Here is a 46,029-nt window from a genome sequence, read left to right on the forward strand (position 1 = left end):
GAGCAGCACGAAGGTGAGCAGCACACCGAAGACGTCACCCATCGGATTCCTCGCCGCTCTCCGCCTCGTCGTCGGCACGGCCGAGCTTGGTCAGCTCCAGCTGGTCGATGCGTCGGCCGTCCATCTTCACGACGGTGGCCAGCCACCGGATCGGGTCGTCGATCGGCCCGTCGGGGTCGAACGCGATCAGTTCCACCGATTCCCCTTCGCCGGGGATGTGGCCGAGCTGTTCGAGGACCAGACCGCCGATGGTTTCGTAATCGCCCTCGGGAGCCCGGAATTCAGTGTTCTCGGCGACCTCGTCGATGCGCAGCAACCCCGAGACCTGCCAGCCTTCGCCGGCGTGGACCACGTCGGGCGGCTCGTCGTCGTGCTCGTCGCGGACGTCGCCGACGATCTCCTCGATCAGATCCTCGACGGTCACCATGCCCGCGGTGCCGCCGTACTCGTCGACGACGAGGGCGGTGGCCAGTCCGTTGGCCCGGACCTCCGACATCACCGCATCACCGTCGAGGGTGGACGGCACCCGCGCGACCGACTGCACGATGTCCGAGAGCTTCGTGGTCGACCGCTGGTCGCGGGGCACCGCGAACACCTGTTTGACGTGCACGACGCCGATGGTCTCGTCGAGGTCGCCGCGGATCACCGGGAAGCGGGAGTGTCCGGTACGGACTGCGGCCTGGCTCAGGTCCACGACGGTGTCGTCGGCGTCGAGGGTGTCGATCTTCGACCGCGGTGTCATCAGTTCCTCGGCGGTGCGATCGCCGAACTGCAGAGACCGGTCGACCAGCACGGCGGTGACCGGATCGAGCGAGCCGCTCTGGGCTGACGTGCGCACCAGGGACACCAGTTCCTGCGGAGACCGCGCCGAGCGCAACTCCTCGGCCGGCTCGATCCCCACCCGGCGCAGGATCCAGTTCGCGGTCCCGTTGGTCAGCCGGATCAGCGGGGTGAACAGGAACGAGAACATCAGCTGGGGACCCGAGGCGAACCGGGCCGTCGGTGCGGGACGGGCGACGGCGAGGTTCTTGGGCACCAGTTCGCCGAACACCATGGACACCGACGTGGCGATCAGGATCGCCAGGATCAACGCCAGGGTGGTGGCGGCGCTCTTCGGCAGCCCCACCGCGGCCAATCCGGGTTCGATGAGCCGGGCGACCACGGGTTCGGCAAGGAAGCCGGTGGCCAGGGTGGTGATCGAGATACCGACCTGTGCACCGGACAGCTGGGTCGACAGGGTGCGGTGGGCGCGCTGCACCATCTGGTCGCGACGGTTACCGGAGCGGGCGTTGGCTTCGACGGTGCTGCGTTCCAGTGCGGTCAGCGAGAATTCCGCCGCGACGAACACCGCGGTGCCCGCGGTGAGCACCACGATCGCCAGCAGGGAGAGCAGTGAGGTGGCGACGGTCATCGGCGGCCGCCCGGGGCGGCGGAACTCGGGGAGCCGGGCTCGGGGCCCGGCTGTCTAGGGGAGGGCTCGACGTCTGCCGGCTCCCCTTCGGGCCGCTCGGCGAGTATGGCCGGCTCGGATGGGCGTCCATCCAGTGCCTGCGGCACCTGATCCCTTTCGGCGCAGTGACGATGTGCCCGTCCATGCTAACCGACAGCTCATCGCCGCAGCCGCGCCCGCCGACCGGCACTGTCGGTCTGGTTAGGCTCGCCTTAGCGGGTGGTAGGTTCACAGCCAACGATCAGGAAAGGCGGACCCGCATGTCGCTCGCTCAGTCGGTCAGCAAGCCCTCCCGGTGGGTGGGTGCGATCGCCACCGTCGCCGCGCTGGTGTCGTTGACGGCCTGCGGGTCGTCGACCACCTCGTCCGACGACGCGGAGAAGGTGGTCGTCTACTCGGGCCGCAGCGAGGAATTGGTGGCGCCGCTGCTCGACCAGTTCACCGCCGATACCGGAATCGAGGTGGAGGCGCGCTACGCCGGGTCGGGCGAGATGGCTGCGCAGCTGATCACCGAGGGTGACAAGTCCCCGGCCGACGTGTTCCTCTCCCAGGACGCCGGCGCGCTGGGCGCGGTGTCGAAGGCCGGGCTGTTGGCCCCCGTCGACGCCGCGACGCTCGAGGCGGTCCCCGCGCAGTACGCCGCCGCCGACGGCACCTGGGTCGGCGTGTCGGGTCGCGCGCGGGTCGTGGTGTTCAACCCGACGCTGGTACCCACGCCGCCCGACACCATCGACGGACTGCTCGCTCCGGAATGGAAGGGCAAGATCGGGTTCGCGCCGAGCAATGCGTCCTGGCAGGCGTTCGTGACCGGGCTTCGGGTGGTGCGCGGCGAGGAGGGCGCCGAGCAGTGGCTGCGCGCGTTCAAGGCCCAGGATCCCAAGCCGTACGAGAACAACGTCGCCGTGCGCGACGCGGTGGACGCCGGCCAGGTGCCCCTCGGCCTGGTCAATCACTACTACCTCTACGAGCTCATCGACGCCAAGGGCGCCGATGCGGTGACGGCGCAGAACAAGTTCATGGCCGCCGGCGACCCCGGCGGACTGGTCAACGTGGCGGGCGTCGGGATCCTGAAGGCCGCCCCGAATCCTCAAGGGGCGCAACGGTTTGCGTCGTACCTCGTCGGTGAGCCGGCGCAGAAGTACTTCGCCCAGGAGACCGAGGAGTATCCGCTGGCCGCCGGGGTGGCACCGTCGGCGCAGATGCCGCCGCTGAGCCAGCTGCAGCCGCCCGCGGTCGACCTGTCGCAGCTCGACGACATCGAGACCACGCAGGAGCTCCTGGTCAAGACCGGCCTGCTCACCAATTGACGGCAGGCTCGGTCCGGGCGGCCCGACCGCCGGCGCTGCTGCTCGCCGCGGCCGCTCTGGTGGCCGCGGCGACGCTGATCCCGCTGGTCTACCTGGGGGATCGTGCGCTGTCGCGGGGTTGGGCAGCGGTCGTGGACGAGGTCGCGCAGCCGCGCACGGCCGCACTGATCGGCCGGTCCCTGCTGCTGGTCGGCACCGTGACGGCGGCGTGCGTCCTGCTGGGCGTGACCCTGGCGGTCCTGCTCACCCGCACCGATCTGGCGGGCCGGCGGATCTGGAGTGTCGCGCTGACGCTGCCGCTGGCGATGCCGAGTTATCTGCTGGCCTACCTGTGGGTTTCGGCGGTGCCGTCGATCGCCGGATTCTGGGGTGCGGTGCTGGTCCTGACCTTGGTGAGTTACCCCTTGGTGCTGCTGACGACGACGGCAGCGCTGGCCCGGGTCGATCCGGCGCAGGAGGAGGTGGCGCGGTCGCTGGGCCGGGGAGGCTGGGCGGTGCTCTTCGGCGTGACGCTGCGCCAGGCGCGGGCGTCGATCGCCGCGGGTGCGCTGCTGGTGGCGCTGTACGTGCTCAGCGACTTCGGGGCGGTGGCCGCGATGCGCTACGAGGCGTTCACCTGGGTGATCTACGGCGCCTACCGCTCGGGGTTCAATCCGGCGCGCGCGGCGGTGCTGTCGCTGGTTCTGCTGGTGTTCGCGGTGGCCCTGGTGGTCGCCGAGCATGCAGTTCGGGGACGGGCAGCGGCGTCGCGCATCGGCTCGGGTGCCCCGCGGCCCGCGCCGGTCAGCCGGCTCGGCGGGTGGCAGGGCCCGGCGCTCGTCGTGCCGGTCGCGGTGCTGGCCGCTGCGGTCGCAGTGCCCGGCGCGGAACTGGCGGACTGGTTGATGACCGCCGGAACGCGGTGGGACGGCGGGCTGTGGAGCGCGGCGCTGGGGGCCACGCTGTGGCTTTCGGCGGCCGCCGCGGTGGTGTCGACGGTCGCGGCGTTGCCGCTCGGGGTGCTTGCCGCGCGGCATCGCGATCGCGCCACCCGGGCGTTGGAGGGGGCGAGCTATGTCGCGCACGGCCTGCCGGCGATCGTGATCGCGATCTCGATGGTGTCGCTCGGGGTGCTGCTGCTGCGCCCCATCTACCAGCGCGAACCGCTGCTGATCCTGGCGTACGCGGTGTTGTTCGTGCCCCTGGCCGTCGGTTCGGTGCGCGCGGCGGTCGAATCGTCGCCGATCCGTCTGGAGGAGGTGGCGCGGTCGCTGGGCCGCCCCCCGGTGCGCGCGTTCACCGCGGTGACGGCGCGGGTGGCTCTGCCCGGCATCGCGGCGGGCGCGGCGATGGTTCTCTTGACGTGCATGAAGGAATTGCCGGTGACGTTGCTGCTGCATCCGACCGGAACGGACACGCTGGCCACGCGGTTGTGGGGCTACAGCTCGGTCAGCGACTATGCCGCCGCCGCGCCGTACGCCGCCGCCCTGCTGGCCTTCGCCGCGGTGCCGACCGCGCTGCTGGGCGCGTGGAGCGTGCGCGGTGACTGATGGGGTGGCCGCGCACGGCATCGAGAAGTCGTTCGGCTCGCGGCGCGTGCTCGCCGGAGCGGATCTGGTGGTTCCCGAGGGCACCATGACCGCGGTGCTCGGGCCGTCGGGGTGCGGGAAGACGACACTGCTGCGCATCATCGCCGGGTTCACCGATCCCGATGCCGGCACGGTCCGCATCGCGGGTCAGCTGGTGGCCGGTGGGCCGTCACCGGTGCCGGTGCATCGCCGCCGCGTCGGGCTGATGCCGCAGGAGGGTGCGCTGTTCCCGCACCTCAGTGTCGGCGGCAACGTCGCATTCGGGATGCCGCGCGGTGAGCGCGTCGAGCACTGGCTCGACGTCGTCGGACTCGAGGGGCTCGCCGATGCCCGGCCGCACGAGATCTCCGGCGGGCAGCAGCAGCGGGTGGCGCTGGCCCGCGCGCTGGCGGCCCGGCCGCGGGTGCTGCTGCTCGACGAGCCGTTCGCGGCGCTGGACACCGGGCTGCGCACCCGGGTGCGCGAAGACATCGCGACGATTCTGCGGGACACCGCGACGACGTCGATCCTGGTCACCCACGACCAGACCGAGGCTCTGTCCCTGGCGGATTCGGTGGCCCTGCTGATCGACGGTTCGGTGGCCCAGCACGGCAGCCCGGCCGAGCTGTATCAGCGTCCGGCCACGCTGGCGGCGGCCCGGTTCGTCGGCGCGACGGTCGAGGTGGCCGGCACCGCGGACGCGGGGGTGGTGCGCACAGCGCTGGGTCCGCTGCCCGCCTTGCTGCCGGTTGCGGACGGCCCGGCGGTGGTGGTGCTCAGGCCGCAGCAGCTACGCCTGCATGCTGCGGGGGTGCCGGCGCAGGTGACGGCGTGCCGCTTCTACGGCCCGGACACCGCCGTCGACCTCGTGCTCGCCGACGGCACCGCGGTGCGGATGCGCACGCCGGGTCAGGTGGATGTCACGCCCGGCGACGGCGTCACGGTCGCGGTCGACGGGCAGGTCCTGGCCTACCCGTCACCATCCGGTCGGCAGGGGGTGGCCCTCGGCGAAGCCGGCGGCTGACTGCACCCCGAGCACCACCTTCTCGTGCAACTCGGGCAGCGTGCGCGCCCCGACGTAGGTGCAGGTGCTGCGCACGCCGGAGGTGATGTGGTCGAGCAGGTCTTCCACGCCGCCGCGCGCCGGATCGAGGTTCATCCGCGAGGTGGAGATGCCCTCCTCGAACAGACCCTTACGTGCCCGGTCGAAGGCGCTGTCGGCGGCGGTGCGGGCGGCGACGGCACGCTTGGAGGCCATGCCGTAGCTCTCCTTGTACGGCCTGTCGTCGCGGTCGTGGAGCAGATCGCCGGGGGATTCGTAGGTGCCGGCGAACCAGGAGCCGATCATCACGTTCGAGGCGCCCGCGGCCAGCGCCAGCGCGACATCGCGGGGATGGCGCACGCCACCGTCGGCCCACACGTGACCGCCGAGTTCCTTTGCCGCAGCAGCACATTCGACAACGGCGGAGAACTGCGGGCGACCGACGCCGGTCATCATCCGGGTGGTGCACATCGCGCCGGGGCCGACGCCGACCTTGACGATCGAGGCGCCCGCGGCGATCAGGTCGCGGGTGCCGTCAGCGGAGACGACGTTGCCGGCCACCAGCGGCAGTCCGAGGTCGAGCGCCGCGACGGCGGCGATCGCGTCGAGCATCTTGGCCTGGTGGCCGTGGGCAGTGTCGATCACCAGCAGGTCGGCGCCTGCGTCGGCCAGTCCGCGCGCCTTCGCCGCGACGTCGCCGTTGATGCCGACGGCGGCGGCGATGCGCAGCCGACCCTGGGCGTCGAGGGCGGGGGCGTAGATCCCGGCGCGGACGGCGCCGGTGCGGGTGAGCACGCCGGCCAGCGCACCGTCGCCGGCGGTGAGCACCGCGACGTCGGCGCCTTTGGTGGGTGCGTGGTCGAGCAGGTCGAACACCTTGCGGGGGTCGGTGCCCACCGGCGCGGTGACGAAGTCGGAGAGCGCGACGTCGCGGACCCGGGTGAACCGGTCGACGCCGCTGCAGGCGGTCTCGGTGACGAGGCCGACCGGGCGGCCGTCGGCGACGACGACCGCGGCACCGTGCGCCCGCTTGTTGATCAGCGCGCACGCGTCGGAGACCGAGTCGTCGGGGGAGAGGGTGACGGGCGTGTCGACGACGGTGTCGCGGCTCTTGACGAAGTCGACGGTGTGTTCCACGGCCGACAGCGGCAGGTCCTGGGGAAGCACCACGATGCCGCCGCGACGGGCGACGGTCTCGGCCATCCGGCGGCCGGCCACGGCGGTCATGTTGGCCACGACGACGGGGATCGTCGTACCCGAGCCGTCGACGGTGGACAGGTCGACGTCGAAGCGTGAGGCGACCTGTGTGCGGCCCGGGACGATGAACACGTCGTTGTAGGTCAGGTCGTACGGCGGTCGGTGGCCCTCGAGGAACTTCACGCCCGCGAGTCTAGTGGGGTCACCTCACCCGGCGAGCAGACACGAACTCGAGCTGTCGAGGCCCGAAACACTCGAGTTCGCGTCTGCTCGCGGGAGGAAATCAGGCCTCGATCTGGCTGCGGTCCCCGCTCCACAGGGTGTGGAAGCGCTTGGCGGGGTCGGCGTCGATGCGGCCGTAGGTGTGCGCACCGAAGAAATCGCGCAGCCCCTGGGTCAGGGCAGCGGGCAGCCGCTCGGTGCGCAGAGCGTCGTAGTACGACAGCGCCGAGGCGAAGCCGGGGATCGGGATGCCCAGCTCGGTGGCCTTCACCACGACGCGGCGCCAGCTGTCGATGCCGGACTCGATCGCGTCGCGGAAGTACGGCGCGGCGATCAGCGTCGCCAGCTCCGGATCCTCGTCGAAGGCCTCGGTGATCCGGTTGAGGAATTTCGCCCGGATGATGCAGCCGCCGCGCCAGATCCTCGCCATGTCGCCGGGCTTGATGCCCCAGTCGTATTCGGCGCTGCCCGCCTGGATCTGGTTGAACCCCTGGGCGTAGGCGATGATCTTCGACGCGTACAGGGCCTTGCTGACGTCGTCGACGAATTGCGCTGCGTCAGACGGCTTCTCACCCAACTCACCGGACGCCAGGCCGGTGGTGGCCTTCCGCTGGGCCACCGACCCGGACAGCGCGCGGGCGAACACGGCCTCGGCGATGCCCGTCACCGGAACGCCGAGATCGAGCGCCGACTTGACCGTCCACCGCCCGGTGCCCTTCTGCTCGGCCTCGTCGAGGATGACGTCGACCAGAGGCTTGCCGGTCGCGGCGTCGGTCTGGCGCAGCACCGTCGCGGTGATCTCGATCAGGAAGCTGTCCAGGTCGCCGTTGTTCCACTCGGCGAACACGTCGGCGATTTCGGGTGCGGACATCCCCAGCCCGTCACGCAGCAGCTGGTAGGCCTCGCCGATGAGCTGCATGTCGGAGTACTCGATGCCGTTGTGCACCATCTTGACGAAGTGGCCTGCGCCGTCGGGGCCGATGTGGGTGCAGCACGGCACACCGTCGACGTGGGCGGAGATCTCCTCGAGCAGCGGGCCGAGGCTCTTGTAGGACTCCGCGGGCCCGCCCGGCATGATCGACGGGCCGTTGAGCGCGCCCTCCTCGCCACCGCTGATGCCGGCACCGACGAAGTGCAGCCCACGCTCGCGGATCGCCTTCTCCCGACGGATGGTGTCGGTGTAGAGCGCATTGCCGCCGTCGATGATGATGTCGCCTTCTTCCATGGCGTCGGCGAGCTCGTTGATGACGGCGTCGGTGGGGTCACCGGCCTTGACCATGATGATCACGCGGCGCGGCTTCTCCAGCGCATCGAGGAACTCCTCGATGGTCTCGCTGCGCACGAACTTGCCTTCGGAGCCGTGCTCGGCGAGCAGTGCGTCGGTCTTGGCGGTCGTGCGGTTGTGCAGCGCCACGGTGTAGCCGTGATGGGCGAAATTGCGCGCCAGATTGGACCCCATCACCGCGAGGCCCGTCACTCCGATCTGCGCGGTACCGGTCGTCGAGTTGGCGGAGTCGGTCATGGGCGGGCGCCTTTCGTTGTGCGGTTGTTTGAGGTCAAGCAAGCATCAAGCGGTGAACAGCCGGTGCAGCTCGGTGAGCCACGGCACGGCCAGCGCGATCGTCGGGACGACGAGCACGGCCGCGGCACCGACGTAGGCGGCCGCGGCGAGGGCGCGGCTGTTCGGCGCCCCGCCGAGGCGACGTACCCGTACCACCGTCGTCGGCCCGCCGGCGGCGAGCGCCCCGCGCGGGGTGTGTCCGGCAGCGCAGGCGACCAGCGCCCGCGCGAGCGGTGTGGGTCCGGTGTGGCGCACCGCCGCGTCGTCGGCGAGCGCCTCGATCAGCAGCCGCACCGCGTTGAGGGCGTGGCCGCTGCGCACGACGCGCGGGAACGCTGCGTGCACCGCGGTGAACATCTCGAGCACCAGATCATGCCGCGCCCGCAGGTGGGCCCGTTCGTGCGACAGGATGGCCGAGATCTCGTTGTCCGACAGCGTGTTCAGCGCACCCTCGCTGACGACGACGCGGCTGCGCACGCCGGGCAGGCAGTAGGCCAGCGGTTGGGCGACGTCGAGGATGCGGACGCCGTGCGCGGCCATCGGCCGGGTGGGATGGGCGCCGACGAGGTCGACGATCATCCGGTGGTGGGCACGCCGGCGCCGCGTGGCGATCGCCACCTGAAGGACGGATGCGATCAGCCGCGCCCCGACGATCAGTGTGAGTACGAAGACCACGATGTAGGCGGTCCACAGCGGCCAGCCGAGATCGTCGAGCGCGGTCACGATCGTCGCTGTGGGCCGACCGTCCGGACCGGGCTCGAAGAGCCTGCTCGCGATGGCGATACCGGCGGAGAAGAACGACAGCACCGCGGCCATCGCGATGGACTGCCACAGCACGATCGCCGCCCTGGGGGCACGCAACGGCCATGATGCGCGGGCCAGCAATGCAGGCACCGGCCCCGACAGCATCAGGGCGACGATGGTGAAGGCCAGCGCGGACACGCTGTCAGTGTCTCTCAGCTGATGCCGTGATCGCCACTGGGTGTGTCGTAGCGGTGTTTGTCTTCGAGTTCGGCCAGGGCCCGACGCAGTGCGGCGGCCTCGTCGGCGCCGACACGTTCGACGAAATGGACCAGTGCCGCTTCTCGGCTGCCGGAGTCCGCGGCCTGGTCGAGGGCGTCGACCATCAGACCTGCGACCAGCTCGTCGCGCCCGTGGGTGGGGGCGTAGCGGTGGGCGCGGTCGTCGCGATGCTGGACGACGAGGTTCTTCTTGGCCAGCCGTTGCAGCACGGTCATGATCGTCGTGTACGCGAGGTCGCGTTCAGCCGACAGTGTCTCGTGGACCTGCCGCACCGTCTGCGGCTCACCGGCGGACCACAGGTGGTCCATCACGGAGCGCTCGAGCTCTCCGAGCCGTGTCAACTTGGGCATGGTCCTCTCTCCTACCGGCGGTGGTTGCGAGCCTACTACGGGATTACTACCGCGCGTCGTATCAGTTGCGGCAACCCTGTCCAGGCCAACACCGCGACGGCGAGCACCGGTTCCGGGCGGAGTGGTGAGTCCGATCACAGTGGCGACCTCCTGCGGAGTGGGTGCTGCTCGTGGTTATAGTAAGGCTAACCTAACTCACTGGAGGTGGCCGTGCCGGTTCTCATCGACGATCCGCTGATCGCGAGCATGACGATCAGGACTCCGATGCCGATCCACGCATCGAGCAGCCGGCTGCGAGCGCTCGATCCGGACTGCCCCCGGGTGCACGGCGTCGCCGTGATGGGCGACCTGTCGCGGCGCCGGTGGTGGCCGCTGACCGAGCTCATGACGACCGATCGACTGTCGCGGATGTTCGCGGCCGGACTGGCCGAGATCGGCAACCCGGCCACGGTCACCCAGCAGTTGGCGGCGACGTTCGCCCACGTCGTCGTCGGTCGCGTGATCCCCCTGCTGGTCCTGGAGGGGCGCGCCTGGGACACCGGGCCGGAGAATCTGTGGGTACACGTGGACTCCGAAGGGGCGATCGATTGGGTGGGCGTGGTCGATCCGGCGCTGCGGGCCCTACCCGACGATCCGGCCTTCGCAGGAATGCCCGACGATCCGGCCTTCGCCGGACTGCGCACCCGCCGCCGCGAGGGCATTCTCGCGCTGCCCAGCGAGGCGGCGTTGACGACCTGGGTCGCGCACCGCAGCCATCGCGCGCTGGGGCCGCTGTTCACCCGGCTCAGCGCAGAAGGGGACGGGGCGACCCCGGTATCGGCGATGTGGCACGCCGTGGGCGCCTCCGCAGTCAGCGCCGCAACTCAGATCCCGTTGCTGGCGGGCAGCAGTGAGGCCGTGAGCATGCGCCGCACCCAGGCCGTGCTCGACGCATTGGTGAGCTTCGGCCTGCCGGTCCGCGGCGGCCATCGGCCGGCTGCGACGAAGCTCTTGCTTAATTAGGGCAGCCTTGCCTATATTGGTCGGGTACCACCCGGACCGCGCCGGAGTCCTGAGGGCTGCAGAGACCCCCGGTCCGACCACAGAACGGGCCCCACGCCGCATGGCGTGGGGCCCGTTCGCTTGGCCCGTCTCTCGAGGCGCTCCCGCAGGCGTGTAGACACGATCCGTGACTGATCTTCCCGAAGGACTCGGTGACGGCTTCGACTCGGTGCTCGGCCTGCGCTACGAAGAGATGTCTGTGGACGGGGGCCGCGCGACCCTCGAGATCACCGACAAGCTCCTTCAGCCCTGGGGCATCGTGCACGGCGGCGTCTATTGCGCGGTGATCGAGAGCATGGCCAGCGTCTCCGGCCACGTCTGGCTGACCGAGAACGGCGGCGGCCACGTCGTGGGCGTCAACAACAACACCGACTTCCTGCGCGCCATCCGCTCGGGCACCGTGACGGCCACGTCGACGCCCATCCACCGGGGCCGACGCCAGCAGCTGTGGCTGGTCACGATCACCGAAGGCGCCGAGCCGTCGGGCCGTCTGGTCGCCCGCGGCCAGGTGCGGCTGCAGAACATGGCCACCGAATGACCCGGGAGTAGCCCACCGAGCGCGTGCGCTGCCCAGCGCCGCGGCTCGTGGCAGGATCGCCCACTATGCGCCTGACACCGCATGAGCAGGAGCGGTTGCTCATCTCCTATGCCGCCGACCTCGCCCGCCGCCGCCAGGCGCGCGGGCTACGGCTGAACCATCCCGAGGCCGTCGCGGTGATCACCGACCACATCCTCGAAGGTGCTCGCGACGGACGCACCGTTGCCGAGCTGATGGTCAGCGGTCGCGCTGTGCTCGGCCGCGACGAGGTGATGGACGGGATACCCGAGATGCTGCACGACGTCCAGGTCGAGGCGACGTTCCCCGACGGCACCAAGCTCGTCACCGTCCACGATCCGATCGCATGATTCCCGGCGAGATCGTCTTCGACGACGGCGACATCGAGCTCAACGCCGGCGCCGAGCGCCTGGAACTCGACATCGTCAACACCGGCGACCGACCGGTGCAGGTCGGGAGCCACGTGCATGTGCCACAGGCGAATTCAGCACTGGACTTCGACCGCGCCGCCGCACACGGCTACCGGTTCGACATTCCCGCGGGCACCGCGATCCGGTTCGAGCCCGGCATCGCGCAGCGCGTGAGCCTGGTGCCGCTGCGCGGCAGTCGTGAGGTGCACGGCCTGAGCCTGGACCCCCCGGGCAGATTGGATACGAACGCATGACGGCGTTGTCCCGCGCGCGCTACGCCGCGCTCTACGGTCCGACGACAGGTGATCGCATCCGGTTGGCCGACACCGACCTGTTCGTCGAGATCACCGAGGATCGCAGCGGCGGACCGGGCCTGGCCGGTGACGAAGCGGTCTTCGGCGGCGGCAAGGTGCTGCGTGAGTCCATGGGGCAGTCACGTGCCACGCGTGCCGACGGCGCTCCCGACACCGTCATCACCGGCGCGGTGATCCTCGACTACTGGGGAATCATCAAGGCCGACATCGGTATTCGCGACGGTCGTATCGTGGCGATCGGAAAGGCCGGCAACCCCGACATCATGTCGGGGGTGCACCCCGATCTGGTGGTCGGGCCGTCGACGGAGATCATCGCCGGCAACGGCCGCATCGTCACCGCGGGTGCCATCGACTGTCACGTCCACCTGATCTGTCCGCAGATCATGGAGGAGGCGCTCGGCGGCGGCATCACCACGATCGTCGCGGGGGGCACCGGCCCCGCGGAGGGCAGCAAGGCCACCACCGTCACGCCCGGGTCCTGGCATCTGGCCCGCATGCTCGAAGCGCTCGACACGTGGCCGCTCAACGTCGCGCTGCTGGGCAAGGGCAACACCGTCAGCGCCGAGGCGATGTGGGAGCAATTGCGAGGCGGTGCAGCAGGATTCAAGCTGCACGAGGACTGGGGGACCACTCCGGCGGCCATCGATGCCTGCCTGACGGTGTCCGAGGCCGCCGGCGTGCAGGCCAACATCCACACCGACACCCTCAACGAGGCCGGCTTCGTCGAGGACACCCTCGCCGCCATCAAGGGCCGGTCGATCCACGCCTACCACACCGAAGGCGCGGGCGGCGGCCACGCACCAGACATCATCACGGTGGCGGGTAAGCCGAATGTGCTGCCCAGTTCCACGAACCCGACGCGCCCCCACACCGTCAACACCCTCGACGAGCACCTCGACATGCTCATGGTGTGCCATCACCTCAACCCGAGCGTGCCCGAGGATCTGGCGTTCGCGGAGAGCCGCATCCGCCCGTCGACGATCGCGGCCGAGGACCTGCTGCACGACATCGGCGCGATCTCGATGATCGGCAGCGACGCCCAGGCCATGGGCCGCATCGGCGAGGTGGTGCTGCGGACCTGGCAGACCGCGCACGTGATGAAGCGCCGCCGCGGCTTCCTGCCCGGTGACACGAGGGCCGACAACAACCGGGCCCAGCGCTACGTCGCCAAGTACACGATCTGCCCGGCGATCGCCCACGGCATGGATCGCGAGATCGGCTCGGTCGAGGTGGGCAAGCTCGCCGATCTGGTGCTGTGGGAGCCCGCGTTCTTCGGCGTGCGTCCGCATGCTGTGCTCAAGGGCGGCATGATCGCGTGGGCGGCGATGGGGGATGCCAACGCCTCGATACCCACGCCGCAGCCCGTGCTGCCACGGCCCATGTTCGGTGCGGCGCCTGCAGCCGCGGCCGCGACGTCGGTGCATTTCGTGGCACCGCAGGCGATCGAGGACGGCCTGGCCGAGCGCCTCTCGGTGGCGCGCCGGCTCGTCGCCGTCGAGAACGTGCGCGCAGTCGGCAAGGCGCAGATGCCGCTCAACGATGCACTGCCCGACATCCAGGTGGATCCCGACACGTTCACCGTCCGCATCGACGGCGACGTGTGGCAGGAGCAACCGGCCGTGGAACTGCCCATGGCGCAACGCTTCTTCTTGTTCTGATGATCACCACGCTTCTCGCACTGGCGGATTCGCGGCTGCCCACCGGTGGGCACGTGCACTCTGGCGGTGTCGAAGAGGCGGTGACCAGCGGGCTGGTCGTCGACCTCTCCACGCTGCAGGCGTACCTGCACCGCCGCATCCGCACCACCGGCCTGGTCACCGCGTCGCTGGCCGCCGCCGTGCACGTCGGCGCGCTCTCGCCGGCGGCCGGTGGTTCCGGGGAGGCCGAAACCGACGCCCGCACACCGGCGCCCGCGGCGCGCGCGGCGTCGCGGGCGCAGGGTAGGGGACTGGTCCGGCTGGCGCGGCGCGTCTGGCCGGACACCGACTGGGCCGCACTGGGACCCACCCCGCATCTGGCGGTCACGGCCGGCGTCGTCGGGCACGCCAGCGGGATCGCCGCGGCGCACACCGCACTGTCGATCGTCTACACCACGATGACGGGGTCGGCCACCGCCGCCCAGCGCTTGTTGGCGTTGGACCCGGGCGACGTCGCCGCGGTGACGTTCGCGTTGGCCCCCGTGTGCGAGGACATTGCGGCCGAGGCCACGCTTGGGCCGGCCGACCTGTCCGACCCGCTGCTCGACGTGCTCGCGCAGCGCCACCTCGACCGTGACCGACCCCTGTTCGCGTCCTGACCGGAAAGAGCTTGTATGCCACCTCATCTCATCGACGGTGTCGGACACTCCCACGACCGCCCCGACCGACCCCGCCGGGTGCGGCGGCCGGGTGAGCCGCTGCGCATCGGCATCGGCGGCCCGGTCGGCTCGGGCAAGACCGCATTGGTCGCCGCACTGTGCCGTCAGTTGCGCGATGAGCTGTCGCTGGCGGTCCTGACCAACGACATCTACACCACCGAAGACGCGGATTTCCTGCGCCGCAACGCGGTACTGCCGGACGACCGCATCGCGGCGGTGCAGACCGGCGGCTGCCCGCACACCGCGATCCGGGATGACATCACCGCCAACCTCGACGCCATCGACGACCTGATCGCCGCGCACGACGATCTCGATCTCATCCTGGTCGAGTCCGGCGGGGACAACCTGACCGCCACGTTCTCCTCAGGCCTGATCGACGTCCAGATCTTCGTCATCGACGTGGCGGGCGGGGACAAGGTGCCGCGCAAGGGGGGTCCGGGTGTGACGTTCTCGGACCTGTTGGTGATCAACAAGACCGATCTCGCCCCGATGGTGGGTGCCGATCTCCGCGTGATGCGCCGCGACGCGGCCGCGGTGCGCTCGGATCGTCCGTTCGCGCTGATCTCCCTGACCGCCGACCCCGCGGCGACGCCGGTGCTGGACTGGGTTCGGGAGCAGCTGCGGGTCACTCAGGAGGTCTAGGTGCGCTCCGATGTGCTGATCGTGGCGCGCCCGGGACGCTCCCCGCACGTGGAGAGCACCGGCGCGATCGCGGTGCGCCGGACCGGACCGGAGACCGTGCACCTGGTGTCGGCCGCGGCCACCCCGCTCGGCGGTGATGTTCTGCGGCTGCGTGTGGTGGTGGAAGACGGTGCGCGACTGCAGGTCCGCACCGTCGCGGCGACCGTCGTGCTGCCCGGTGCCGCCACCACCGAGTCGCACGCTTGCTGGACGGTGGAGGTGGCCGGGAGCCTGGACCTGGATCCGGAGCCGACGATCGTGGCCGGGCGAGCGCGCCACGTGGTGTACACGGCGTTGTCTTTGACCGCGGACGCATCGGTGCGGGTGCGGGAACGCGTCCAGATCGGCAGATCCGGTGAGCGGGCGGGGTATTGGTCGGGAGCGCTGCGGGCCGACGTGGATGGCGCAGCGCTGCTGCGCCACCGGATCGAGGTGGGCGCCGGCTCGGTCGCCGACGACGCGATCGCCGCCCCGCGTGCCTACGAGGCCGAATTGCATTACCCGGCAAGCGATGTCGACTCCGCCGGGGTCACCCTCGCGCTGGCGGGCGGCGGCTGCCTGACCACGTGGCAGGGGGATCGGCTGTGACGGACCGCCGCGGCGTGGTGTGGCGCCCCGATGGTGATCCGCGGACACTGGCGCCGTTCTGCGAACGTGCGGAGAGCTCAGGCATCGACGAGGTGTGGCTCTGGGAGGACTGCTTCCTGCACGGCGGGATCGCACAGACCGCGGTCGCCCTGATGGCCACCCGGTCGCTGGTGGTGGGCATCGGCGTGCTGCCCGCACCGCTGCGCAGCGTGGTGGCGACGGCACTGGAGGTCGCGACGCTGGCCACGCTCTTTCCCGGGCGTGTCCAGGTCGGCATCGGGCACGGCGTCCAGGACTGGATGCGCCAATCCGGGGTGGCGGTGGCCTCTCCGCTGACGTTGTTGCGCGAGTACGTCACGGCGTTGCGCGCCTTGCTGGCGGGGCAGACGCTGAGCGTGGCCGGCGACTACGTCCGCTTGGACGGGGTGCGCCTCGACCGGGTTCCCGACGTGGTGGTGCCTGTGCTCATCGGCGGCACAGGGCCGAAGACGCTCGCGCTGGCCGGGGCGATCGCCGACGGGGTGTTGCTCGACTGCCAGCACACTGCGGCCAGCGTGCGGGCGGCACTCGAACACGTCGCGCGCGGCGGCGCCGACCGCGACCTCGACGCGTTCCGCCGCGTCATGTATCTAGCCTGCGCGCCGTCATCGTCCGATGTGCGGAGCAGGCTCGTCGAAGAGGCGCAGCGGTGGCACGTCACGCCAGAGACGGACTTCGGCGTCGGCGGTTCTACAGAGGCGATCCGCGACGGCGCCGCGGCCTACCGTGCCGCCGGCATCGACACCGTGGTGTTCCAGCCGATCGGCACCGACCCGGACCCGATGGAGTTCATCGAGTCCCTGCAGCGCCGCTAACTCGCCGCTTTCTGGTCCACGGCAGCCGCGATCTCCTCGAGTTCCTCGATGCGCGTTCGCGCATACGCCTGTTGCTCGGTGATCGTCAGCTGACCGCGGTTGCGGCCGAGGAACGTGACCGTCCACGACAGCAGCGTCGCGATCTTGGTCCGGAACCCGACGAGATAGACCAGGTGCAGCACCAGCCACGACAGCCAGGCGATGAACCCGCTGAATTCGATCGGTCCGACCTTGGCCACCGCGCTGTACTTCGACACCGTGGCCATCGAGCCCTTGTCGAAGTAGCTGAACGGTTCCCGCTCGGACGGGTCGGCGCCCTTCAGTCCGGCGAGGATGGCCTTGGCGGCGTACTTGGCGCCCTGGATGGCGCCCTGCGCCATGCCGGGCACGCCTTCGACCGCGGCCATGTCGCCGACGACGAAGACGTTGGGGTGGCCGGGGATCGACAGGTCCGGCAGGACCTTGACGCGGCCCGCGCGGTCGAGTTCGACGCCCGATTGCTCGGCCAGGTCCCGGCCCAGCGGGCTGGCCGACACACCGGCCGACCACACCTTGCAGGCCGCCTCGATGCGGCGGATCTTGCCGTCGGGATCCTTGACCGTGATGCCGTTGCGGTCGACGTCGGTGACCATCGCGTTGAGCTGGATCTCCACGCCCATCTTCTCGAGCCGGGCCTGGGCCTTCTTGCCCAGCTTCTCGCCCATCGGCGGCAGCACTGCCGGCGCCGCGTCGAGAAGGATCACCCGTGCCTTCGTCGAATCGATGTGGCGGAACGCGCCTTTGAGCGTCTGGTCGGCCAATTCGGCGATCTGCCCGGCCATTTCGACGCCCGTGGGGCCTGCGCCGACGACGACGAACGTCAGCAGCTTGTCCCGGCGCGCCGGGTCGCTGGACCGCTCGGCCTGCTCGAAGGCACCGAGGATGCGGCCCCGCAGTTCGAGGGCATCGTCGATGGTCTTCATGCCCGGCGCCCACTCGGCGAAATGGTCGTTGCCGAAGTACGACTGTCCGGCCCCGGCAGCGACGATCAGGCTGTCGAACGGGGTGACGTAGGTGTGGCCGAGCAGTTCCGAACGCACCGTCTTCGTCTTCAGGTCGATGCCCGTGACATCGCCGAGGAGGACCTGGGTGTTCTTCTGCTTACGCAGGATCACCCGGGTTGCGGGTGCGATCTCACCTTCGGAGATGATGCCCGTCGCCACCTGGTACAGCAGTGGCTGGAACAGGTGATGGGTGGTGCGGGCGATCAGCTTGATGTCGACATCGGCCTTCTTGAGCGTCTTGGCCGCGGTCAACCCTCCGAATCCCGATCCGATGATCACCACTTTGTGGCGGTCGGATGCGGTGGCTCCGGGATGGTTCATGGCTTCTCCTCAGCGCGGTGCTCTTCAGACGTCTGACATGAGTGCCGACGGTGCCGGTCGGTGAAACTGTCGGTCCGTCTGTACCCATTCAGAACAACCAGAACCTTAGTCGTCAGGCTTCCGGCGGGCGCGGTGAGATACCCCACCGCCAGAACTCAGCCCGTGACCAGCGGTTTGAGCGCCTCGCCAAGGGCCGTGAGGTGACCTGGCTGGTACCCGACGACCTGGGTGGGCACGAACAGGATCACGCCGTCGATGCCGGCGTCGAGCACCTTGCTCTGAACCTGCTCGGCGATTTGTTCGGCACTGCCGGCGACCATGCGCTGCCTGAAATCGTCGGGAATCATGTCCGGGGTCACCCCATCGCCGACGAGCGCACCGATCAGCATAGATGTCTCCAGCGTCGCCGGATCGCGGTCGATCTCCTCGCAGCGCTGCCGGACGACCTCGACCTTGCGCGCGAGCTCGTCGAAGCCGGCGATCACGTTGAGATGGTCGAAGTGCTTGGCCGCCAGCGGAATGGTCTTCTTCTCACCACTGCCGCCGATCATCAGCGGAATGTGGTCGCGGAAGCGGGGATTGGCCAGCGCTTCCTGGGTGCGGTAGTGCTTGCCGGTGACCGTGGGCCGCTCGCCGGCCAGCATGGGCAGGATGATCTGCAGTGCCTCACCGAGCTTTTCGAAGCGGTCGGTGAACGTGCCGAAGTCGTACCCCAGTTGGTCGTGCTCGAGTTCGAACCATCCGGTGCCGATGCCCAGGATCGCGCGCCCGGCGCTGATCACGTCCAACGTCGTGATCGCCTTCGCGAGCAGCGTGGGATTGCGGTAGGTGTTGCCGGTGACCAGCGTGCCGAGTTGCACGTTCTGGGTGGCTGCGGCGAGTGCACCCAGTGCGGTGTAGGCCTCGAGCATCGGCTGGTCGTAGGTGCCGATGCCGGGCAGTTGATAGAAGTGATCCATCAAGAACACCGAGTCGAAGCCGGCCTCGTCGGCTTCCTTGGCCTGCGCAATGACCGTGGGGAAGAGCTGATCCACGCCGGTCCCGTACGAGAAGTTGTTGATCTGCAAACCGAGTCGAATCGTCACCCGCCCGACCCTACGCAGCGCGCACAGCGCGTTCTAGATCATTTCACTGCTGGCGGAAGCCACGAGAAATGCGGGGCATCCCGGAATAAAAGACGGCGCAGAACCGTTGCGGCTCAGCCGAAATTGGCCAGCGCGCCGTGGCTGACGTGCAGGGTCTGGCCGGTGATGTGGCGGGCCGCGGGGGTGGTGAGGAAAAGCGAGAGCCGGGCGATCTCGGCGTCCACGGTCGGCGAGGCCGAACCCAGGCCCACGTATCCGGGCTCGCTGCCGCGGCCGATCGCCACCGCGTTGACCGTGATGCCGCGGATGCCGAAGTGGTGCGCCAGCCCGGCCGTCCAGGTGGTAACGGCCGCCTTGACCGACGCCGCTGCGCTGCCTTCGGCACCTGCGTCGTCGATCACGGTGATGATGGACCCGCCGGACCGCAATTGGTCGCCCAGCGTCTGAACGGTCAGCACCGCCGAGAGCAGGCCGGCGTCGAACAGGCCGCGCCACTCGGCGGCATGGTCGGCAAGGGTGTAGGTCCGTGGATCGCCGGCGGGGGACTGCGGCGCGGGCACGTTGATCACGGTGTCCAGATGCGCAGGCAGCTGATTGTTCGCGGCGGCGATCGATGCGGGGTCGGTGGTGTCGACGACGACGGCGTCGGTCTCGAGTTCCTTGGCCAGCAACTCGACGTCGTCGGCGCGCCGGCCGGCGACGATCACGCGGTGTCCGGAGGCGCTGAAGTGCTCTGCGATGGCGCGTCCCCGGTCGGTGTCGCATCCCGTGATCAGCACATCCATCATCGGCCTCCTGTTGTGTTCGGCGCTGAACCCCAGCGAGTCCCGCCCATGTTACTGGAGGGTAGCTAGCCTGCGGCAATCGACGCGGGCGTGTCGGTAACGGCGGCGCGCGGCCCGGCGATCAAACCCGTGAGCGCCCCGAGGTCACGATGTCGAGCAGCTCACCGCACCCCGCGCCACGCGCCGGGGCGCTTGTCGTGTCAGCAAACTTCTTTTACCCCGCCCTCCTGGGCTTACTGGAGAGATAGCAATGTCACAATTCAGTACATTCTCAGCTGCACACACTTGCGTCACGCCAGTAACACGGTAGTTTCTTCCGCATGCGTGATCCAGACATGTCGTCACCCCGCCGCAGAGGCCTGTCGACGTCAATCGGGCTCGCCGCCCTGACCGGCGCGACCGTCGCCGCGTTGACACTGCCCGCCGTGGCGACAGCGCAACCCGCGCCGACACCGCCGCCGCCGTCTCCGGCCCCGGCAGCTCCGGCGGCACCGGAAGCGCCGGCCCCGGCGGCACCGCCTGCGGACCCGAACGCTCCGGCGCCCGCTCCCGCTCCCGCGCCGCCCGCGGATCCCAACGCGCCCGTGCCGCCGCCGGCCCCGGCCGATCCGAACGCCCCGGCCCCCGCTCCGGCGCCCGCGCCGGAGCCCGGCCGCGTGGACAACGCCGCCGGCGGCTTCAGCTACGTGGTGCCCGCCGGCTGGAAGGTCGCCGATGCTGCCTCGCTGTCCTACGGCCAGGCCCTGCTGAACAAGCTCCCGCCGGCCGGGTCCCCGCCGGACACCCAGGCGCCCAATGACACCAGCGTGCTGCTCGGGCGACTGGACCTGAAGCTGTTCGCCGGCGCCGAGACGGACAACACGAAGGCGGCCCAGCGCCTCGCTTCGGACATGGGCGAGTTCTTCATGCCCTTCCCCGGGACTCGCATCAACCAGCAGACCGTCCCGCTGAACGCCAACGGCATGACCGGCGTTGCGTCGTCCTACGAGGTCAAGTTCACCGACACCAACAAGCCGAACGGCCAGATCTGGGCCGGCGTGGTCGGCGCCCCGACGGCGCCGGGAACCCCGCGCGGTCAGCGCGCCCCCGAGCGGTGGTTCGTGGTCTGGCTGGGCACCGCGACCAGCCCGATCCCGCAGGCTGAGGCCGTCACGCTGGCGAACTCGATCCGGCCCTGGACACCCCCGCCACCTCCGCCGCCGGCTGATCCGGGTGCCCCGCCGCCGCCTGCCGATCCGAACGCGCCGCCGCCGCGGCCGGCCGTCGGCCAGCCGGTGCCGGTCGACCCGAACACCGCACCGGGGATGCTGCCGCCCGCCTGACACAGTGGCGATGGGCACACGATCGTGTCCCATCCTGTCGACTAATCGTGACCTGTCCGGGCTATACCGGAGTCAAGCCCGGTTGCCACCGCAGCCGGGCCGGACTGCGACAGGCAGGAGATCGACATGTTCACTACGTCCACAGACCTGGTGGCGGCTACGGAGTTTCTGGCACGGTCCAGCACGCAGACGAGCGTGGGCTGGATCGGTTACATCATCATCGGTGCGATCGCAGGCTGGATCGCCGGCAAGATCGTCAAGGGCTCGGGTTCGGGCATCCTGATGAACATCGTCATCGGCGTGATCGGTGCGCTGATCGGCGGCTTCCTACTCAGCTTCTTCCTCGACACCGCGGGCGGCGGCTGGTGGTTCACGCTGTTCACGGCCGTCTTGGGCTCGGTGATCCTGCTGTGGATCGTCGGGATGGTGCAGGGCCGCCGCACGTAGGCGTAACGCCGCGGCGCGTCAGCTGAGGTGCCAGACCAGCGCCGCGGCGAGGGCGCCCAGCCCGTTGAGCGACCAGTGCAGCGCGATCGGCGCGATCAGACTGCCGCTGCGCCGGCGTAACCAGGTGAACACGAATCCCGCTGCGGCGGTGGCGAAGACGGCGCCCACGACGCCGGCGATCATGCCGACGGGGCCACCGCCCAGGATGCGGGTGAACCCGACGTTGCTGGCGGTCAGCCCCAGGGAGGTGGCGATGTGCCACAGCCCGAACAGCAGGGAGCCCGCGGCAGCCACACCGCGGAATCCCCAGGCCCTGTCGAGCGCGCCGTGCAGGACGCCCCGGAACGCGAGTTCCTCGGGGATCACCGTCTGCAGCGGGATGATAATCATCGAGGCGACCAGCGCGCCCGAGAGCGTCGCGTAGTGGTTGTTCAGGAACATCGGCCGGGTCCAGGGCAGCAGAGCCCCGATCGCGATCACGGTGCCGACGACGGCGACGGCTCCCAGCGCATAGCCCGCGCCTGATCGCCAGTGTTCCCGACCCAACCCGAGCTCGTGCCAGCCCAGTCCGCGTGACCGCACGAGAGCGACCAGGCCCACCGCGGCGGCCGGTACCACCGCCACGTTGGCCCACGGCGTGGTGAAGTGCGCGATCAGGTTCGTCACTGCCAGCACGACCACGACGACACCGACGTCGACATAGGCGCGGGCGTGGTGCAGCGCCGCCAACTGCTCCACCAGGGGGTGGGGCTCAGGAGAGGCGCTGGCCCCGGTCATCACCGTCATAACCGGCTCAGACTACCGAAGCCGGCGATCTTCGCAGGTCAGCTACTCGTTGTCGCCACCGGTATCGGTCTGGGAGTCGGCGCCTGCGGTGCCGAACCCGGATTCGCGGGCAGCGGGCCACACCCAGTCCTTGACCTCGCCGATGTCGTCGCCGTGCGCGCGGGTGTACTCCCGCGCGGCGATCCTCTTGTCCGCCATCTGCTGGCGCAGCGTCGCGCACCGCGACCCCAGCGAGGGCACCCGGTCGATGACGTCCATCACGAGGTGGTAGCGATCCAGGTCGTTGAGCATCACCATGTCGAACGGCGTCGTGGTGGTGCCTTCCTCCTTGTAGCCGCGCACGTGCAGGTTGTCGTGGCCCGCGCGCCGATAGGTCAGCCGGTGGATCAGCCAGGGATAGCCGTGGTAGGCGAAGATGATCGGCCGGTCCTTGGTGAAGATCATGTCGAACTCTCGACTGGACAACCCGTGCGGATGCTCGGTGTCGTCCTGCAGCCGCATCAGGTCGACGACGTTGACGAACCGCACCTTGAGATCCGGCAGATGCTGGCGCAGGATGTCGGCGGCCGCGAGCGCCTCGAGTGTCGGGATGTCGCCGGCGGCGGCGAGCACGACGTCGGGGTCGCTGCCCAGTTCCTCGGAGCCGGCCCACTCCCAGATGCCGAGCCCGCGGGTGCAGTGCGCGATCGCCTCCTCCATCGTCAGGTAGGTGGGGGAGGGCTGCTTACCCGCGACGACGACGTTGACGTACTGGCGTGAGCGCAGGCAGTGGTCGTAGGTGGACAGCAGGGTGTTCGCGTCCGGGGGCAGATAGACGCGCACCACGTGGGCGCTCTTGTTGACGACGTGGTCGATGAATCCGGGGTCCTGGTGGGAGAACCCGTTGTGATCCTGGCGCCAGACATGGCTCGACAGAAGGTAGTTCAGGCTCGCGATGGGCCGGCGCCACGGGATCTTGTCGGTGACCTTCAGCCACTTCGCGTGCTGGTTCAGCATCGAGTCGACGATGTGGATGAACGCCTCGTAGCAGTTGAACAGGCCGTGCCTGCCGGTCAGCAGGTACCCCTCGAGCCACCCCTGGCATTGGTGTTCGGAGAGCATCTCGACCACCCGGCCGACGCGAGCGAGGTGCTCGTCGACCTGCGGCCCCACCAGTTCGGCGTTCCACTGTTTCTCGGTGGCGTCGTAGACGGCCTGCAGTCGGTTAGACGCGGTCTCGTCGGGGCCGAATATGCGGAAGTTCTGCGGGTTGAGCCGGATCACTTCGGTGAGCCACTGACCCAGCACGCGGGTGGCTTCGGCGACGGTGGCGCCGGGCGCGGGCACGTCGACGGCGAAATCACGGAAGTCGGGAAGCCGCAGATCCTTGAGCAGCAGACCCCCGTTGGCGTGCGGGTTGTCGCTCATCCTCAGCGGACCCTCGGGCGCGAGAGCCGCGATGTCGTCGTGCAGGCGGCCGCCGTCGTCGAACAGTTCCTCGGGCCGGTACGAGGCCAGCCAGTCCCCGAGGACCGCGAGGTGCTCGGCGGTGTCGCGCGCGTTGGCCAGCGGCACCTGGTGCGCGCGCCACGAACCGGTCGTCTTCTTACCGTCGATGACGGCGGGACCGGTCCAGCCTTTCGGGGTGCGGAACACGATCATCGGCCACGCGGGCCGCGCATCGTCGCCGTCAGCGGCCCGGGCCTTGATCGCGGCGATCTCGTCGAGGACGTCGTCGAGCAGGGTGGCGAAGCGCCGGTGCGCGTCCGCGTGATCGTCCTCCTGGTCCTCGGGCGCGTCGTCGGGCACCTCGAAGAAATACGGCGTGTGGCCGTAACCGACCAGCAGGCTGCGCAACTCGTCTTCGGGGATCCGGGCCAGCACGGTCGGGTTGGCGATCTTGTAGCCGTTGAGGTGCAGGATCGGCAGCACCACGCCGTCGTGAGCCGGGTTGGCCAGCTTGTTGGAATGCCAGCTGGTCGCCAGCGGTCCTGTCTCGGCCTCACCGTCGCCGACGACCGCGGCCACCAGCAGATCCGGGTTGTCGAACGCGGCTCCGTAGGCGTGGGACAGGACGTAGCCCAGCTCGCCGCCTTCGTGGATGGAGCCCGGTGTCTCCGGCGCCACGTGCGACGGGATGCCACCGGGGAACGAGAACTGCCGGAACAGTCGTCGCATGCCCTCGGCGTCAGCGGTGATGTCGGAGTAGATCTCGCTGTAGGTGCCGTCGAGGTAGGCGTTGGCCACCAGCCCGGGCCCGCCGTGGCCGGGCCCGGTCAGGTAGATCGTGGACTGCTGCCGTTCGGTGATGATCCGGTTGAGGTGGGCGTAGAGGAAGTTCAGACCCGGGGTGGTGCCCCAGTGTCCGAGCAGGCGCGGCTTGACGTTGTCGCGGGCCAGCGGGGTGCGCAACAGCGGGTTGTCCAGCAGGTAGATCTGCCCGACCGACAGATAGTTCGCGGCGCGCCACCAGCGATCCAGCCGAGCCACCGTCTCGTCGCTGATCGGTTGGCGGTCCACGGTCGTCCAGGCTGTCGTCATAATCCCCTTCCCACATCCCCATCCAACTCGTGATCGGCGGACCGTCAACCCGTACCCGATGAGCGCCGGGTTAATCTTTGCGCCGACGGGCACCACAGGAGGGCGGGCACCATCGATGGGCGAGGCGCGACTGCTGACGTCCGTGCGCGTGCTCGACCTGTGTTCTGTTGCCGGTGACGGTGCGGGTGCGGGTGTGGGCCGGATACTGGCCGACCTCGGTGCCGACGTGCTCGAGGTGGAGCCGCCCGGGGGCAGCGCGGCACGGACGGCGGTGCCGACGATCGCCGGTGTGGGAATCGGTTTCGCGCTGGACAACGCGAACAAGCGGGCGACGTCGCTGAACCCGGCCTCGCTATCCGACCGCGATCGGCTGCATGAGCTCGCGGCGGGCGCAGACATCGTGATCGACAGCGGAAACCCGGGTGGCGCAGCACTTTTCGGGACGTCTGCCCTCGACCTGGCGGACCGGTTCGACCATCTCGTCGTGCTGTCGGTCACCGATTTCGGCCTGACGGGGCCGCGTGCATCATGGCGTGGCAACGATGCGGTGTTCTACGCCCTGTCCTCGGCGTTGTCGCGGACCGGACCTACCACCGGCACACCGGTCCTCCCGCCCGTCGGAGTCGGATCGGCGACCGCCACGGTGCAGGCGGCGTGGGCGGTGCTCGCCGCTTACTACGACCGGACCCGCAGCGGCAGAGGGGATTTCATCGACTTCTCCCGGTTCGAGGCGGTCCTGCAAGCCCTCGACCCGCCGTACGGGTCGGAGGGGCAGGCCGCGGTTGGGCTGAAACCGCCGACGGCACTGTGGCGTGGCCGTCCCCGCAACCAGCAGATCTATCCGATCTTCGGGTGCCGCGACGGCCATGTCCGGATCTGTCTGCTGTCCCCGCGGCAGTGGCGCGGCATGCGAGCGTGGCTGGGTGAGCCGCCGCGCTTCGCCGGTCCGGAGTTCGACACGATCGCCGCGCGGTACGCGGCTTCGGCTGAACTGAACGAGGCGATCGCCGCCGTGTTCGCCGCGCAGTCGATGGACGAGCTCGTCGCGCGGGGCCGGGAGCTCGGGGTGCCGATCGCGGCGGTTCGCACGCCGGGAGAAGCGTTGCGGGCAGAGCACTTTCGCTGCACCGGGGCGTTGGTCGAGGCGCCACTGATCCCGGGCGCAACGGTGACCGTGCCTGTCGGGCCGGTGACCCTCGAGGGCGAACATCTCGGATTCCGTTCTCCGGCTCCCGGTTCCGCAGCCGACGACGCGGGATGGCTGCATCCCGCCGCATCGGGCACACCCACGGTGCCCCCCACGATGCCCCCGCCGGAGTATCCCTTCGCCGGTCTGCGCATCCTCGACCTCGGGGTGATCGTCGCGGGCGGTGAGCTGGGCCGCCTGTTCGCCGACCTCGGCGCCGAGGTCATCAAGATCGAGAGCGCCGCCTATCCGGATGGGCTGCGGCAGGCCCCCGCGGGGATGCCGTTGAGCCGATCGTGGGCGCTGACCCACCGCAACGAGTACAGCCTCGGGCTGGATCTGCGCGATCCCGCAGGCGCACAGATCTTCGCCGACCTCGTCGCCACCGCCGATGCGGTGTTCGCCAACTTCAAGCCGGGAACCCTTGCTGCGCTGGGCTTCTCGATCGAGAGGCTGCGCGAGATCAATCCCGACATCGTGCTGGCCGAGAGCAGCGCGTACGGCGACCATGGGCCGTGGAGCGACCAGATGGGCTACGGTCCGCTGGTGCGCGCCTCGACCGGCATCACCCGGTTGTGGACGTCCCCGGATGCGCCGCCCGGCCAGTTCTTCGATGCCACGACCATCTTTCCCGATCACGTCGTCGGACGGTTGACCGCGGTCGCGGCGGTCGCCGCACTGATCCGTCGGGACCGCAGCGGTGCAGGCGCACACCTGCACCTGTCGCAGGCCGAGGTGGCGATCAACCAGCTCGCCGACCGCTACGTCATCGAATCAGCCCGCGCAGCGGGTCTTTCCGTCGTCGATGACGACACCGTGCACGCGGTGTGCCCCTGCGCCGGCGACGACGAGTGGTGCGTGATCTCGCTGCCCGGCAGCGCCGAGCGCGCCGCCGTGGCCACATTGATGGCGCAGGACTTGCCGCAGGAGCGCTCCGCGGTGATCGCCGCCCTCGGGGCGTGGACATCGGGGCGCGACACGGTCGACGTCGCCGAGCTTCTCCAGCAGCACGGCGTGCCCGCGGCGCCGATGAACCGCGCCGCCGATGTGCCCACCGATCCGCAGGTGTTGCATCGCAATGTGTTCGACGAGTCGGTGCATCCGCTGCTGGAGCGCCCGATTCCCGCGGAGACCGCGCCCGCGCCCTATCGTCGTATTCCCCGTGCTCCTCTGCGTCCGGCGCCGATGCCGGGCGAGCACACCCGCGAGATCTGCACCCGGGTGCTCGGCCTGACGTCCGAGCGCATCGACGCGCTGCTGGACGCAGGTGTGCTGTTCGACTACCACCAGGAAGGTTGACCCATGTCCCTCGATCCGAGAACGCCTGTGCTGGTCGGCTACGGCCAGGTCAACCAGCACACCGAGAATCCAGACGTCGAGCCTGTCGATCTGATGGTCGCGGCGGCCCGGGAGGCCGCCGATCCGCGGGTGCTGGCCGCTGTCGATGCGGTGCGGGTGGTCAATCTGCTCTCCTGGCGGTACCGGGACGCCGGACTGCTGGTGGCGCAGCGGATCGGGGCGGAGAAGGCGGCCACCCGCTACACCGGGATCGGCGGCAACGTGCCGCAGACGCTGGTGAACCTGGCCTGCCTGGACATCCAGCAGGGTCGCGCCGATGTCGTGCTGATTGCCGGCGCCGAGACGTGGCGCACGAGGACCAAGATGCGGGCCGCCGGCGCCAAGGCGGAGTGGACGAAGCAGGACGACACGGTGCCGCTGGCGCCGGGCTCCGACGAGATGATGCCGATGGCCGGACCCGGCGACTTGAAGATCCACCTGGACCGCCCGTCGTTCGTGTACCCGATGTTCGAGCAGGCGGTCCGGATCGCCGCGGGGGAGTCCACGCAGGCGCACCGGGAACGGATCGGCGCGCTGTGGGCGCAGTTCTCGGCGGTGGCGGCGCAGAACCCGCACGCCTGGAACCGGCAGGCCTACAGCGCCGAGGACATCTACGAGCCGTCGGCACAGAACCGGATGATCAGCTGGCCCTACCCCAAGCTGATGAACTCCAACAACATGGTCGATCAGGGTGCGGTGCTGATCGTGGCGTCCGCGGAGAAGGCGCAGTACCTCCAGATCCCGCAGGAGCGTTGGGTTTTCCCGTATGCGGGTGCCGACGCGCACGACACCTACGCCATCGGTGAGCGCGCCGAGTTCCACACCTCGCCGGCGATCCGCATCGCGGGCCGGCGCGCGCTGGAGCTGGCCGGCACCGGTGTCGACGAGATCGACCTGATCGACGTGTACTCCTGCTTCCCGTCGGCGGTCCAGGTGGCAGCTGCCGAACTGGGGCTCCCGGTCGGAGATCCCGACAGGCCGCTGACCGTCACCGGCGGATTGACGTTCGCCGGCGGACCCTGGAACAACTACGTCACGCACTCCATCGCGACGATGGCGGAGCAACTCACCGCCCGTCCCGGCACGCGCGGCCTGATCACCGCCAACGGCGGCTACCTGACCAAGCACAGCTTGGGCGTGTACGGCACCGAGCCGCCCCGGCACGAATTCCGTTGGGAGGACGTGCAGGACACCGTCGACCGGGAACCGACCCGCACGGAACTCGTGGACTGGACCGGGGTGGGCACGGTGGAGACCTGGACCACGCCGTTCGATCGCGACGGGGAACCCGAGAAGGCGTTCCTGGCGGTGCGCACCCCGAGCGACGACCGCGTGCTGGCCGTGATCACCGACGCCGACGCCGCCCGGACCACGGTCACCGACGACATCGCCGGTGCGGCCGTGCGGGTACACGCCGACGGCACCGCGACGCTGGAGTGACTACAGCAGGCCGAGTGCGGCGACGGCGTCGCGTTCGGCCCGTAGTTCGGCGACCGAGGCGTCGATCCTGCTGCGCGAGAAGGGATTGACGTCGAGGCCGTCGACGATCTCCCAGCGCCCGTCGACCGATCGGCACGGGAACGAGCACACGAGCCCTTCGTCGATGCCGTAGGCGCCCGGTGACGGCAGCGCGACCGACGTCCAGTCGCCTTCGGGGGTGCCGTGGATCCAGTCGTCGATGTGATCGATGGCGCCGTTGGCCGCCGAGGCTGCCGAACTCGCACCGCGCGCCTCGATGATCGCGGTGCCGCGCCGCGCCACCGTCGGGATGAATTCGTCGGTGAGCCAACGGGTGTCGGCGGCATAGTCGGCCCCGGCGCGGCCGCCGACAGTGGCGTGGAAGATGTCGGGATACTGGGTCGGGGAGTGGTTGCCCCAGATCGTCATCCGGTGGATCTCGGTGACGGGCACTCCGGCGTGTCGCGCCATCGCGGCGACGGCCCGGTTGTGGTCGAGGCGGGTCAGCGCGGTGAACCGCTCGGCCGGGATGTCGGGGGCGTGCGCGGCCGCGACCAGCGCGTTGGTGTTGGCCGGGTTGCCGACCACCAGCACGCGGACATCCGACGCCGCGCCGTTGCCGAGCGCCCGGCCGGCGGTGGCGAAGATCGCCGCGTTGGCACCCAGCAGGTCGGCCCGCTCCATGCCTGCGGTGCGCGGTTTCGCGCCGATCAGCAGCGCGACGTTGACGCCGTCGAACGCGCGGACCGGGTCGTCGTGGATCTCGGTTCCGGCGAGCAGCGGGAATGCACCGTCGTCGAGTTCCATCACCACGCCCTCGGCGGCGCGCACGGCGTCGGGCAGCTCGAGCAGGCGCAGCACCACGGGGGTGTCGTGGCCGAGCATCGCGCCGGCGGCGATACGGAACAGCGCGGCGTAGCCGATCTGCCCGGCGGCTCCGGTGACGGTGACGGTGACCGGGCGTGCAGGCATGGGGTTCTCCTTGGTCAGGGTGCGTCGGCGGGCACGTCGGTGTAGGCGGTGGTGAAGCCGTCGGCGGAGAAGGTGAAGCCCTTGCCCGACAGTTCCGACAGGCAGGACACCCCGGAGGCTTCCTGCACGTTGCAGCGGAAACCGGCGACCGCCAGGATGCGGTTGAACGGCAGCACCGGCGGGTCGGTGACCTCGGATGCGGGCAGCGCCGCGAACTGCGGGTCCGCAGTGCGGTCGACCAGGATCGCGGTCGGGGTGGTGGTGCCGCCGTCGGGATCGGTCACCTCGTCGGGGGCGCCGGTGATTCCGATCGCGGTCGCGGTGCCGCCCGCCTTACCGCAGGACACCTGCGTGCGCGGGGTGATCTGGCACTGCCAGCGACCGCTCGGGGTGGTGAAGGCGTACACGGTCGCGCCACCGGCGGATTCGGGTCCGGGGAGGGCGTAGGCGAAAGCGTTGGCGAGGTGGGCGTTGCTCGGCCGGGTGGTTTCGGGCGGCGGGGCCGCCGCAGGCGGCGGGGCGACGGTGTCGTCGGTGGTGACGACGGTCGGCCCGGTGCAGGCGGCGACGGACAGAGCAAGCGCTGCCACAGCGCAGAGTCGAGTGGTCACAGGCATGTCGGTGCACCAGCATGCCATCCCGGTTTGTCTCGCATGCTCACACGGAGGTCAGCTCACCACGGCATCACGCACGGCACGGTCCAGAGACACCCGGACCAGCGCCGCCGCCAGCCGCGCACAGGCGTCACCGCCCAACTTCCCGAGCTCGTCGGGACCGTCGGGCAGCCCGAGGTCCTTCGCAGCGGCGCGGGCTCGGTCGTCGAAGTAGGGCCGCACCCAGGTCCACACGTCCTGCACCTCGCGCAGAAAGATGCCGGCGCCGGTGTCGCCGATGCCGATGAACCCCTCCAGCAGGTCCTTGGCCGCGGCGACATCGCCGTTGGCGCGCTCGGCCAGACCCCGGAGATCGCCGTGGTAGTCCTCCTTGACCGCGGTGGCGATCTGGGTCAGGCGGGTCGCCGAGCTCTCGTCGTAGCGGGCGTATCCGGCCCGGCCGAAGGCGGCGATGACGGTCTGGCGTTTCGCCGCCAACGCCGCATCGGGGGTGCGCAGCTTCTCGCTGAACAGCTCTGCGGCCGCCTTCGTCGCGATGTTCGCATCGATCGGCTTGCTCGCCAGCATGCACAGCACCAGCAACTCGAACAGCGGCATGGGCTTGTCGGCGAGCGTGATGCCGGCCTGCTCGGCGAACGTCTCGCCGGTTTCGGAGAGAAGGCGACGCACGGTGTCTTCGTTGCGGTCGTTTCGACTCATGGCCGTCGGCTACCCGCGGCGCGCCGGGCAGAACCTCTACTTCGACGGCAGGCTGGTCGCGTAGTCGACGCCGCGGCGCACCCAGCCGCGCAGCGCCGCCTCACCCGTCACCCCGTCGGCGCTCACCCGCACCCAGCCACGGGTGGGGCGGCCGGCCATGATCATTGGCTCGACGTGCTCTTCGGCGAGCAGCTCATCGGTGTGCTCCGGCGGTACCCGGACCATCAGGCCGCCCTTGCCGCTCACGCAGACCGCCATGTTGCCGTTGAGCAGGAACGCCAAGCCGCCGAACATCGGCTTCTCGTCGAGGCCGCGCTCAGCGCTGATGTGCTCACGCACCCGCTCAGCGAGGTCGGTGTCGTACGCCACGGGTCCATTCTCCCGGCGAACAGACACGAACTGGACCAAAATCTCGGCGATTCTGCTCGAGTTCGCGTCTGTTCCCTACTTCGTAGGGCCCACGCGGTCACAACTGCGGCGTCCACCCGAGCGCCGGGCCGAGCTTTTCGGCGAGGTCGGAAATGATCTGGGCGTAGTCCTCGGCCTCGAACGTGAACGGCAGCGCGAAGGCGACCTCGTCGGCGCGCTGGAACCCGGCATGGTCGAACAGCTGGTCGGCCAGCTCATCAGAGGTGCCGACGTAGTCGGGGGAGAACAGCATGCCGCGAACTCCCTGCGGTGCCTTGGTGCGTTCGTACCGGCTGGCGGCGTATTCGCGGTAGCGGCGGATCTGGTCCTCGGTGGCCGAGTCCGTGGGGATGACGACGAGACCCTGTGACACTCGAGCCTGCTCGGGGTGGGGGTGCGCTGCCCGGAAGGCGTCGATCTGCTCGGCCTGGATGGTGGCGAAATCCCGTGACGCGGAGCCTTCGACGGTGACGACCGAGCTCGTCAGGTAGTTGATTCCTTGTTCCCCGGCCCAGATGGCCGATGCCAGCCCGCCGCCGTACCACACCCGCTCGGCCAGGCCGGGCGAGTGCGGCTGGATGTGGTCGGTGTAGTGCTCGATGCCCACCGTGCCGGCGAAGTCGCTGATCGGCTCACCGCGCAGGCAGCGCAGCAGGCGCAGCACACGGTCTTTCGAAAAGTCCTGCGCGTCATAGGATTCCGGATAAAGAGAAACCTTGTAGTGGTCGTACATCATCGGTGTGCCGACCGACACCCCGGGGTTGATGCGCCCGCCCGAGAGGATGTCGACGGTGGCGAGGTCCTCGGCGAGCCGGAACGGGTTCTCCAAGCCCAGCGGGATGACCGCCGTGCCGATCTCGATGCGGCTGGTGCGCTGCGAGGCGGCCGCCATGATCGCCACGGGCGAGGAGATGCCGGGCTGCAGATGCCTGTCGCGCAGCCAGACGCTGTCGAACCCCAGTGCCTCGGCCCGTTCGATCACCGTCAGGGTTTCCTCGATGCCCGGTCCCGGGTTGTCGACGTCGAAGCGTCCGATGGTCAGGAATCCCAGCTTGCGCAGCGGCACACCGCGTACGGGCACGGCTACTCCTTCCGACGAACAGACACAAACTCGCACGGAATCGCGTGATTCCGTGCGAGTTCGCGTCTGCTCGCGCCTATCGGTTGTCAGGCCGCCGCGGTCACGGCATCGGCCGCCGGCTCCAGCGCCAGCGCCACGATCTCGGCCACGTCGGTCATCGGCCGCACCTCCAGCGCGTCGAGCACCTCGGCCGGCACGTCGTCCAGATCGGGCTCGTTGCGCTGCGGGATGAACACCGTCGAAAGCCCCGCCCGTTGCGCGGCCAGCAGCTTCTGCTTGACCCCGCCGATCGGTAGCACCCGCCCGTTGAGCGTCACCTCGCCGGTCATGCCGACATCGGAGCGCACGTTGCGCCCGGTCGCCATCGACACCAGCGCGGTGACCATCGTGACGCCGGCCGACGGCCCGTCCTTGGGCACTGCGCCCGCGGGGACGTGCACGTGGATGCGGCGGTCGAGCGCCTTCGGGTCGACGCCCAGTTCGGCGGCGTGGGCGCGGACGTAGGACAGCGCGATCTGCGCCGATTCCTTCATCACGTCGCCCAGCTGACCGGTCAGCGCCAATCCGGCCTCACCGTCGGTGGAGCCGGCCTCGATATAGAGGACGTCACCGCCGAGGCCGGTGACCGCCAGCCCCGTCGCGACACCCGGCACCGCGGTGCGCTCTGCCGATTCCGGCGTGAAGCGCGGACGGCCCAGGTAGGCAACGAGATCCGGCTCGTCAATGGTGATCGGCGACGGGTCTGCAGCCAGCTTGGTGGTTGCCTTGCGCATCGCCTTGGCCAGCAACCGCTCGAACTGGCGGACGCCCGGTTCGCGGGTGTAGTCCGCGGCGATCTTGTGCAGCGCCTCGTCGGTCACCGTGACCTCCTCGACGGACAGCGCAGCCCGCTCGGCCTGCCGCGGCAGCAGGTAGTTCCGGGCGATGGCCACCTTGTCGTCGGCGGTGTAGCCGTCGATCTGCACCAGCTCCATGCGGTCCAGCAGGGCCTGCGGGATGTTCTCGATGACGTTGGCCGTCGCCAGGAACACCACGTCGGACAGGTCCAGATCCAGGTCCAGGTAGTGGTCCCGGAACGTGTGGTTCTGTGCGGGGTCGAGCACCTCGAGCAGTGCCGCCGACGGGTCGCCGCGGTAGTCCGAGCCGACCTTGTCGATCTCGTCCAGCAGCACAACGGGATTCATCGATCCCGCCTCGCCGATGGCACGCACGATGCGGCCGGGCAGCGCGCCCACATACGTGCGGCGGTGTCCGCGGATCTCGGCCTCGTCGCGCACGCCGCCCAACGCGACACGCACGAACTTGCGGCCCAGCGCCCGCGCGACGGACTCGCCCAGTGACGTCTTGCCGACGCCGGGAGGGCCGGCCAGCACCATCACGGCACCGGAGCCGCGGCCGCCGACGACGGCCATGCCGCGCTGGGCGCGACGGGCCCGCACGGCCAGGTACTCCACGATGCGGTCCTTGACGTCGTCGAGACCGTGGTGGTCGGCGTCCAGAATGCCGCGTGCCGCAGCAAGATCCGCCGAATCCTCGGTCGCGACGTTCCACGGCAGGTCCAGCACGGTGTCGAGCCAGGTTCGGATCCAGCCGCCCTCCGGGCTCTGGTCGCTGGAGCGTTCCAGCTTGCCGACCTCGCGCAGCGCGGCCTCGCGCACCTTCTCCGGCAGGTCGGCAGCTTCGACGCGGGCCCGGTAATCATCGGACCCCTCGGGCTCACCCTCGCCGAGTTCCTTGCGGATCGCAGCCAGTTGCTGGCGCAGCAGGAATTCCTTCTGCTGCTTGTCCATTCCGGCCCGCACGTCTTCGGCGATCTTGTCGTTGACCTCGGTCTCGGCCAGGTGGTCGCTCGTCCAGCCGATCAGCAGCCGCAGCCGAGCGGCCACGTCCTCGGTCTCGAGCAGCTCGCGCTTCTCCACGTCCGACAGGTAGGACGCGTATCCGGCCGTGTCGGCCAGCGCCGACGGGTCGGTGATCTTGTTGACCACGTCGACGATCTGCCACGCCTCCCGGCGCTGCAGCATCGCGAGCAGCAGCTTCTTGTATTCGGCCGCCAACGCGCGGGTCTCGTCGGTGATCTCCGGGTCGGCGACTTCGTCGACCGTGACCCACAGCGCGGTGCCGGGGCCGGTGGCGCCGGTGCCGATGTGGGCGCGCTTCTCACCGCGCACCACCGCGGCGGCACCGCCGCCGGGCACACGACCGACCTGCACGATCGATGCGAGCACGCCGTAGGTGGGGTAGCGGTCGTCGAGTCGGGGCGCGATCAGCAGCTTGCCGGTCTGGCTGGCCTGGGCCGCATCGACCGCGGCCCGGGCGGGGTCGTCGAGTTCGATCGGGACCACCATTCCGGGCAGCACGATCGGCTCGCTGACAAACAAGACCGGGACTTGCAAGGCTTCAGCCATCAATCCTCCAAAGTTGAATCTGATGCGCTCAACCTTGTGGCGAAGGACTTTGTTCCCGTACCGCGGCACTCGGCCGGTGAAGACGACCACGACGACGCCCCGCTTCGCGCAGAGCTGAATCCGAACGGGATCAGGCCTCTGGGTGGCGTTCCTGCCAGAGCCGATAGACGTCGAGGGCGTCGGGGTGGGGCTGGTGCTGCATCGGCAGACGACGGTCCTGCCAGGATTTCTCGAACTCGTCGTAGAACGTGGCGAGCTCGAAGTACTTGCGGTTGTCCTGGTAGTACGGCGCGTACTCGTCGCGCTGGGTGAGGAAGACGACGGCATCGGGGGAGCAGTAGTACAGCGACCCGAGACACATCGGGCACGGGTGGGCGAGCACGTAGATGGTGGCGCCGGTGAGGTGCTCGGACCCGACGGCCGTGCAGGCCGCGCGGACCGCCAGGATCTCAGCATGGGCGGTGGGATCGTTGGTCTGCGCCACCAGGTTCGGACTCTCTGCCAGTACCTGCCCGTCGCGGGCGATGACGGTGGCGAAAGGTCTGCCTCCCTCCATGACGTTCTGGCGGGCGATGTCGACGGTGCGCTGCGCGAAATCCATGAGTTGACTGGTAACCGGTTGCGGCGCGGAATAGTCCTGAGCCGTCAGGGGTCGTAGCCCTCATGAGCAGAGCAGGCCAGTTCGACCACCACGGCGGCGGCGCCGACACCATCACCGGCCAGGTCGTCGCCATCACCGGGGCCAGCAGCGGCATCGGCGAGGCGACCGCGCGTCTGCTGTCCGCCCGGGGCGCGCGCCTGGTGCTGGCCGCGCGACGCACCGACCGGTTGACGACGCTGGTCGACGAACTGCCGCACGACGCGGTCGCCGTCCCGGCCGACGTCACCGTCCCCGAGGACGTGACGCGGATCGTCGACACTGCGGTCGAGCGCTTCGGCCGACTCGACGTGCTGGTGAACAACGCCGGAATCGCGACGATCGGGGAGATGACCGACGGCGACGTGGCCGGCTGGGACGCGATGATCGACGTCAACGTGCGCGGGGTGCTGTACGGGATCGCGGCCGCGCTGCCGGTGTTCCGCCGTCAGGGGCGCGGCCACATCGTCACCACGGTGTCGACCGCCGGCCTCAAGATCGTGCCCACGATGGGCGTGTACGCGGCGACCAAGAACGCGGTGCGCACCGTGATGGAGGCGCTACGTCAGGAGTCGACGGACGGCGTCGTGCGGACCACGTCGATCTCGCCGGGCTTCGTGAACACCGAGTTGGACGGCTCGATCGACGATTCCGACCTCGCCGCCCGGATCCGGGCCCAGATGGACGAGTTCGGCCTGCCGCCGGATGCGGTCGCCCGGGCCATCGCGTTCGCGATCGAACAGCCGCACGACGTGGAGATCGGGGACCTGACGATCCGTCCGACACGGCAGAACTGACACCGCGTGGGGGAGAAGGTGATCCCCCGAGCCGACCACCCGTCGGGGCGATGCGGGGACGTGCGCGCCGCGGCTAGAACCTAGCCCTATGCCCCCTTGGCGGTTACGCGACTTCCACGACGACGACCTCGATCAGGCTATCTCGGTCTGGGACCAGAGCCGAGAGCCCGGCGAGGCCCCGCCGGCATTTCCGGTGTCCGAGGTGGTCGCCGCCGCACGATCCGGACAGCCCGCCGTGGTGGCCGTGGTGGGCGAACAGCTGGTCGGCATGGCGGTGGCGCACGTCGCCGCGGACCGCGCCTGGATCTCGATGGTCGCGCTGTCGAACCGGTGGCGGCACCGCGGAATCGGCAGCGCGCTGCTGGCCGAGCTCGAGCTGCGGCTGCGCGGCCTGGGCGCCCGGCGCATCAGCGTACTGCTTCCCGAGGACGCCACAGGAGCTGCCGCGCTGCGTAATTCGGGATACACCGAGCGGGCCGATCTGCGGTACTTCGAGAAGATCGATCACGTCGGCGCGTCGGATACGGGGTTGCTCTCAGCGCTGGGCGGCCAGCTGATCAACCCCGGCCGATGGCAGGAGATGGCCGGTATGGACGTCGAGAAGCAGATGATCGAGCGGCGCATCGTCGCGCCGCTGGCGCGCCCCGATCTCGCTGCCCGATACGGTGTGTCGCCGCCCAAGGCGGTGATCCTGTTCGGCCCACCGGGAACGGGCAAGACCAGCTTCGCCAAAGCGGTTGCCGGACGGCTCGGTTGGCCGTTCGTGGAGATCTTTCCGTCCCGCCTCGCGGCGCCCGGTGTGGCCATGCCTGCAGCGCTGCGCGACGTCTTCGCCGATCTGACCGAGCTCGACGCCGCCGTCGTGTTCATCGACGAGGTGGAGGAGATCGCGGGCTCACGCTCCGGAGTGCCGTCCGACCCGTCGCACGGCGTCACCAACGAGCTGTTGAAGTTGATCCCGGCGTTCCGTCAGAACGACGAGCGGTTACTCATCTGCGCGACCAACTCCGTCAGCTCGTTGGATTCTGCGTTCCTGCGGCCCGGACGATTCGACTACATCATTCCCGTGGGACCGCCCGATGAGGCGGCGCGCAAAGCGATCTGGACCCGCTATCTGGCCGGCAACGCCGACACGGTCGAAGTCGACAAGCTCGTCGAGGCATCGGACATGTTCACCCCGGCAGACATCGAGTTCGCGGCGCGTAAAGGAGCGTTGTCGGCTTTCGAGCGAGAAGTGGAGTCACGGCGCGGCGAACCGGCCCGCACCGACGATTACCTCGCGGCGATCGCCGACACACGGCCCACGCTGACGCAGGTGATGCTCGACGAGTTCACGACCGATATCGAGCAGCAGACCCGGTTGTAGCCGCCGGGCGCCCTCAGGCGGCTCCGGCCCAAATGCCGCCCTCAGGCGGCTCCGGCCCAATTGCCGCCCTCAGGCGGCAGCGTCCTTGCCGCCGATGCACGAGCTGCAGTCGGACGTGCCGAAGTCGGTGTCGATGTCGACCGAACCGCAAGCGGGGCAGATGAAGGGGATCACGGCTGTCTCCAGAGGGCTTGTCGACATCGGCGCGACCATCGCATCCGACCACGCCCGAGATACCCCCCGGTGGTAGCGGATCAAACGCGACGGAGCGACCCGACCGCCGATGGTCACATCCCTGTCACCTTTACCTGCCCCGCACACGGCAGAGAGCCTGCCGCTCGGGGGAAACGGCAGGCTCTCTGAGTGTGGGGGCTATGCGGAGGCTTGCGCCCCGAGCACCCGCTGGATGTCCGGCTTCATCTGCAGAAGCTGCTGACCCCAGTAACCCCAGGCGTGCGTGCCCTGGGCGGGGAAGTTGAACACCCCGTTGGTGCCGCCGGCCGCGATGTACTTGTCGCGGAAGCTGATGTTGGTCCGCAAGGTGAAGCCCTCGAGGAACTGCGCCGCCATCAGGTTCTGTCCGGCCGTACCCGAGTCGAGGTCCGACGGGGTACCGGTGCCGCAGTAGACCCAGACCCGGGTGTTGTTGGCCACCAGCTGATTGATGTTGACCATCGGGTCGTTGCGCTTCCACGCCGGGTCCGAGGACGGTCCCCACATGCTCTCGGCATTGAAGCCGCCCGCGTCGTTCATCGCCAGCCCGATCAGCATCGGCCACCAGCCCTCGGACGGGTTCAGGAACCCGGAAAGGCTTGCCGCGTAGATGAACTGCTGCGGATGGTAGATGGCCAGGGTCATCGATGCGCTACCCGCCATCGACAGACCGACGACCGCGTTACCTGTGCGCGAGACGCCGCGGTTGGCTTCCAGCCACGCGGGCAGTTCCTGGGTCAGGAACGTCTCCCACTTGTAGGTGTAGTCCTGGCCGTTCCCGCGCGACGGCTGGTACCAGTCGCTGTAGAAGCTGGACTGACCGCCGACCGGCATGATCGTCGACAGACCCGACTGGTAGTACCACTCGAACGCCGGGGTGTTGATGTCCCAGCCGTTGTAGTCGTCCTGGGCGCGCAGACCGTCGAGCAGGTAGACGGCGTGCGGGCCGCCACCCTGGAACTGCACGCGGATGTTGCGGTTCATCGACTGGGAGAACACGTCCAGGTACTCGACGGGCAGACCCGGACGGGAGAACGCGTTGGCAGTCGCCGATCCCCCGACGAAGCCGATCAGCCCGGGCAGCGTGGTGAGGGCCAGGGCGACGGCCGCCATCCGGCGCAGCCCCATTCTCGCGGAGCCTCGAAACTTCTCTCTCAACTTCATAACGGCAACCAACCCACCTTTCATTACAAGTCCACATGTCGCGCAAACGTGCCGTCGTGTGCATCCGCCATGGAACACGGTCGGCGTTCTCGAACCGCTGTCCGACACAGACATTCGTGGTCGCGGTTGGCTAACGATTACGACTCGGCGCAGTGACCAACGCCGCGGGCCTGCCACACTCGAGCCCGACGATGACTACTTCTGAATCCGACACGTTCGACCTGGCGCGCTTCACCGACGCTCAGGCCGGGGTCTATGACACGGTGCTCGCTGAGTTGCGGGCAGGCCGCAAGCGCACACACTGGATCTGGTTCGTGTTCCCGCAACTGCGCGGCCTCGGGCACAGCGCCACGGCGTACCGGTTTGGTCTGACCTCACTCGAGGAGGCCGCGGCCTATCTCGCCCACCCCGTGCTCGGGCCGCGTCTGGTGGAGTGCGCCGGCCTGCTGCTGACCCACCGCGGCCGCGCAGCCCGCGACATCCTGGGCTATCCCGACGATCTGAAGGTGCGGTCGTCGATGACGCTGTTCGCCCGCGCCGGTGGCGGGTCGGTGTTCACTGAAGTGCTGGACGCCTTCTATGGCGGCGAGGAGGATGCGGCGACGCTGGAGCTGTTGCGCTGAGAACAGCGAGGGGTTGAGTCAGCGCGGCGCGAGGACGAGCCAGCCGTGGGGAGGCACCACGGTCTCGGTGACCGTCTCCGCCGGCGGCGCGCCAGACCCGGCGACCACCTCGGCGGCACCGAACCCGTGCTCCTGCAACGACACTGGTAACGGTTCGTCGGCGACGTTGAGGGCGACCAGCAGCGTGTCGTCACCCGCTCGGGAGGCGTAGACGTAGCCGGTGTTGGTGACCTGCAGCGGTGCGGTACGCGCGGTGTGCAGCCAGGGGTGACGGCGGCGCAACCCGATCAGATGTTGGTGGGCGCGCAGCACCTGGTGGCCGTGCTCGCCCACTCCGTCCAGCGGAGAACCGAATTCGGGCCGCACCGCATCGTCTCCGCCGAAACGCTCCTCTTTCACCCCGCGATAGGCGACCTCGTCGCCGGCGTAGATGCTCGGAGTGCCGCCGGTGGTCATCAGGATCACCAGCGCGTGATCGACGTGGTCGGGGTTGTCCAGCTGGCTTGCGATGCGGGTCACGTCGTGGTTGCCGATGAACGTCATGGGCACGAAGGTGTCCAGAAAGTCGTTGTGCCGCTTGAGCGCCCAGTCCAGTTCGTGAAGATTCGCGTCGTTGAGGCTGCTCCAGATCGCCTTCCACAGCTCGTACTGGGTCACCGAGTCGAAGCCGGACTCGGTCACGCGCGCCACGTAGTCGCCGTGGATGACCTCGCCGACGAACCATGCGTCCGGGAACTGCTCACGCACCCGCGGCAGTACCTGCGCCCAGAAGCGGTCGGGCATCGCATACGCCGCGTCCAAGCGCCAGCCGTCGGCGCCGCGGCCGAGCCAGTGGCACATCACGTCGACGACGTAGTCGACCACTTCCGGGTTGCGATGATCGAGCGCGATCAGTCCGCCGTGGCCCTCGAACGTGGCGAACTCCCCACGCCGGACCCGGAACCACGACGTGTCACCGCCGGCGACAGCGTCGCGGTAGCGGGGGAAGTCGGTGCCGACGTGGTTGAACACCCCGTCGAGCAGGACGCGCAACCCTCGCGCGTGGGCCTCGGTGATCAGGTGGTCGAAGTCACCGTCGTCACCGAGCCGCCCGTCGATGCGGTAGTGATCGGTGGTGTCGTAGCCGTGGGTCTGCGACGCGAAGACGGGCCCCAGCGCGATGCCGGAGGTCCCGAGATCACGGGCGTAGTCGAGCCAGTCCACGATCCGCCGGAGCCGATGCTCGTCCGGTCCTGGGGGCGGGTCGGCCGGATGTGCGCCGACAAAGCCCAGGGGGTAGAGGTGCCACCAGATGGCGTGGGTGACCCAATCCGGCTCGCTCATCGACGAAAAGCCCTCTCGTACAACGCTTTCATGGTTTCCGCCAGGTCGAGCGCGGGACCGTCGACGGGCACGCCCGGCGCGACGGCACTGATCGGCAGGGCGGCGACAGGGGGTGCCGGCGCGTCCCATGCCTGCAGCCAGCCCGTCAGTTGCGCCGACGAGGCCGCGTAGACGATGCGGCCCAGCCCGACCCAGGCGTGGGCGGCCGCACACATCGGGCAGTGCTCACCGCTGGTGTAGACGGTCGCCGCGGCACGCTCCTCGGGGCTGAGATGCTCGACGGCCCACAGTGCGATCGCGAGCTCCGGATGCCGGGTGGCGTCTCCGCCGGCGACGTGGTTGTGGTCTTCGAAACGCACCGCGCCGTCTGCATCGAGCAGCAGCGAGCCGAAGGGTTCGTCGCCCGTCTCGAGCGCCTGCCGGGCGAGGTCCACGCAGCGGCGCAGACACTCGACGTCCGCGGCGCTGAGAGACACAGGCGAAGTCTACGCATCCATGCGGCAGGCACACGACGCGCGGATCGGCACGTCGGCGCGGGCGCCGGCCAGCTCCAGCTGCCGAGCGATGATCACCGCTTCGGCGTCGCGGCCCAGCCGCGTCAGGCACTCGTGGTAACCGTGCAGGCTCCACACGTTGCCCGGGTGCTGGCAGGACCGGGCCAGCGTCGGGTCGAGGCCGAGATCGGCAGCGTAGACGCCCGCGGCCTCCTCCACGCGGCCCTGCTCGAGCAGCAGGGCACCGTAGGCGTGCCGGGTGGGCTGCATCCAGCCCCACGGTTCGTCATAGGGGAGGGCGTCGTCGAGCGCGATCGCCCGGCGCAGATGTGCGAACGCGTCCTCGAAGTCACCTGCGCGGTAGGCGATCTCACCGTCCAGCATGGCCGCGGCGACCGCCAGGATGTCCCGGCTGGTGTTGTTGAACAGGTACCGGCTATCCGGGATCCGCGCGTGGGCCCGGGTGAAGGCCTCCCGCTCGGTGTGCGCCTCGGCGAGCCGCCCAGTCGCCGCGTAGGCGACGCCGCGGCCGTAGTGGATCGTCGCGGTGGTGGTGCAGTACAGCTCGGGGTCCTCGGGCAACGGCGTGGCGATCAGATCGTCCCACCGGCCGAAGCGGATCAGCACGTGCACCCGCAGGGGCACGAACGCTTCGAGCCAGTCCGCCATCGGTGGTGACGGAATGCGCAGCAGCTCCGGGGTCAGTTGGGCCGAGAGCTCGTCGGCGGCCCCCAGCGCAGTGGCGTAGTTGGCCTCGAACATCGCCGAGTAGACCACGAAGTGCAGGTTGTGGGCGCGGTAGAGCGAGTAGAAATTGAGCGGTCCCGAGCGTTCGACGAAGCGCCGATCCACCTGTACCGCAGCGGTATTGGCGACGACAGAGTCGTGGTAGTTCCCGCACAGCACGTCGATGTGGCTGGGCATGTGCTGCAGGTGGCCCGCATCGGGCACCAGGCCACGCAGCAGGTCGGCGGCGGGCAGCGCCTTCTCGGGCGTCGTCGACATCTCCATCGCGTGGAGGTAGAGGTGCAGGATGCCGGGGTGGGCGCGGCCGGCCGCAGTGGACAGTGCCGCGTCGAGGATCTGCACGGCTTCGACGACGCGCGAGCCCGGCGCCGGCTCACCGGTGCGGCTGTCCCACAGCGCCCACGCGGTGATGTTGACCAGCGCGTCGGCGGTCAGCGCTGCGACGTCGACGTCCGCGGGATGAGCCTGCGCCAGGGCGGTCATCGCGTCGGCGTAGGCGGCGTGGCCGGCCTGCAGCGCGGCGGTGTCGTCGGGATCGTCGGTCGGGAACCGCGCCATCAGCGCGTGGATGAGCCCACGCTCGACCGCGTCGGCGCGCCCGCGCGCGGCCTGGGCGAGTTCGGCCCGCGCCCGCGTCACGGAGGCGGTCAGGTCGACAGGGTCGAATGCCTCCCACGCCTTGTTGTAGTTGGGCCCGACTGCATAGGCGATGCCCCATCGAGCCAACGCGAAATCGGGGTCGAGGGCCAGCGCTCGCTCGAAGCATGCGATCGCCTCGTCGTGGTTGAAGGCGTAGGCCCAGACCATGCCCCGGTCGAACCAGACCTGTGCATCGGCCGACGGTGTGTCCGTCGGCCGATGGTAGGAGCCGAGGTCGTAGTAGGGCTCGATCGGCGATGCGCTCACACCCGGCACGATAAATCACCGACACCACGGCGACGAGGTGTACTCAGATCGGACCCGGCGGTTACGGTGACGCGCATGATCCGTTGCGTACGACTGTGGACCGGCGCCGACGACACCTCTCACGTGCAGATCGGGCGCCTGGACATGCGGCCGGGTCGCAACGACGACCTGGTCTCGTCGAGCTTCACCGCGGCGTCGGTGACGGTGGAGGAGACCGCGACGGGCGGCACACTGGCGTGGCACACCGCGCCGGTCCGCCAACTCGTCGTCACCCTCGCGGGCACGCTGCTGTTCACCACGCGCGACGGCGAGTCCTTCCGCCTCTCACCCGGCGACGTGTTGCTCGCCGAGGACACGACGGGGTCCGGTCACCAGTGGCGCCTCGAGGGCGACGATCCGTGGCGGCGGATGTACGTCGTGTTGGGTCAGGACGCGGCGGTGCCGTTCGTGGCCGACTGACGTCAGTGCCCCGCGACCCTCAGTGCCCCGCGACGATGTCGGATTCGTCGACCACGACGGGCTCCTTCGCCCCCGGCAGCAGTGAGTACGCCAAGCAGACCACCCCGAAGAGCGCATAGCCCAGTGCCACTTGCGGATTCGCTGCCCAGGCCACCTGCGGTGCGTGGATAAGGCCGATGAAGGACAGCACGGCGCCCACCGCCGAGGCGATCGCTGCGTAGAGAAACTTCTTCTCCAGGATGAACGTGACCATCGTGCCGAGGATCAGCCCGACCAGCACCGCGCCCTCGCCCAACGTCAGCAGCCCGTCGTAGACCACGCCGGCATTGCCCAGCGCCTCCAGGCCGACCTTCGACGCCGAGGTACCCGCGGCGTTGAGCGCATTGTCGATCAGGCCGCTGGCCCACTGCGCCAGGTTCGGCAGGATCGCCGCCACCACCGCGATCGCGTGCAGCCGCGGTACCGCCTGGAACGCCTGGGCACCGATCAGCAGTCCGATGTAGAGCAGGATCGGCACGATCGCCGGAACAGGGAGCAGCGCGTCGAGGACCCCGAAAAGGCCGAGGAAGCAGAGTATTCCGATGACGATGCCGCTGGCCAGCGAGTAGCCCGCCCGGCCGCCGGCGTCCTTCCAGCCCGGGTGCCCGATGTACACCGCGGGCGGGAACGGGGATCCGAACGCCGACCCGACGACCGCGCCCGCGCCGTCGGCGAGCAGCACGCTGCGCAGGTTGTAGTTGTCGCCGGCGGCAGCGGCGCTTTCCACATTGCTCATCGCCTCGGTGAAGTTGTAGACGCCCAGCGGGATCGCGGTCCCGAGCAACGGCGCGAGGTTCGACAGACCGGAGAACAGCATGTCCACGCGGAGATCCGGAACGCCGATCGCGATGTCGGAGACGGCCTGGCCGACGTCGGGCGCGGACATGTAGCCGCCGAGCCAGCCGATCGCGGTACCGACGAGCAGCGCCGCCAGCCCCACCGGGATGCCGAACGGCAGCCGCACATCGGTGAAGAAGCCGATCAGGATGATCGCCAGCACCGGCAGCCCGATCCACGCCGCTTCCCACATCTGGGCCGCGGGCCGCATCGAGATGAACGTGATCGAGATGCCGGCCAGGGTGCCGAGCATCGCGGCCCGCGGGGTGAGCCGCCGGATGTGCGGTCCGACGAACGCCCCGATCATCACGATCACACCGATCATGAACGCCCAGGCGAGCCCGGCCGACCAGGCCCGCATCGCGTCGTCGGTGCTGAGATAGACCGGCAGCATGACCACGAACACGACGATGAACATGTGCGGCACGCTGGGCCCGTACGGCAGCGCGGTGACATCGGATCTGTTCTCTCGCTTGGCCAGTCGGCGTGCGAGGAAGGTGTAGTACAGGTTGCCGAGGATCAGCGCGACGCCGAGTGCGGGCAGTACCGTGCCCAGCACGTCACCGGCCGGGACCTTGACCACGCCGATCATCAGGCCGGTCAAGGTCAGGACGTTGACCAGGATGTTGAAGCCCAGGCCGAAGAACGCGTTCAGATCGCCACGGGTCCACCAGGCAACAGAGGCCGGTTTCTCGGTGGGGGCGGGAGTGGTGACGTCGGTACTCACAAGGTCTCCTCAGGCGGCCGTGGTGGTCAGTTGTTGCAGTGCGGGTATGACGGCCGCGGTGTCGGCGACCCAGCCGAAGATGCCGCCCTGCGCGGCGATCATCTGCAGACCGATGCGGTGGAAATCGTCGAAATACGAACCGACGCAATCGGATACCACGAGACACTCGTAGCCGCGGTCGTTCGCCTCGCGGGTCGTGGTGTGCACGCAGACCTCGGTGGTGACGCCGGTGATCAGCAGCTGGGTGATGCCGCCGTCGGTCAGCACCTCGGACAGGTCGGTTCCGTAGAACGCACCCTTGCCGGGTTTGTCGATCACCACCTCACCGTCGATCGGTGCCAGCTCGTCGACGATGTCGTGCCCGTACTCGCCGCGGATCAGGATGCGACCGAAGGCGCCGGGATCACCGATGCGCTGGGTCGGCGCGCCGCGGCGAAGCTTCGCGGGTGGGCAGTCCGACAAGTCGGGCCGGTGGCCTTCGCGGGTGTGGATGACCATCAGACCGGCCGAGCGCGCTGCCGCCAGCAGTGCCGCCAACGGCGGGACGACGGTGGCGAGGCGGCCGACGTCGTTGCCGAGGCTCTCGCCGAAACCGCCCGGCAGCAGGAAGTCTCGCTGCATGTCGATGACGACCAGCGCGGTCTTGCCGGCGATGAGCGGGAACGGCGACGGCTCCGCCGCGATCGGGATCGGGTTCACAGCAGCTCCTCGGTGGGGATCGGGGC

The 46,029-nt window shown here is 69.5% G+C and carries 44 protein-coding genes and 1 pseudogene (1 of these 45 running past the window's edge); 20 read left to right on the top strand and 25 right to left on the bottom strand.

Annotated elements, in window-relative coordinates; translation table 11 throughout:
* Positions 1–42, bottom strand: the beginning of a protein-coding gene (locus tag DMB80_RS05065; RefSeq protein WP_111508822.1) for a hemolysin family protein. Its footprint begins 1,020 nt before the window's first position; 42 of the gene's 1,062 nt are visible here — the first part of the coding sequence; the start codon lies at positions 40–42; the stop codon falls past the left edge of the window.
* Entirely contained in the window at positions 35–1,411 is a 1,377-nt protein-coding gene (locus tag DMB80_RS05070) for a hemolysin family protein (protein WP_111508823.1), read from the bottom strand. Before DMB80_RS05070 ends, DMB80_RS05065 begins: the two co-directional genes overlap by 8 nt.
* Before the next feature lie 299 nt (positions 1,412–1,710).
* Here DMB80_RS05070 and DMB80_RS05075 point away from each other — a divergent pair, with 299 nt between their 5' ends.
* The 3 genes from DMB80_RS05075 to DMB80_RS05085 are packed head-to-tail and all read left to right on the top strand — an operon-like array spanning position 1,711 to position 5,328.
* The gene (locus DMB80_RS05075) at positions 1,711–2,757 is read left to right on the top strand and encodes an iron ABC transporter substrate-binding protein (RefSeq protein WP_111508824.1); all 1,047 of its coding nucleotides are present in this window, start codon (positions 1,711–1,713) and stop codon (positions 2,755–2,757) included.
* A complete protein-coding gene (locus tag DMB80_RS05080) occupies positions 2,754–4,286 on the top strand; it encodes an ABC transporter permease (RefSeq protein WP_162938413.1) in 1,533 nt (510 codons plus the stop codon). Before DMB80_RS05075 ends, DMB80_RS05080 begins: the two co-directional genes overlap by 4 nt.
* Positions 4,279–5,328, top strand: a complete 1,050-nt coding sequence (locus DMB80_RS05085) for an ABC transporter ATP-binding protein (protein WP_240431017.1) — start codon at positions 4,279–4,281, stop codon at positions 5,326–5,328. Before DMB80_RS05080 ends, DMB80_RS05085 begins: the two co-directional genes overlap by 8 nt.
* On the opposite strand, the gene DMB80_RS05090 is transcribed toward DMB80_RS05085, so the two are convergent.
* The 4 genes from DMB80_RS05090 to DMB80_RS05105 form a co-directional block, all read right to left on the bottom strand.
* The gene (locus DMB80_RS05090) at positions 5,281–6,726 is read right to left on the bottom strand and encodes a GuaB1 family IMP dehydrogenase-related protein (RefSeq protein WP_111508825.1); all 1,446 of its coding nucleotides are present in this window, start codon (positions 6,724–6,726) and stop codon (positions 5,281–5,283) included. The two genes, DMB80_RS05085 and DMB80_RS05090, sit on opposite strands and share 48 nt — an antisense overlap.
* Before the next feature lie 100 nt (positions 6,727–6,826).
* On the bottom strand, positions 6,827–8,287 hold the full coding sequence (gene gndA / locus DMB80_RS05095; RefSeq protein ID WP_111508826.1) for an NADP-dependent phosphogluconate dehydrogenase: 1,461 nt from the start codon (positions 8,285–8,287) through the stop codon (positions 6,827–6,829).
* A 45-nt stretch (positions 8,288–8,332) separates the two neighbouring features.
* Entirely contained in the window at positions 8,333–9,268 is a 936-nt protein-coding gene (locus tag DMB80_RS05100) for a M56 family metallopeptidase (RefSeq protein WP_111508827.1), read from the bottom strand.
* Between the two features lie 14 nt (positions 9,269–9,282).
* The gene (locus DMB80_RS05105; protein WP_111508828.1) at positions 9,283–9,699 is read right to left on the bottom strand and encodes a BlaI/MecI/CopY family transcriptional regulator; all 417 of its coding nucleotides are present in this window, start codon (positions 9,697–9,699) and stop codon (positions 9,283–9,285) included.
* 210 nt (positions 9,700–9,909) lie between these two features.
* Here DMB80_RS05105 and DMB80_RS05110 point away from each other — a divergent pair, with 210 nt between their 5' ends.
* The 9 genes from DMB80_RS05110 (at position 9,910) to DMB80_RS05150 (ending at position 16,499) form a co-directional block, all read left to right on the top strand.
* The gene (locus DMB80_RS05110; RefSeq protein WP_111508889.1) at positions 9,910–10,701 is read left to right on the top strand and encodes an iron reductase; all 792 of its coding nucleotides are present in this window, start codon (positions 9,910–9,912) and stop codon (positions 10,699–10,701) included.
* Between the two features lie 166 nt (positions 10,702–10,867).
* Complete coding sequence (locus DMB80_RS05115; RefSeq protein WP_111508829.1) at positions 10,868–11,278, top strand: PaaI family thioesterase; 411 nt, start codon at positions 10,868–10,870, stop codon at positions 11,276–11,278.
* Between the two features lie 65 nt (positions 11,279–11,343).
* Positions 11,344–11,646, top strand: coding sequence for an urease subunit gamma (locus tag DMB80_RS05120; protein WP_046366698.1), 303 nt, complete (start codon positions 11,344–11,346; stop codon positions 11,644–11,646).
* Positions 11,643–11,960 (top strand): urease subunit beta, encoded by a 318-nt coding sequence (locus DMB80_RS05125; RefSeq protein ID WP_073685548.1) that lies wholly within the window; start codon positions 11,643–11,645, stop codon positions 11,958–11,960. The genes DMB80_RS05120 and DMB80_RS05125 overlap by 4 nt, the downstream gene beginning before the upstream one ends.
* Positions 11,957–13,678: an urease subunit alpha gene (locus tag DMB80_RS05130; RefSeq protein WP_111508830.1), complete on the top strand. Its 1,722-nt coding sequence runs from the start codon at positions 11,957–11,959 to the stop codon at positions 13,676–13,678. Before DMB80_RS05125 ends, DMB80_RS05130 begins: the two co-directional genes overlap by 4 nt.
* The gene (locus tag DMB80_RS05135) at positions 13,678–14,316 is read left to right on the top strand and encodes an urease accessory protein UreF (RefSeq protein WP_111508831.1); all 639 of its coding nucleotides are present in this window, start codon (positions 13,678–13,680) and stop codon (positions 14,314–14,316) included. The genes DMB80_RS05130 and DMB80_RS05135 overlap by 1 nt, the downstream gene beginning before the upstream one ends.
* Before the next feature lie 15 nt (positions 14,317–14,331).
* Complete coding sequence (gene ureG, locus DMB80_RS05140; RefSeq protein ID WP_111508832.1) at positions 14,332–15,018, top strand: urease accessory protein UreG; 687 nt, start codon at positions 14,332–14,334, stop codon at positions 15,016–15,018.
* Entirely contained in the window at positions 15,019–15,645 is a 627-nt protein-coding gene (locus DMB80_RS05145) for an urease accessory protein UreD (protein WP_111508833.1), read from the top strand. It begins immediately after the preceding gene.
* Complete coding sequence (locus tag DMB80_RS05150; RefSeq protein ID WP_162938414.1) at positions 15,642–16,499, top strand: LLM class flavin-dependent oxidoreductase; 858 nt, start codon at positions 15,642–15,644, stop codon at positions 16,497–16,499. Before DMB80_RS05145 ends, DMB80_RS05150 begins: the two co-directional genes overlap by 4 nt.
* On the opposite strand, the gene DMB80_RS05155 is transcribed toward DMB80_RS05150, so the two are convergent.
* The 3 genes from DMB80_RS05155 to DMB80_RS05165 all read right to left on the bottom strand — a co-directional run bounded on the left by DMB80_RS05155 (position 16,496) and on the right by DMB80_RS05165 (position 19,733).
* A complete protein-coding gene (locus DMB80_RS05155) occupies positions 16,496–17,863 on the bottom strand; it encodes an NAD(P)/FAD-dependent oxidoreductase (RefSeq protein WP_111508835.1) in 1,368 nt (455 codons plus the stop codon). The two genes, DMB80_RS05150 and DMB80_RS05155, sit on opposite strands and share 4 nt — an antisense overlap.
* Positions 17,864–18,018: 155 nt before the next feature.
* Positions 18,019–18,948: an LLM class F420-dependent oxidoreductase gene (locus DMB80_RS05160; RefSeq protein ID WP_111508836.1), complete on the bottom strand. Its 930-nt coding sequence runs from the start codon at positions 18,946–18,948 to the stop codon at positions 18,019–18,021.
* A 113-nt stretch (positions 18,949–19,061) separates the two neighbouring features.
* On the bottom strand, positions 19,062–19,733 hold the full coding sequence (locus DMB80_RS05165; protein ID WP_111508837.1) for an SDR family oxidoreductase: 672 nt from the start codon (positions 19,731–19,733) through the stop codon (positions 19,062–19,064).
* A 320-nt stretch (positions 19,734–20,053) separates the two neighbouring features.
* On the opposite strand from DMB80_RS05165, the gene DMB80_RS05170 reads away from it, so the two are divergent.
* Positions 20,054–21,055 carry an APA family fibronectin-binding glycoprotein gene (locus tag DMB80_RS05170; protein WP_111508838.1) on the top strand — a complete coding sequence of 334 codons (1,002 nt, stop codon included), beginning with the start codon at positions 20,054–20,056 and terminating at the stop codon, positions 21,053–21,055.
* 126 nt (positions 21,056–21,181) lie between these two features.
* A complete protein-coding gene (locus tag DMB80_RS05175; RefSeq protein WP_111508839.1) occupies positions 21,182–21,502 on the top strand; it encodes a GlsB/YeaQ/YmgE family stress response membrane protein in 321 nt (106 codons plus the stop codon).
* A gap of 18 nt (positions 21,503–21,520) precedes the next feature.
* Here the strand turns inward: DMB80_RS05175 and DMB80_RS05180 are convergent, their stop codons facing one another.
* Together DMB80_RS05180 and DMB80_RS05185 are read right to left on the bottom strand one after the other, a co-directional pair.
* The gene (locus tag DMB80_RS05180; protein ID WP_111508890.1) at positions 21,521–22,279 is read right to left on the bottom strand and encodes a CPBP family intramembrane glutamic endopeptidase; all 759 of its coding nucleotides are present in this window, start codon (positions 22,277–22,279) and stop codon (positions 21,521–21,523) included.
* A gap of 51 nt (positions 22,280–22,330) precedes the next feature.
* The gene (locus DMB80_RS05185) at positions 22,331–24,808 is read right to left on the bottom strand and encodes a phosphoketolase family protein (protein WP_111508840.1); all 2,478 of its coding nucleotides are present in this window, start codon (positions 24,806–24,808) and stop codon (positions 22,331–22,333) included.
* 115 nt (positions 24,809–24,923) lie between these two features.
* Here DMB80_RS05185 and DMB80_RS05190 point away from each other — a divergent pair, with 115 nt between their 5' ends.
* A complete protein-coding gene (locus tag DMB80_RS05190) occupies positions 24,924–27,293 on the top strand; it encodes a CaiB/BaiF CoA transferase family protein (RefSeq protein WP_111508841.1) in 2,370 nt (789 codons plus the stop codon).
* Between the two features lie 3 nt (positions 27,294–27,296).
* Positions 27,297–28,772 carry an acetyl-CoA acetyltransferase gene (locus tag DMB80_RS05195; RefSeq protein ID WP_111508842.1) on the top strand — a complete coding sequence of 492 codons (1,476 nt, stop codon included), beginning with the start codon at positions 27,297–27,299 and terminating at the stop codon, positions 28,770–28,772.
* On the opposite strand, the gene DMB80_RS05200 is transcribed toward DMB80_RS05195, so the two are convergent.
* The 7 genes from DMB80_RS05200 to DMB80_RS05230 form a co-directional block, all read right to left on the bottom strand.
* Positions 28,773–29,762 carry a malate dehydrogenase gene (locus DMB80_RS05200; RefSeq protein ID WP_111508843.1) on the bottom strand — a complete coding sequence of 330 codons (990 nt, stop codon included), beginning with the start codon at positions 29,760–29,762 and terminating at the stop codon, positions 28,773–28,775.
* A 14-nt stretch (positions 29,763–29,776) separates the two neighbouring features.
* Positions 29,777–30,400 (bottom strand): hypothetical protein, encoded by a 624-nt coding sequence (locus DMB80_RS05205; protein WP_205538545.1) that lies wholly within the window; start codon positions 30,398–30,400, stop codon positions 29,777–29,779.
* 30 nt (positions 30,401–30,430) lie between these two features.
* Positions 30,431–31,075, bottom strand: a complete 645-nt coding sequence (locus DMB80_RS05210) for an HhH-GDP family DNA glycosylase (protein WP_111508844.1) — start codon at positions 31,073–31,075, stop codon at positions 30,431–30,433.
* Between the two features lie 36 nt (positions 31,076–31,111).
* Positions 31,112–31,444 (bottom strand): TfoX/Sxy family protein, encoded by a 333-nt coding sequence (locus DMB80_RS05215; RefSeq protein WP_111508845.1) that lies wholly within the window; start codon positions 31,442–31,444, stop codon positions 31,112–31,114.
* A gap of 97 nt (positions 31,445–31,541) precedes the next feature.
* Positions 31,542–32,564, bottom strand: a complete 1,023-nt coding sequence (locus DMB80_RS05220; RefSeq protein ID WP_111508846.1) for an LLM class flavin-dependent oxidoreductase — start codon at positions 32,562–32,564, stop codon at positions 31,542–31,544.
* Between the two features lie 86 nt (positions 32,565–32,650).
* Entirely contained in the window at positions 32,651–34,972 is a 2,322-nt protein-coding gene (lon, locus tag DMB80_RS05225; RefSeq protein ID WP_111508847.1) for an endopeptidase La, read from the bottom strand.
* 130 nt (positions 34,973–35,102) lie between these two features.
* A complete protein-coding gene (locus DMB80_RS05230) occupies positions 35,103–35,573 on the bottom strand; it encodes a nucleoside deaminase (RefSeq protein WP_111508848.1) in 471 nt (156 codons plus the stop codon).
* A gap of 62 nt (positions 35,574–35,635) precedes the next feature.
* On the opposite strand from DMB80_RS05230, the gene DMB80_RS05235 reads away from it, so the two are divergent.
* Positions 35,636–36,406, top strand: coding sequence for an SDR family oxidoreductase (locus tag DMB80_RS05235; protein WP_111508849.1), 771 nt, complete (start codon positions 35,636–35,638; stop codon positions 36,404–36,406).
* 88 nt (positions 36,407–36,494) lie between these two features.
* On the top strand, positions 36,495–37,772 hold the full coding sequence (locus DMB80_RS05240) for an ATP-binding protein (RefSeq protein WP_111508850.1): 1,278 nt from the start codon (positions 36,495–36,497) through the stop codon (positions 37,770–37,772).
* Positions 37,773–37,841: 69 nt separating this feature from the next.
* Here DMB80_RS05240 and DMB80_RS28780 read toward each other — a convergent pair whose 3' ends face one another.
* Both DMB80_RS28780 and DMB80_RS05250 read right to left on the bottom strand, forming a co-directional pair.
* Positions 37,842–37,973 carry a hypothetical protein gene (locus DMB80_RS28780; RefSeq protein ID WP_276131518.1) on the bottom strand — a complete coding sequence of 44 codons (132 nt, stop codon included), beginning with the start codon at positions 37,971–37,973 and terminating at the stop codon, positions 37,842–37,844.
* Between the two features lie 167 nt (positions 37,974–38,140).
* A pseudogene (locus DMB80_RS05250) lies at positions 38,141–39,062 on the bottom strand (esterase family protein); the annotation flags it as partial.
* Positions 39,063–39,340: 278 nt separating this feature from the next.
* Between DMB80_RS05250 and DMB80_RS05255 the strand changes: the two are divergent.
* Positions 39,341–39,772: a DUF1810 domain-containing protein gene (locus tag DMB80_RS05255; protein ID WP_111508892.1), complete on the top strand. Its 432-nt coding sequence runs from the start codon at positions 39,341–39,343 to the stop codon at positions 39,770–39,772.
* An 18-nt stretch (positions 39,773–39,790) separates the two neighbouring features.
* Here the strand turns inward: DMB80_RS05255 and DMB80_RS05260 are convergent, their stop codons facing one another.
* From DMB80_RS05260 to DMB80_RS05270, 3 genes are read right to left on the bottom strand one after another with little or no spacing between them, the layout of a single operon-like run.
* Positions 39,791–41,095, bottom strand: coding sequence for an alpha-amylase family glycosyl hydrolase (locus tag DMB80_RS05260; protein ID WP_111508853.1), 1,305 nt, complete (start codon positions 41,093–41,095; stop codon positions 39,791–39,793).
* Positions 41,092–41,571 carry a nucleoside deaminase gene (locus tag DMB80_RS05265; RefSeq protein WP_111508854.1) on the bottom strand — a complete coding sequence of 160 codons (480 nt, stop codon included), beginning with the start codon at positions 41,569–41,571 and terminating at the stop codon, positions 41,092–41,094. Before DMB80_RS05265 ends, DMB80_RS05260 begins: the two co-directional genes overlap by 4 nt.
* A 9-nt stretch (positions 41,572–41,580) precedes the next feature.
* Positions 41,581–43,242: a tetratricopeptide repeat protein gene (locus DMB80_RS05270; protein ID WP_111508893.1), complete on the bottom strand. Its 1,662-nt coding sequence runs from the start codon at positions 43,240–43,242 to the stop codon at positions 41,581–41,583.
* A 75-nt stretch (positions 43,243–43,317) separates the two neighbouring features.
* Here DMB80_RS05270 and DMB80_RS05275 point away from each other — a divergent pair, with 75 nt between their 5' ends.
* Positions 43,318–43,701, top strand: coding sequence for a cupin domain-containing protein (locus DMB80_RS05275; protein WP_111508855.1), 384 nt, complete (start codon positions 43,318–43,320; stop codon positions 43,699–43,701).
* Between the two features lie 19 nt (positions 43,702–43,720).
* Here DMB80_RS05275 and DMB80_RS05280 read toward each other — a convergent pair whose 3' ends face one another.
* Together DMB80_RS05280 and DMB80_RS05285 are read right to left on the bottom strand one after the other, a co-directional pair.
* Positions 43,721–45,304 (bottom strand): SulP family inorganic anion transporter, encoded by a 1,584-nt coding sequence (locus DMB80_RS05280; protein ID WP_111508856.1) that lies wholly within the window; start codon positions 45,302–45,304, stop codon positions 43,721–43,723.
* A gap of 9 nt (positions 45,305–45,313) precedes the next feature.
* Positions 45,314–46,003 carry a cysteine hydrolase family protein gene (locus tag DMB80_RS05285; protein ID WP_111508857.1) on the bottom strand — a complete coding sequence of 230 codons (690 nt, stop codon included), beginning with the start codon at positions 46,001–46,003 and terminating at the stop codon, positions 45,314–45,316.
* Positions 46,004–46,029: the final 26 nt, after the last annotated feature.

Source organism: Mycobacterium kyogaense (assembly GCF_003254575.1).
Classification (GTDB): Bacteria; Actinomycetota; Actinomycetes; order Mycobacteriales; family Mycobacteriaceae; genus Mycobacterium; species Mycobacterium kyogaense.

Excerpts from the sequence above, each read along its gene's own strand:
- DMB80_RS05070 (WP_111508823.1), bottom strand. The coding sequence starts at position 1,411 with ATGACCGTCGCCACCTCACTGCTCTCCCTGCTGGCGATCGTGGTGCTC.
- DMB80_RS05075 (WP_111508824.1), top strand. The coding sequence starts at position 1,711 with ATGTCGCTCGCTCAGTCGGTCAGCAAGCCCTCCCGGTGGGTGGGTGCG.
- gndA (WP_111508826.1), bottom strand. The coding sequence starts at position 8,287 with ATGACCGACTCCGCCAACTCGACGACCGGTACCGCGCAGATCGGAGTG.
- DMB80_RS05105 (WP_111508828.1), bottom strand. The coding sequence starts at position 9,699 with ATGCCCAAGTTGACACGGCTCGGAGAGCTCGAGCGCTCCGTGATGGAC.
- DMB80_RS05120 (WP_046366698.1), top strand. The coding sequence starts at position 11,344 with ATGCGCCTGACACCGCATGAGCAGGAGCGGTTGCTCATCTCCTATGCC.
- DMB80_RS05125 (WP_073685548.1), top strand. The coding sequence starts at position 11,643 with ATGATTCCCGGCGAGATCGTCTTCGACGACGGCGACATCGAGCTCAAC.
- DMB80_RS05130 (WP_111508830.1), top strand. The coding sequence starts at position 11,957 with ATGACGGCGTTGTCCCGCGCGCGCTACGCCGCGCTCTACGGTCCGACG.
- DMB80_RS05135 (WP_111508831.1), top strand. The coding sequence starts at position 13,678 with ATGATCACCACGCTTCTCGCACTGGCGGATTCGCGGCTGCCCACCGGT.
- ureG (WP_111508832.1), top strand. The coding sequence starts at position 14,332 with ATGCCACCTCATCTCATCGACGGTGTCGGACACTCCCACGACCGCCCC.
- DMB80_RS05155 (WP_111508835.1), bottom strand. The coding sequence starts at position 17,863 with ATGAACCATCCCGGAGCCACCGCATCCGACCGCCACAAAGTGGTGATC.
- DMB80_RS05165 (WP_111508837.1), bottom strand. The coding sequence starts at position 19,733 with ATGGATGTGCTGATCACGGGATGCGACACCGACCGGGGACGCGCCATC.
- DMB80_RS05170 (WP_111508838.1), top strand. The coding sequence starts at position 20,054 with ATGCGTGATCCAGACATGTCGTCACCCCGCCGCAGAGGCCTGTCGACG.
- DMB80_RS05175 (WP_111508839.1), top strand. The coding sequence starts at position 21,182 with ATGTTCACTACGTCCACAGACCTGGTGGCGGCTACGGAGTTTCTGGCA.
- DMB80_RS05180 (WP_111508890.1), bottom strand. The coding sequence starts at position 22,279 with ATGACCGGGGCCAGCGCCTCTCCTGAGCCCCACCCCCTGGTGGAGCAG.
- DMB80_RS05185 (WP_111508840.1), bottom strand. The coding sequence starts at position 24,808 with ATGACGACAGCCTGGACGACCGTGGACCGCCAACCGATCAGCGACGAG.
- DMB80_RS05190 (WP_111508841.1), top strand. The coding sequence starts at position 24,924 with ATGGGCGAGGCGCGACTGCTGACGTCCGTGCGCGTGCTCGACCTGTGT.
- DMB80_RS05195 (WP_111508842.1), top strand. The coding sequence starts at position 27,297 with ATGTCCCTCGATCCGAGAACGCCTGTGCTGGTCGGCTACGGCCAGGTC.
- DMB80_RS05200 (WP_111508843.1), bottom strand. The coding sequence starts at position 29,762 with ATGCCTGCACGCCCGGTCACCGTCACCGTCACCGGAGCCGCCGGGCAG.
- DMB80_RS05205 (WP_205538545.1), bottom strand. The coding sequence starts at position 30,400 with ATGGCATGCTGGTGCACCGACATGCCTGTGACCACTCGACTCTGCGCT.
- DMB80_RS05210 (WP_111508844.1), bottom strand. The coding sequence starts at position 31,075 with ATGAGTCGAAACGACCGCAACGAAGACACCGTGCGTCGCCTTCTCTCC.
- lon (WP_111508847.1), bottom strand. The coding sequence starts at position 34,972 with ATGGCTGAAGCCTTGCAAGTCCCGGTCTTGTTTGTCAGCGAGCCGATC.
- DMB80_RS05230 (WP_111508848.1), bottom strand. The coding sequence starts at position 35,573 with ATGGATTTCGCGCAGCGCACCGTCGACATCGCCCGCCAGAACGTCATG.
- DMB80_RS05235 (WP_111508849.1), top strand. The coding sequence starts at position 35,636 with ATGAGCAGAGCAGGCCAGTTCGACCACCACGGCGGCGGCGCCGACACC.
- DMB80_RS05240 (WP_111508850.1), top strand. The coding sequence starts at position 36,495 with ATGCCCCCTTGGCGGTTACGCGACTTCCACGACGACGACCTCGATCAG.
- DMB80_RS28780 (WP_276131518.1), bottom strand. The coding sequence starts at position 37,973 with ATGTCGACAAGCCCTCTGGAGACAGCCGTGATCCCCTTCATCTGCCCC.
- DMB80_RS05255 (WP_111508892.1), top strand. The coding sequence starts at position 39,341 with ATGACTACTTCTGAATCCGACACGTTCGACCTGGCGCGCTTCACCGAC.
- DMB80_RS05260 (WP_111508853.1), bottom strand. The coding sequence starts at position 41,095 with ATGAGCGAGCCGGATTGGGTCACCCACGCCATCTGGTGGCACCTCTAC.
- DMB80_RS05275 (WP_111508855.1), top strand. The coding sequence starts at position 43,318 with ATGATCCGTTGCGTACGACTGTGGACCGGCGCCGACGACACCTCTCAC.